The sequence below is a fragment of the Halomicrobium sp. HArcel3 genome (assembly GCF_058933135.1).
Window position 1 is genome coordinate 722747 of sequence record NZ_JBZYDN010000002.1, and the last position, 57671, is coordinate 780417.

General features: G+C 63.6%; 41 protein-coding genes (2 of these 41 running past the window's edge). 25 read left to right on the plus strand and 16 right to left on the minus strand.

Annotated elements, in window-relative coordinates; genetic code table 11:
• Both AC5FRV_RS09410 and AC5FRV_RS09415 read left to right on the plus strand, forming a co-directional pair.
• On the plus strand, window positions 1-202 hold the end of the coding sequence (locus AC5FRV_RS09410; protein WP_493560819.1) for a CoA-transferase subunit beta. 728 nt of this gene lie to the left of the window's left edge; only the last 202 of its 930 coding nucleotides appear in the window; the start codon falls outside the window, past its left edge; it ends in the stop codon at window positions 200-202.
• Window positions 199-1605 carry an aminotransferase family protein gene (locus tag AC5FRV_RS09415; RefSeq protein WP_493560820.1) on the plus strand — a complete coding sequence of 469 codons (1407 nt, stop codon included), beginning with the start codon at window positions 199-201 and terminating at the stop codon, window positions 1603-1605. The genes AC5FRV_RS09410 and AC5FRV_RS09415 overlap by 4 nt, the downstream gene beginning before the upstream one ends.
• Window positions 1606-1621: 16 nt before the next feature.
• Here the strand turns inward: AC5FRV_RS09415 and AC5FRV_RS09420 are convergent, their stop codons facing one another.
• The gene (locus AC5FRV_RS09420) at window positions 1622-3208 is read right to left on the minus strand and encodes a class I adenylate-forming enzyme family protein (RefSeq protein ID WP_493560821.1); all 1587 of its coding nucleotides are present in this window, start codon (window positions 3206-3208) and stop codon (window positions 1622-1624) included.
• Window positions 3209-3465: 257 nt separating this feature from the next.
• Here AC5FRV_RS09420 and AC5FRV_RS09425 point away from each other — a divergent pair, with 257 nt between their 5' ends.
• From AC5FRV_RS09425 to AC5FRV_RS09445, 5 genes are all read left to right on the plus strand, one after another.
• Window positions 3466-4029 (plus strand): hypothetical protein, encoded by a 564-nt coding sequence (locus tag AC5FRV_RS09425; protein ID WP_493560822.1) that lies wholly within the window; start codon window positions 3466-3468, stop codon window positions 4027-4029.
• Window positions 4030-4143: 114 nt separating this feature from the next.
• Complete coding sequence (locus AC5FRV_RS09430) at window positions 4144-4947, plus strand: helix-turn-helix transcriptional regulator (RefSeq protein ID WP_493560823.1); 804 nt, start codon at window positions 4144-4146, stop codon at window positions 4945-4947.
• 152 nt (window positions 4948-5099) lie between these two features.
• Window positions 5100-5561 carry a hypothetical protein gene (locus tag AC5FRV_RS09435; RefSeq protein ID WP_493560824.1) on the plus strand — a complete coding sequence of 154 codons (462 nt, stop codon included), beginning with the start codon at window positions 5100-5102 and terminating at the stop codon, window positions 5559-5561.
• Between the two features lie 72 nt (window positions 5562-5633).
• Window positions 5634-7115 (plus strand): glycoside hydrolase family 43 protein, encoded by a 1482-nt coding sequence (locus tag AC5FRV_RS09440; protein WP_493560825.1) that lies wholly within the window; start codon window positions 5634-5636, stop codon window positions 7113-7115.
• Window positions 7116-7222: 107 nt separating this feature from the next.
• Window positions 7223-8101, plus strand: coding sequence for an alpha/beta fold hydrolase (locus AC5FRV_RS09445; protein WP_493560826.1), 879 nt, complete (start codon window positions 7223-7225; stop codon window positions 8099-8101).
• Window positions 8102-8131: 30 nt separating this feature from the next.
• On the opposite strand, the gene AC5FRV_RS09450 is transcribed toward AC5FRV_RS09445, so the two are convergent.
• Window positions 8132-10477 (minus strand): glycoside hydrolase family 95 protein, encoded by a 2346-nt coding sequence (locus tag AC5FRV_RS09450; protein ID WP_493560827.1) that lies wholly within the window; start codon window positions 10475-10477, stop codon window positions 8132-8134.
• A 108-nt stretch (window positions 10478-10585) separates the two neighbouring features.
• Window positions 10586-10990, minus strand: a complete 405-nt coding sequence (locus AC5FRV_RS09455) for an HVO_A0114 family putative DNA-binding protein (protein WP_493560828.1) — start codon at window positions 10988-10990, stop codon at window positions 10586-10588.
• Between the two features lie 150 nt (window positions 10991-11140).
• Here AC5FRV_RS09455 and AC5FRV_RS09460 point away from each other — a divergent pair, with 150 nt between their 5' ends.
• The gene (locus AC5FRV_RS09460) at window positions 11141-11551 is read left to right on the plus strand and encodes an ArsR/SmtB family transcription factor (RefSeq protein ID WP_493560829.1); all 411 of its coding nucleotides are present in this window, start codon (window positions 11141-11143) and stop codon (window positions 11549-11551) included.
• A 108-nt stretch (window positions 11552-11659) separates the two neighbouring features.
• Here the strand turns inward: AC5FRV_RS09460 and AC5FRV_RS09465 are convergent, their stop codons facing one another.
• The 7 genes from AC5FRV_RS09465 to AC5FRV_RS09495 all read right to left on the minus strand — a co-directional run bounded on the left by AC5FRV_RS09465 (window position 11660) and on the right by AC5FRV_RS09495 (window position 22207).
• On the minus strand, window positions 11660-14617 hold the full coding sequence (locus AC5FRV_RS09465; protein WP_493560830.1) for a UvrD-helicase domain-containing protein: 2958 nt from the start codon (window positions 14615-14617) through the stop codon (window positions 11660-11662).
• Window positions 14610-17195 carry a PD-(D/E)XK nuclease family protein gene (locus AC5FRV_RS09470; RefSeq protein WP_493560831.1) on the minus strand — a complete coding sequence of 862 codons (2586 nt, stop codon included), beginning with the start codon at window positions 17193-17195 and terminating at the stop codon, window positions 14610-14612. Before AC5FRV_RS09470 ends, AC5FRV_RS09465 begins: the two co-directional genes overlap by 8 nt.
• 119 nt (window positions 17196-17314) lie before the next feature.
• Complete coding sequence (locus tag AC5FRV_RS09475) at window positions 17315-17944, minus strand: hypothetical protein (RefSeq protein ID WP_493560832.1); 630 nt, start codon at window positions 17942-17944, stop codon at window positions 17315-17317.
• Window positions 17945-18027: 83 nt separating this feature from the next.
• Window positions 18028-18510, minus strand: coding sequence for a DNA phosphorothioation-associated 4-like protein (locus tag AC5FRV_RS09480; protein ID WP_493560833.1), 483 nt, complete (start codon window positions 18508-18510; stop codon window positions 18028-18030).
• Between the two features lie 2 nt (window positions 18511-18512).
• Complete coding sequence (locus AC5FRV_RS09485) at window positions 18513-20543, minus strand: AAA family ATPase (RefSeq protein ID WP_493560834.1); 2031 nt, start codon at window positions 20541-20543, stop codon at window positions 18513-18515.
• On the minus strand, window positions 20543-20698 hold the full coding sequence (locus AC5FRV_RS09490; protein WP_493560835.1) for a hypothetical protein: 156 nt from the start codon (window positions 20696-20698) through the stop codon (window positions 20543-20545). The genes AC5FRV_RS09485 and AC5FRV_RS09490 overlap by 1 nt, the downstream gene beginning before the upstream one ends.
• Before the next feature lie 102 nt (window positions 20699-20800).
• Window positions 20801-22207, minus strand: coding sequence for a DEAD/DEAH box helicase family protein (locus tag AC5FRV_RS09495; protein WP_493560836.1), 1407 nt, complete (start codon window positions 22205-22207; stop codon window positions 20801-20803).
• A 134-nt stretch (window positions 22208-22341) separates the two neighbouring features.
• On the opposite strand from AC5FRV_RS09495, the gene AC5FRV_RS09500 reads away from it, so the two are divergent.
• Complete coding sequence (locus AC5FRV_RS09500) at window positions 22342-23865, plus strand: hypothetical protein (RefSeq protein ID WP_493560837.1); 1524 nt, start codon at window positions 22342-22344, stop codon at window positions 23863-23865.
• A gap of 25 nt (window positions 23866-23890) precedes the next feature.
• Here the strand turns inward: AC5FRV_RS09500 and AC5FRV_RS09505 are convergent, their stop codons facing one another.
• Window positions 23891-24400 carry a hypothetical protein gene (locus AC5FRV_RS09505; RefSeq protein ID WP_493560838.1) on the minus strand — a complete coding sequence of 170 codons (510 nt, stop codon included), beginning with the start codon at window positions 24398-24400 and terminating at the stop codon, window positions 23891-23893.
• Between the two features lie 140 nt (window positions 24401-24540).
• On the opposite strand from AC5FRV_RS09505, the gene AC5FRV_RS09510 reads away from it, so the two are divergent.
• The 11 genes from AC5FRV_RS09510 (at window position 24541) to AC5FRV_RS09560 (ending at window position 43049) form a co-directional block, all read left to right on the plus strand.
• On the plus strand, window positions 24541-24999 hold the full coding sequence (locus AC5FRV_RS09510) for a 6-pyruvoyl trahydropterin synthase family protein (protein WP_493560839.1): 459 nt from the start codon (window positions 24541-24543) through the stop codon (window positions 24997-24999).
• A 1-nt stretch (window position 25000) separates the two neighbouring features.
• Window positions 25001-25771, plus strand: a complete 771-nt coding sequence (locus AC5FRV_RS09515; RefSeq protein ID WP_493560840.1) for a 7-carboxy-7-deazaguanine synthase QueE — start codon at window positions 25001-25003, stop codon at window positions 25769-25771.
• 4 nt (window positions 25772-25775) lie between these two features.
• Entirely contained in the window at window positions 25776-26396 is a 621-nt protein-coding gene (gene folE / locus AC5FRV_RS09520) for a GTP cyclohydrolase I (RefSeq protein WP_493560841.1), read from the plus strand.
• An 8-nt stretch (window positions 26397-26404) separates the two neighbouring features.
• The gene (gene queC / locus AC5FRV_RS09525) at window positions 26405-27103 is read left to right on the plus strand and encodes a 7-cyano-7-deazaguanine synthase QueC (RefSeq protein ID WP_493560842.1); all 699 of its coding nucleotides are present in this window, start codon (window positions 26405-26407) and stop codon (window positions 27101-27103) included.
• A 284-nt stretch (window positions 27104-27387) separates the two neighbouring features.
• On the plus strand, window positions 27388-30564 hold the full coding sequence (locus AC5FRV_RS09530) for a DEAD/DEAH box helicase (RefSeq protein WP_493560843.1): 3177 nt from the start codon (window positions 27388-27390) through the stop codon (window positions 30562-30564).
• Between the two features lie 80 nt (window positions 30565-30644).
• Complete coding sequence (locus AC5FRV_RS09535) at window positions 30645-32651, plus strand: DUF5591 domain-containing protein (RefSeq protein ID WP_493560844.1); 2007 nt, start codon at window positions 30645-30647, stop codon at window positions 32649-32651.
• A gap of 257 nt (window positions 32652-32908) precedes the next feature.
• Entirely contained in the window at window positions 32909-37693 is a 4785-nt protein-coding gene (locus AC5FRV_RS09540; protein ID WP_493560845.1) for a DEAD/DEAH box helicase, read from the plus strand.
• Entirely contained in the window at window positions 37690-38607 is a 918-nt protein-coding gene (locus AC5FRV_RS09545; protein ID WP_493560846.1) for a hypothetical protein, read from the plus strand. Before AC5FRV_RS09540 ends, AC5FRV_RS09545 begins: the two co-directional genes overlap by 4 nt.
• Window positions 38608-38612: 5 nt before the next feature.
• Entirely contained in the window at window positions 38613-39446 is an 834-nt protein-coding gene (locus tag AC5FRV_RS09550; protein WP_493560847.1) for a hypothetical protein, read from the plus strand.
• Window positions 39443-42358, plus strand: a complete 2916-nt coding sequence (locus AC5FRV_RS09555) for a TFIIB-type zinc finger domain-containing protein (protein WP_493560848.1) — start codon at window positions 39443-39445, stop codon at window positions 42356-42358. The genes AC5FRV_RS09550 and AC5FRV_RS09555 overlap by 4 nt, the downstream gene beginning before the upstream one ends.
• Window positions 42348-43049, plus strand: coding sequence for a hypothetical protein (locus AC5FRV_RS09560; protein ID WP_493560849.1), 702 nt, complete (start codon window positions 42348-42350; stop codon window positions 43047-43049). The genes AC5FRV_RS09555 and AC5FRV_RS09560 overlap by 11 nt, the downstream gene beginning before the upstream one ends.
• A 1-nt stretch (window position 43050) precedes the next feature.
• Here the strand turns inward: AC5FRV_RS09560 and AC5FRV_RS09565 are convergent, their stop codons facing one another.
• The 3 genes from AC5FRV_RS09565 to AC5FRV_RS09575 are packed head-to-tail and all read right to left on the minus strand — an operon-like array spanning window position 43051 to window position 46306.
• Entirely contained in the window at window positions 43051-44610 is a 1560-nt protein-coding gene (locus AC5FRV_RS09565) for an ATP-binding protein (RefSeq protein WP_493560850.1), read from the minus strand.
• On the minus strand, window positions 44610-45851 hold the full coding sequence (locus tag AC5FRV_RS09570) for a tRNA-guanine transglycosylase (protein WP_493560851.1): 1242 nt from the start codon (window positions 45849-45851) through the stop codon (window positions 44610-44612). Before AC5FRV_RS09570 ends, AC5FRV_RS09565 begins: the two co-directional genes overlap by 1 nt.
• Window positions 45851-46306 (minus strand): DUF6884 domain-containing protein, encoded by a 456-nt coding sequence (locus tag AC5FRV_RS09575; RefSeq protein WP_493560852.1) that lies wholly within the window; start codon window positions 46304-46306, stop codon window positions 45851-45853. Before AC5FRV_RS09575 ends, AC5FRV_RS09570 begins: the two co-directional genes overlap by 1 nt.
• Before the next feature lie 205 nt (window positions 46307-46511).
• Here AC5FRV_RS09575 and AC5FRV_RS09580 point away from each other — a divergent pair, with 205 nt between their 5' ends.
• Together AC5FRV_RS09580 and AC5FRV_RS09585 are read left to right on the plus strand one after the other, a co-directional pair.
• The gene (locus AC5FRV_RS09580; RefSeq protein ID WP_493560853.1) at window positions 46512-50543 is read left to right on the plus strand and encodes a DEAD/DEAH box helicase; all 4032 of its coding nucleotides are present in this window, start codon (window positions 46512-46514) and stop codon (window positions 50541-50543) included.
• Window positions 50533-50973, plus strand: a complete 441-nt coding sequence (locus AC5FRV_RS09585) for a phospholipase D-like domain-containing protein (RefSeq protein WP_493560854.1) — start codon at window positions 50533-50535, stop codon at window positions 50971-50973. The genes AC5FRV_RS09580 and AC5FRV_RS09585 overlap by 11 nt, the downstream gene beginning before the upstream one ends.
• Window positions 50974-51350: 377 nt before the next feature.
• Here the strand turns inward: AC5FRV_RS09585 and AC5FRV_RS09590 are convergent, their stop codons facing one another.
• Entirely contained in the window at window positions 51351-52043 is a 693-nt protein-coding gene (locus AC5FRV_RS09590; protein ID WP_493560855.1) for a DUF8169 family protein, read from the minus strand.
• Window positions 52040-53155 carry a DUF8098 family protein gene (locus AC5FRV_RS09595; RefSeq protein ID WP_493560856.1) on the minus strand — a complete coding sequence of 372 codons (1116 nt, stop codon included), beginning with the start codon at window positions 53153-53155 and terminating at the stop codon, window positions 52040-52042. Before AC5FRV_RS09595 ends, AC5FRV_RS09590 begins: the two co-directional genes overlap by 4 nt.
• 142 nt (window positions 53156-53297) lie before the next feature.
• Here AC5FRV_RS09595 and AC5FRV_RS09600 point away from each other — a divergent pair, with 142 nt between their 5' ends.
• From AC5FRV_RS09600 to AC5FRV_RS09610, 3 genes are all read left to right on the plus strand, one after another.
• Window positions 53298-53954, plus strand: coding sequence for a hypothetical protein (locus AC5FRV_RS09600; RefSeq protein WP_493560857.1), 657 nt, complete (start codon window positions 53298-53300; stop codon window positions 53952-53954).
• A 311-nt stretch (window positions 53955-54265) separates the two neighbouring features.
• The gene (locus AC5FRV_RS09605; protein ID WP_493560858.1) at window positions 54266-55201 is read left to right on the plus strand and encodes a transcription initiation factor IIB; all 936 of its coding nucleotides are present in this window, start codon (window positions 54266-54268) and stop codon (window positions 55199-55201) included.
• Window positions 55202-55462: 261 nt separating this feature from the next.
• Window positions 55463-57671 carry the 5' portion of a DEAD/DEAH box helicase gene (locus AC5FRV_RS09610; RefSeq protein ID WP_493560859.1) on the plus strand. It continues 461 nt past the right edge of the window, so only the first 2209 of its 2670 coding nucleotides appear in the window; the start codon lies at window positions 55463-55465; its stop codon lies off the right edge, out of view.

A 57671-nucleotide genomic window follows, 5' to 3' on the forward strand; every position in this document is an offset into this window, starting at 1 on the left:
GCGTGACGCGGTTCAGTGGGACCTGCGCGTGGCCGACGACGTGGTGACGACGCCCGAACCGACGCGCGGCGAGATCGCCGTCCTGCGGACTATCGACCCGACCGACACCGTCCTCCGCGGGAGCGACTACGTGTACGAGGTGGAGTTCGAGGAGTGGAGCGAGCGCGTGATGGAACACTGGAAGAGCCTGCAAGACGAATGAGTGATAGACAGATGCCCGACGACCCATCAGACGCACCGCATCGCGAGACGACGCCCGGCACCGAACTCGGCGGGATGTTCCCGCGGGCGTTCCAGAAGGAGTACGTCACGATCACCCGCGGCGACGGCCACTTCGTCTGGGACGCGGACGGGAACCGCTACCTCGACGCCATCGCCGGGAACCAGAACGTGAACATCGGCCACGGCCGGACCGAGGTGGCAGAGGCCGCGCGCGAACAGATCGAGACCCTGGAGTACACCTCCAGCATGCTGTTCGCGAACGAACCGGCGATGGCCTACACCGAGCGAATCGCCGAGTTCACACCGGACGGATTCGAGCACGCCTGGCTCGTCTCCAGCGGGTCCGAGGCGAACGAGAGCGCCGTCAAGATGGCGCGCCAGTACCACTACGAGCGCGGGAACACGGAGAAGTACAAGGTCGTCTCGCGCCAGCCGAGCTACCACGGCAACACCGGCATCGCGATGGCCCTCTCCGGCTTCCCCGCCCGGAAGACGAAGATGCAACCCCTCTTCGACGACTGGCCGACCATCTCGGCCGGAACCCCCTATCGCTGTGAGCACTGCGACGGTGACGGCGGCGGGGCCTGCGGCGTCCGCTGTGCCGACGAACTCGAGCAGGCCATCCTCGACGAAGGGCCGGAGACCGTCGCGGCCTTCATCGCCGAACCGGTGACGGGCGCGGCGAACGCCGCCGCCTTCCCGCACGACGGCTACTTCGAGCGGATACGGGAGATCTGCGACGAGTACGACGTCCTCTTCATCGTGGACGAGGTGATGGCGGGCTTCGGCCGGACAGGCGAGAACTTCGCCATCGAACACTGGGACGTGACGCCGGACATCATCACGAGTGCGAAGGGAATGAGCGGCGGGTACTCCCCCATCGGCGGCACGATGCCACACCGCCGGATCGCGGAGGTGTTCGAGGACGTCGAGGACGGCTTCCAGCACGGCCACACCTACTGTTTCAACCCCGCGTCGGCGGCCATCGGGAACGCCGTCCTCGAGTACATGGACGACAAAGACCTCGTCGCCAACGCCCGCGACGTCGGCGCGTACCTTCGCGAGCGCTGCGAGGAGTTCTACGAGTACGACTTCGTGGGCGACGTGCGCGGCAAGGGCCTGATGCTCGGCGTCGAGTTCGTCGACGACCGGGAGACGAAGGAACCGCTCCCGGAGAGCGGCGCCGAGTTCCAGTCGCTCCTCTTCGAGACCGGCCTCGACGAGGGCGTGATCACGTACCCGAGCGGCGGGCACGTCGCGGGCGACCGGGGCGACCACACGCTGATCACGCCACCGCTCACGATCGACCGTGACGCGGCCGACGAGCTGATCGACCGCATGCACGCGACGTTCGAGCAGGTCGGGGCGTCCCTCGACCGGTAGCGCCCCGTTCGCCTCACTATATCGACCGGTCTCCGTCGTCCCAGAACCGCTCGCGGACGGCGCTGCGGTCGACCTTCCCGAGTGTGGTCGTCGGGAGCGAGTCGACGACGGTCATCGACTTCGGCTTCTTGTAGCTCGCGAGTCGCTCGCCCGCGGACGACCGGAGTTCCTCGATAGTGACCGCTTCGTTCGTGACGACGACGGCGTGGACCGCCTCGCCCCACTCCTCGTGGGGGACACCGACCACGGCGGCGTCGTCGACGGCCGGGTGGTCCCTGAGCACCTGCTCGACGGCCTGGCTGTAGACGTTCATCCCGCCAGTGACGATGACGTCGCTCGCCCGGTCGAGCAGGGTGAGATAGCCGTCCTCGTCGACGACGCCGACGTCCCCGGTGTACACCCAGCCGTCTCGTAGCGTCTCGCGCGTCTCCGCGGGCCGTTCGTGATAGCCGTCGAAGACGTACGGCGCCGCCACGACGACCTCGCCGACCTCACCGGGCGGCAACGCGTCGTCGGTCTCCTCGTCCCTGATCTCGACGGTCGCGCGGAGACACGGCGTTCCGGCCGAGGCCAGGCGGTCGTCGTCACCCGCCGCGAACGCCACCTCGTGCTCGCGCGGTGGGAACGACGTGATCAGGTTCGGCACCTCGGTCTGGCCGTAGAACTGGTGGAAGACGGGCCCGAATCGTTCGATGGCTTCCCGGAGCCTGTCGACGCGCATCGGCGCCGCGCCGTAGATGATCCGTTCCAGCGAGGGGTGGTCCAGTCCGTCCGGGGTGGCGTCCAGTAGCCGGTAGATCATCGTCGGGACCAGGAACGTCCACGTGACGCGCTCGTCGTCGACGGTTTCGAGGAGCGACCCGGCGTCGAACCCTGTCCGCAGGTGGACGGTACCGCCGGCGAGCAGCGCCGCGTAACAGAACGTCCCGGCCGAATGCGAGAGCGGTGGGACCAGCAGGCCCACGTCGGTTCCCGAGAAGCCGAACTCGGTGACGACGGCCTGGAGGTTCTCGACCAGGCACCGCTGGCTGTAGTGGACTCCTTTCGGTCGGCTCGTCGTCCCGCCGGTGTAGAAGTGTCCCGCCACGTCGTCGGGGCCAGGGGTCGGTACGGTGGTCAAGTCCGGGACGTCGGCGAGGAACTCCCCGTAGCGGTGCCACTCGACGTCCGCGTCGGGAAACGACTCCACCTCCTCGTCACCGGCGACGACCACCGTCTCGAGCGCCGCGACCGATCGTGCGGCCTCGACGACGGCGTCGAGCTGGGCCGGTCCGCAGACGAGCGTTCGTGCTCCCGAGTCCTCGAGCAGATACGTCAGTTCGGTCGCCGTGTGCTCGGGATTTACCGGTAGACGAGTGGCTCCTGCCCGGATGACGCCGAGGTCCACCGTCGGAAATAGCACTTCGTTCGGGAGCAAGACGCCGACGCGGTCCCCGACGTCGACGCCGCGGTCGGCGAGGGCCGTCGCGAACCGTGCCGACCGGTCGTCGAGATCGCCGAACGTGACCGATTCGACGCCGTCGGCCAGCGCCGTCCGGTCCGCGAACTTTCGGAAGGCCCGGGCGAAGACGTCGGGCAGCGTCTGCGGATAACCGGAATCCATACCCGAGGTTGTTACTGGGGTCGCAAAAGCACTCTGCATCGTGCAATGAGGAACCCTCCCCTACCGGTATGGTGCGACAGTGCTGTCGATCAACGCCGCGAGTCCGTCGACGCCGTCGTCGGAGAAGCCACCGTCAACGTCGTCTGCAGTAGCCCTCGTCGATAGCGAGAACCAGTGCCGTACGAGTCCCGGAGAACGGTCAGACGCGATTTTGAGCTAGCGGTCCTCTTATACTCACGACGGTGAAACGGCGTGACATGACCAGACGTGGCGTCGCTGTCGTCCTCGCAGTCGTCGGAGTCGTCGCTATCGTCGGGACTGTCGCCGTGGTCACCGGGCTCGGTCTCTGGCCGGTTGGCGCCGGTAGCCCGCTCGGAGACGACCCCCAGCCACCGGCGCTCCTCTCGTTCGAATCGGCCGGCGCTCACTGCACCGACGATTTCTCTGCGAACAGTTCGACGTCGGTCGCCAGTGGCGGGGCGAACACCGAGATAACGCACGCCCGGAACGTCTCGTTGCCGGGTCCGTCGTACGCCATCGGCGGCCCGACGTTCGAGCGCCAGAACGAATCGACGTACGTTCTCTCGGTGCCCATCGAGGAAACGGACAAGGCGCCGCGGGAATGCCCCGGCGTCGCCCGGTACGAGGCGACGATGCGCGTCCCCGCGGGCGACGATCCGTGGCGAATCGTCGTGACCCACGACGACGAGACGGTCACGACCATCGAAGGCGACTCGGAACGTGGGGTCGCAAGCGGGTCGGCGAGCGTCAGCCAGTCGGTCTCCGACGAGCAGACGAATGAGACCGAAGCGAGAGCGTGAGGGTCCGGCTACCGGTTCGACGGCTCAGTTGCCCCACTCTCCGGCTGCGCAGACACGGTACTGGGAACGACGAGCACAGTTTCACTTTTTACCCAGGCGGGAATAGGGACGGCTATGACGGCAGGTGACGCGGCGAAATTCCTGGCGGGGTCGCCGGAGCGACGGCGGCTACTGACCTCCCTGTCGGCCGACCCTGCGACGCCGGCGGCCCTGGCCGAGACGCTCGACGTCTCGCGACGAAGCGTCCAGCGCCATCTCAAGGACCTCGTCGACCGGGGCTGGGCGACGAAAACGGACGGGCGCTACGAGTCGACCACGACTGGCGATCTCGTGGTCGAGGAACACACGACGTATCTGGATGCCCTCGACCGGATCGACGCCTTCGGTCCGCTCTTCCGTCACCTGCCCGATAGCGACCACACGCCGGAGCTACGGTGGCTTCGGGACGCGACGCTCAGGACGGCGACGGAGCAACATCCCCAGGCGCCGGTCGAGTTCTACGTCGAGCGCGTCCGGGCGTTCGACGGCGACCGCGTCCGGATGATCGCGCCGGTCCTGAGCCGGTCGTTCCACCGGGCCCACGCCGACCTCGCGCTCGACGGGGTACACACGGACCTCGTTCTCTCGGCGTCGACGATCGCCGCGGCACGCGAACTGAACCCGACGGAGTTCGACGTCGTCACCAGCGTCGACGTCCTCACGGTGTACGAGTACCCCGACGACGTCGGGTTCGGACTCACGCTCGGCGACGACAGATTGCTGATGGCCGCCTACGACGGCGACGGGCAACTCAGGGCGTGCATCGAGTCCACGGATCCCGACTGCTACCAGTGGGCCGAACGACTGTTCGAACGCTACGTGGAGCAGTCGACGACCATCGACTCGCGGTTCTCCGTGCCGTTTCCTCGCCGCAAGTGAGGGAGAGACAGAGCGCGGAGGGACATATCGTTGCAGGTGTGACAGCGCCTGTCCCGAGTGACTGGAGATAACGTAAGGTGCCGTCCTCGCCCAGAGACGCTCGTGAAGGTCCTCGTACTCGGCCCGGCGTTCCCGACAGGTGGTGTCCAGGGATGAATTCCGGACGCTCCCTTCGACGGTTCGCCCGCATCGCTGCTGGCGCAGCCGGGCTGAGTGGTTCGTACGGCTTCTTGCGACTGATGGGGGCGTTCGGCCCGGTCTCGTGCTGGACCAGCCAGACCAGTCGAGGCAGTTCCAGCGGGGGAGTCACCTCGACCGAGGTGAGCCGCGGCTGCGAAGCGGGCGTCGACTACCTCCTGGGCAGTACGGGAGGCAACGCGCCCGTCCTGTTCTTCTGGGCCGTCGTCCTGCTGGCGCTCACCGGCGTCGGCGTCGTCTCGGTCTGGACGGACCGCCGACTGCTCGCCTGGGCGACCGTCTGTCTCGGCGGCGTGATCACCGTCGTCGGGATGTTCAGCATCGGTGGCCAGTTCCTGTTCCCGACGCTGTTCCTGTTCGCCGCCGCAGTCGCGCTCTCCGTCCGTGCGCGTCGAGAGCCGTCTGTTTGGGCGTGACTGGGGAAACCGCACCAACAAAATCCTCCCAGGAGCGAATCGAATATACCACCCCTGTGAGAAGCGCTACCCATGCGCTACGAGAACCCAGTACTGCCGGGATTTCATCCGGATCCCTCTCTCTGCCAGGTCGACGGGACGTTCTACCTCGCCACGAGCACCTTCGAGTACTTCCCCGGCGTGCCGCTCTACGAGAGCGAGAACCTCGTCGACTGGGAGCCCATCGGGCACGCGCTCACTCGCGAGTCCCAGCTCCCCCTTCGAGACGTCGGTTCGTCCGGCGGCATCTTCGCGCCCACGCTCCGACACCACGAGGGGACGTTCTACCTCGTCACGACGAACGTCAGCGGCGACGGCCACTTCTTCGTCACCGCCGAGGACCCAGCAGGCGAGTGGTCCGACCCGACGTGGGTGGACGCGCCGGGGTTCGACCCTGACCTCTTCTTCGACGGCGACACCTGCTATTTCACCTACCACGTCGAAGATACCGAGAACCCGATCCAGCAGGCCGAACTCGACGTGGAGACCGGCGAACTCGGCGACCCGCGGACGATCTGGACGGGGTTCCGCGACCCCCACGTCGAGGCGCCGCACATTATCGAACGGGACGGGACGTACCACCTGATCCTCGCCGAAGGGGGGACCCACGCGGGTCACATGGTCGTCGCGGCGCGTGCCGACGACCCGACGGGACCCTACGAGGGTTGTCCGGACAATCCCGTGCTCACCCACTGGGGCCGGCCACGAGACGACGTCCGGGCAGTCGGCCACGCCGACCTCGTCCAGGACGAAGACGGGGCGTGGTGGCTCGTCTGCCTGGGCATCCGCCAGCGCGGGCCGTGGCCGCGGTACCACCACCTCGGTCGAGAGACGTTCCTCGCGCCCGTCTCGTGGGAGGACGGCTGGCCCGTGATCAACGACGGGAATCCGATCCGGGCAGAGATGGACGCGCCGCTCCCCGGCGAGCGCCGGGCAGAGCCGAATAGTATCGAGCGTACCGACACCGGATTCGCGGACGGACTGGGCGTCGAGTGGGCGTTCCGCCGCAACCCCGACCGGGACCGCTACCGGACGACTGCGGACGGACTCCGGCTCCGCGGCGGTCCGGAGACCCTCGACGAACCCGGGGCGACCTTCGTCGGCCGGCGCCAGACCGCCTTCGACTGTCGGGCCGAGCTGTCGCTGTCCTTCGACCCGGCCGACGGGGAGGAGGCCGGCCTCGCGGTGGTCGCCAACGAACGGCACCACTACCAACTCGGCGTGACCCGTCGGAACGGCCAGCGGGAAGCCGTCGTCCGCCTTCGCATCGGCGACGCGACGGACGTGGTCGGCCGGACGCCTGTCGGGGCATCGACCGACCTGGCCGTGGTGGCCGACACCGACGAGTACCGCTTCCACGTCGACGGCGACGAACTCGCGTCGGCGGCCACTCGCTACCTCTCGACGGAGGTGGCCACCGGGTTCACGGGCGTCTTCCTCGGTCCCTACGCGACCGGGCACGGGACCACGTGCGAGGCGGACGCGGTGGTCGAACGGTTCGTCTACGAATCCTGAAGCGGCGGGATCGTGGACGATGCGCCTGCAAACCAGGCACTCGCGCGTCTCCACACGGCTCGAGATTCCCAGTTAATTTTTCTATCCCGGCCGGGAGATTCTAACCGATGAGTGACCGAACGCAGGTCCCGGACCAGTGGGAGCGCGGTTTCGTCGAGGCGAACGGCATCGAGTTGCACTACTGCCGCACCGACGGCTCGGGGCCGACGTTCGTCGTCTCACACGGCTTCACCGACGACGGGTACTGTCGGCTCGACCTCGCCCGTGAACTCGGCGACGAGTTCGACGTCGTGCTGTACGACGCTCGCGGACACGGTCGTTCCGACGCCCCCGACGAGGCGTACGGCGCGCCCGACCGGGCGACGGACCTGCTCGGTCTGCTCGACGCGCTCGCGATCGACGACCCGATCCTGTTTGGCCACTCCATGGGCGCCGATACGGTCGCGGCGGCCGCGGCCCGCCGACCGGAGCGGCCGCGAGCGGTCGTCCTCGAAGACCCCGTCTGGCCGGTCGAGGGAGTCAACGACGTTATCGACGATGGACCGGGCGACGATGGTGAGGGCGGACCGGGCGACGACGACGAGGGAGGACCGGGCGACGATATCGAGGCGCAGGTCGCGGCGTGGCAGGACGCCAGCGTCGAGGAGCTCCTCGAAGGCGAGACGATGTTCAGGGACCTCGCCGAGCGCGGACAGCCCGACCTCGCACGCCGGGTGGCCGAAGCCAGGCGCCGGCTCCGGCCCGAGATCGCCCGCGTGTTCGAGGCCGACCTGGTCGACCCGACCGAGCGGTACGGCGACGTCGAGGCGCCGACGCTGATCGTGAAAGCCGACGCGGACGAACCGGAACGCGAGCGCGAACGGGAGATAGCTGGATTCCTACCCGACGGACGGATCGTGCACGTGGACGACGCCGGCCACTGCGTCTTCTGGGACGAGCGAGAGCGTGCGACCGAGGAACTCCGGGCGTTCATCGCGACGGTTTAGGAGTGTCCGTCGCGGAGTCCTAGTCAGCGTTCAACTGGAGTCCGAGACCGGAGTCACACAGTAGTTCTCACCCGCCCGCGTCTCGAAGACCAGCACGCCGTCCTCGCGGTGTGCGTCCACCGGACCGCCGTCGGCCGACTCGACTGCGAGGTCGGGCGTCGCCCGGATGCGACAGCGCGCTCCGGATCCCGACCGGACGGTCGCGCCGTCCAGGCGCCCATCCGACCACTCGACGTCGACCTCGAAATCGCCCCGGGCGCGCAGTCCCGAGACCGACCCCTCGGCCCACGCGTCGGGGAGCGCCGGCAGGAGGCGGATCTCGTCCGCGTGACTCCCCAGCAGCATCTCGACGACGCCCGCCGTGGCGCCGAAGTTCCCGTCTATCTGGAACGGCGGGTGGAGGTCGAACAGGTTCGGCGCCGTCGACTCGGTGAGTAACGTCTCGATCCACTCGTGGGCCCGCTCGCCGTCTTCCAGACGGGCGAACTGGTTGACCAGCCACGCGGCGCTCCAGCCGGTGTGGCCGCCGCCGTGTTCGAGCCGGCGATCCAGCGACGTCCGGACCGCGTCGGCGAGTTCCGGCGTCTCCCGCGGCGTAATCTGGTCGCTAGGGTGCGCGCCGTAGAGGTGGGAGATGTGACGGTGGCCCGGGTCGGCCTCGTCGTAGTCCTCGACCCACTCCTGTAACTGGCCGTGTTCACCCACCTGCATCGGAGGGAGGCGCTCGGCGGCGGCGACCAGTCGCTCGTGGAAGTCGTCCCTGATATCCAGGACCGCCGCGGCGGCGGCGCAGTGCTCGAAGCAGTCGCGAGCGAGCTGGACGTCCATGGTCGGCGCGTACGTGACGGTGGCTTCCTGCCCGTCGTCGGTGACGTAGGTGTTCTCGGGCGAGATGGAGGGCGCGGTCACCAGCCAGTCTTCGTCGGGGTGTTCGACGAGGAAATCCAGGAGGAACGCCGCCGCGTCCCGCAGGATGGGGTAGGCCGTCTCGCGGAGGAACGCCTCGTCGCGCGTGAAGGCGTAGTGGTCCCACACCAGCCGGGAGAGCCACGCCGCGCCCATCGGCCAGAGCCCCCACTGTGCGCCGTCGACGGGCGCCACGTTCCGCCAGAGATCCGAGTTGTGGTGGACGGCGACGCCGTCACAGCCGTAGTGCGCCTGTGCGACGCGCCCTCCGGGACCGCGCAAGTCGTCCACGAAGTCGTACAGCGGGGTCGCACACTCCGCGAGGTTCGCCTGCAGCGCCGGCCAGTAGTTCATCTCCAGGTTGACGTTCAGCGTGTACCCGCTGTTCCACGGGGGGTCGAACTCCTCGTTCCAGACGCCCTGGAGGTTCGCGGGCTCGGAGCCGGGCCGGGAACTCGCCAGCAGGAGGTAGCGCCCGAACTGGGCGTACAGCGCCGCGAGGTGCGGGTCCTCGGCCCCGTCGGCCACCCGGGCGAGGCGCTCGTCCGTCGGCCGGTCGACCGGGTCGCCGAGATCCAGTTCCACGCGGTCGAAGAGGGAGCGGTGGTCGGCGACGTGAGCCCGCCGCAGGTCGTCGGAGGGCCGGCCCGCGAGGGTGTCCAGCACGTCCTCGCAGGCCCCGGTCGGGTCCGCCGTCTCGTGGCTCGTGAAGCCGGTCAGCGCGATCGTCACGTCGTCGGCGCCCGTGACTGCGAGGCCCGCCTCTGACGCGCCCGGTGCGTCGGCACCAGATACCGGTTCGATCGACCCGGCAGGGGCGTCCACGCGCGCCTGCGCCTCGAAGCGCATCCCCCAGCCGCCCTCGCCGCGTTCCTCGGCCGGCAAATCGATGATCGAACCCCGGAGGATGAGCGCGTCGTCCCGGGCGCCCGCTCGCGCACCGCGCTCGCGATGGAGGCCGGCCGTCACGTCCACCTCGCCGGGACCGTCGGCAGTGAGTCGGACCACGATCGCCTCGTCCGGGGCCGAGGCGAAGTACTCGCGAGTGTAGGTCGTCCCCTCGTGGTCGTACCGGACGCGCACGAGGCCCGCCGACAGGTCGAGTTCTCGCCGGTAGTCGGTGACGTCGTCGTGGCCCACGTCCAGCGCGAGGTCGCCGAAGGGCTGGTAGGGACGCAGGCGGACGGGGTCGCCTAGTAGTTTCTCGTCGGCGAGCGCCTGGGCCCGCTCGACCTCGCCGTCGAAGAGTAACTGCCGGACCGCTTCGAGATGCTCCCGTGCGACCGGGTTCGTCCGGTCCTCGTGCCCGCCCGCCCACAGCGTGTCGGCGTTGAACTGGACTCGGTCGACGCGGGGGCCGCCGAAGGCCATCGCGCCGAGGCGACCGTTGCCGATGGGCAGCGCCTCCAGCCACTCCGTGGCCGGCGCGTCGTACCACATGGTGGTCTGCGGGTCGAAAGCAGGGGGCATGGTTTCGGATTGCGCACCGACCGGTTAAAGCTGGGGTCGCCGGAAGGGGGTGTTCATCTGAGAAGAGCGGACGTCGTAGCGAGGGGTGGGTACGCAACTTCCGGGAGCCTACGACGTCGTTGCGGGGTGATCGTCGCCCTGAGGCGAGTGGGGGAACGGAACGTTCACGATCAGTTCGTCGAACGGAAAGACCGGCTTCTTCGCCTGGCCGACTTCCTCGAACCGGATGATACCCATCGCTTCGAGGCGAGTCAGTTCGTCGTGGACGTTCTTGACGTCCCGCTCGACGAGCCGGGCCGTCTCGCGGATACTCGCCGGTTCGTGCGTCGAGAGGGCTCTAAGGAGCGCCAGTGTGGTCGCCGTGAGCGTCTCCGCGAGGAGTTCCTCGCTCGGAAAGGAGACCGTGTGCGTGGAGTCGACTGTTTCTCCGTCCTGTAATCGCTCGATCGCCGAGCGGACTTCGTCATCGAACGCTTCGTCGGATTCGACAGTGACGACGAGTGTTCGTGTCATTGGATTTCATTACTCGTTGGTTCGAATACCAACGCTAAAGTTTCGTTGGTCGAGTCACCATCGCCGTCGGTCGTCTGCTTTCCGGCGAGAGAGTGCTCGATGAACCGACAGCGAGCCATTTAAACCGTGCTGCCCGTACGTGAAATCACCATGGCTCCGGACCAAACACCTCCAGTCCACGGCGATGCCCCGGAGGATCCGGAAGATCTGCTGCCAGTGCATAACATCCGCAGCCTCGATGAGTACCTCGATATGCACGCCGCAGTCGGGCATCGGACCCGCTACGAAATCGTCTATCGCCTCGTCCACGGTGGCGAGATGAGCCCCACGGAACTCGAAGACGCGATCAGCATCGACGACAGCACGCTTCACTACCATCTCAACGAACTCGTCGACGTCGGCCTCGTCGAGAAGCGCCAGCGCACCGAACGGGGGCAGGACGGACTCTACACGTACTACCGGGCGACTGTCTTTGGCGAGGTGACGCTCACCGACGGCGTCGACGATCTGATCCGCGGTGAGCAGGCCTTCGAGGAGATGTACGACAGTTCGGCGGAGTAAGCGGTGATATGGACCACTTAGATTGAGATACACGTTACCTGACGTGGACGCGAGACCTGAGAGACCGTCTGGGGAGCGTTGTCGGTCGAAATCAGGAGCCGCTGCCGACTACGACGAAGCGCGGACGACGGCTTCGAGTTCAGCCAGCGAGAGCGGCTCGATAGTGCGGCGTTCGTTCGTCGCCGTGTAGAAGAGACTCGCCGTTACCTCCTTCCTGGGGAAGCACTCGCTGACGATGTGGTAGTAGACGCTCAGCTGTTTCTGGTACTCCGACTCGGCGCGTCGGCTCTGGTCGGTCTTGTAGTCGATAATCTCGATGCGGTCCGCCGTCTCGTGGACCAGGTCGACGATGCCGGAGACGGTCACCTGTTCGCCGTCGACGGCCAGGGGAAGGACTGCCCGCTCTTCGACGTGAAGTTCGCCGTCGAGCCCGTCGATGAACGCCTTCACGTTGCGCTGGTCGTCGTGGCCGTCGGTGGTCGGTGAAACGTCCTCGCCGAGCGCGTAGGCCTCCGCGAAGTCGTGGACGCGAGAGCCGAAGTCACGGCCGCGGAACTCCATCGACTCCGCCGTTTCGAGTTCGACGTCCGCGTCCTCGAACACCGCGTCGTCCATCAGCGTATGGGGCGTGTGCCCGGTCGGCCCCTCCGGCGTGACGACCGAGAACGGGAGTTGAGTCTGGACCGTCTCGCGCCGGTCGACCGGTTCGACGGCCGGGTCGAGGAGCGTTCCCTCGAAGGGGAGTTCCTCGTAGAAGGTGTTGGGGTCCTCGCCGCCGGCGAAGACGACGTGGCTCTCGGCGCGCGTCACCGCGACGTAGAGGAGGCGTCGCTCCTCGTCGTTGTCGTCCTGCAGACAGTGTCGAAGGACGTCGTGGGTCCAGTTGTCGTAGACGTGCGGGTGGGCGTGTTCCTCGACGTCGGCGTACAGCTTCCGTTGCCGCAGGCCGACCGGTTCCTCGTACTGGACGACGCTCGACCCGCCGACGTTCGGCGGGAACTTGCCCGCGTTCATGTTCGCGAGGACGACGATGGGGTACTCCAGCCCCTTCGCCGAGTGGATGGTCTGGACCGTCACGGAGTCGACGCCGGCGCTGGTGACGACGTCGTGCGTGGCCCCGTTCTCGATGCCGCGCTCGACGAGTCGGACGAGGTCGCCGCGCGTCAGCGTCGAGGTGTCGTGGAGCGACTGGATGGTGTGCAGGATGACGTCGGCGTACTCGCCGGTGAACCCGTACCGGTCGAAGACGCGCCGGGCCACGGAGCCGACGGCCTCCATCGCGTCGAGCCGCTCGCGGAAGGCGACCATGTTCGACGGATAGTTGCCGGTGTCGAGGACGTGAGCTACCTCGTCGAGGGTGTAGTCCGCCTCCTCCAGGACGACGGCCCAGCCGCGGTCGGCGTCGGACTCGAGGATGCGGAGCCAGGCGAGCAGGAGTTTCGCCTGATCAGTTCGAAAAAGTTCGACCCCGCCGTCGTAGGCCATCGGGAAGTCGTAGTCGTCGGCCACCGAGAGGAGTTCACGGCCGAAGTCTCTCGTCCGTGTGAGGACGGCGACGTCGCCGAATTGCGGTGGTCGGGGGTCGCCGTTCTCGTCCTCGACGGCGTAGTCGTCGTTCCCGACGATAGACTGGATCTTCGTGAGGACGGCCTCGTGCTGGTCCGGGTGGTGGATCCCCTCGATCGTGGTGTCGTCGAACGACGCGTTCGAGGAGAGCGACACGACGTTGTCGAGGACGTCTTCGTCGACGTCTTCGTTGTTCGACGCGGGCGTGACGAGCGCCTCCTCCGAGAAATCGAGGATGGTCTGTGTCGACCGGTAGTTCTCCTCCAGTTCGATCGTCTCGACGTCGTCGACGGGGAAGGCGACGCGTTCCTGGTCGTCGTTCAGGTCGGTCGTGAAGCGGTCGATGCGGTCCTCGAAGGAGCGGATGTTCTCGACGTCGGCGTACTGGAACGAGTAGATGCTCTGCTTCCAGTCGCCGACGACACAGAGGTTGTCCGTGCCAGCCAGCAGGAGCGCGAGCTTGAACTGTATCTCGCTGGTGTCCTGGAACTCGTCGACCATCACGTACTCGAAGCCGACGCGCTCGCGGAGTGACTCGTTCTCGCAGAGCAGGACGAACGCGAACAGCTGGAGGAACCCGAAGGTGAGGTAGCTCCGGGAGAGGGCGAACGCCAGGTATTCGTGGTAGACGTCGTGGACGAATTCCTTCAGGTCCTCGCGGTCCTCGTCGAAGGCCCGTTTTGCCGTCTCGTCTGGTGCTTGCTTGGTCCCATCGCCCCGTAGCTCACCCTTGTCTGGTGCGTCCGGGAGGTAGGTCCTGTTCCGCCCGTACCCGTTCAGTTTCGACCGGAGCACTGACTGCTTGCTCCCGCCGTTGCGGGGCTCGTTCACCTCGTCGAACAGGGCTTTGAACGCCTCGAAGTCCCCATCGACGAACGACTCGCCGTCGCGGTACCAGCCCTCTGCCGTGGGGAAGACGCCCTTGGACGCGAGTTCCGTGACGACGTCGAGCAGGTCGCTCCTGTCCGAGAGCGCCCGGAAGAAGTCCGCGTACTCGGGGTGGTCGTCCTGGAACCCGTCGAGGAACTCGCGGAACAGTTCCGCCTCGACCAGTTCGTCCTCGACGACGCGGGTCGACCCGGTGATGCGGTCGTCGATGCCGAGGTGGGTCGGGGCGCGATAGCCGTGTTCCTCCAGGAGGTCGAGACAGTGCGAGTGGAACGTCTGGATCGACGCGTCGGCCAGCTCCCGAAGGGAGTACGACGAGTGGTCGACGATGCGCTCTTTCATCTCCGTCGCGGCGCTCCGGGTGAACGTCACGAGGAGGACGTCCTCCGGCTCGACGTCGGGCTGGTCGACGATGCTGGCGTAGCGTCGCGTGACGGCGAACGTCTTGCCCGTCCCCGCGCCAGCGTCGACGACGTAGATGCCTTCGGTGTTCTCGATGAGTTCGCGCTGTTTCGCGTTCGGCGTCGGCGCACTTTCGGCCGATTCACTCTCGGCCGATTCACTTTCTGCTGATTCACTCGCTTCTGGGTCGCTCACCGCTGGATCACTCACCGCTGGCACCCTCCAGGATGCAGTCGCGGTGGTCAACCCGCCTGTAGTTCGGCTCGCCGCCAGGACCCTCGATCGGGAACCGTTCCTCGCCGGCGCGGTGCCGATTCAGCTCTTCGATGCGTCCCGCGACGAAGTCCTCCAGGGCGTCCAGATCCTCCTCGAAGAACGTCTTCTGTCGGTGGCTGTTGAGTGCGCGGATGGCCTGGTCGCAGCCTTTCTCGGCGTCGACCGAGTCGCTGGTCCGCTCCATCACGGCGTTCGTGAACTCCGTCGCGAAAGAGGAGTCCCGGAGTTCGTCCTTCTCGGTCGTCTCGGGGAACGACAGTCGTTCCATAATCGCGGCGTAGGCCTCGTAGCCCAGGTCCTCGAACGTCGCCACACAGTCGTTGTAGCCGTCGAGGAGGACGTCGAACGCGTCTCTGGTACCCACGTGCTCGTCGAACGTCCAGGGGTAGTACGAGACCGTCGTGAGCGTGTCCGCGACGTCGTGGTCGCCCGTGACGACGTCCTCGAGCGTCTCCAGGAAGTGGAAGAACGTGAACTCGAGGGGCTCGTCCGGCCGCTCCGCCCGGTAGTGACAGAGGTACATCGCCGCCTGGAAGTCCGGCGTGTCACCGGGCGGGTCGATAGCTGCGTTCTCGACGACGGCTCGCCGGGACTTCTTCGAGCCGCTCTTGAAGTCCAGCAGGTGGGCCGGGTCGCTGACGAGGTCGATCTTTCCCTTCATCCCGAGGTCGCCGTTCTCGAACCAGCGCTCGGTGATCGGCGAGTCGACGGGCCTGTCGAAGTACTCGGCGAAGACGTTCTCGCCCCACCCCGACGACGGGGTGAGGAAGTCGTCCGCGAACGGCCGCTGGTCGTCGAGGTACTCGACGATGGTCTCCAGCCCGATCCGGTACGTCCGCTCGCGGAGCGGCTGGTCGCTCGTCGCGAAGTACGGCGTCGCCTCCGCCAGCATCAGGTCGACGACCTCGTCGAGCGCGGCGTCGTCGACGACCTCGGGGTGGGTGACGTAGAACTCGGCGAAGTCGTGGAAGAGATTGCCCTCCTTGAAATAATCCTTGTCCGGGCCGTCGACGAGCCGGTCGAAGAAGTAGTCCCGTGGACAGTTGACGTAGGTCGTGAGACTCGAGTTGCTGACGTTCCGGACGGGCTCGGCGTCGACGTCCATCGGCTCCTTCTCGAATCCCTTTCCGACGTCGTCGAAGGTTCGGGTGTGGGACACTGACTGGAGGTCGCTGAATCGCTCGTACTCCTCGTCGAGGAGTTCGCCGAAGTAGAGACACGGCGTGACTGGCTGGCCACCTGCCGTGTCCTGGACGAGGTAGTACTGCTCGACGCCGCTCTGGAGGAGCAACTGGAACTGCTGCACGTAGCGCTGGAACTGCGTCTCCGTGTCGACCCAGGGCCGCTTGGGCGCGGTGTGGGTCCACGCCTCGTCGAGGCCAACGTGGAAGACGACGGGACGGTCGACGTAGCCCGACGACCTGGCGTCGGCGAGCAGGACGCCCTCGTTCGCCCGGTCGACGGGCACCTCGTAGGCCTGGAGGTAGTACGCCAGTTCGTCGAGACGACGTTCGTCTATCCGGGTCTCGGCGAGGCCGAGCCGGGCGAGTTCGTCGCGGAACAGGTCCAGCGACGCGCCCGTCTCGGACTCGTACGCGGCGAGTGCCTCGTCGAACGTTCGGGATTCCAGCGTCGAACAGAACGCCCGGATCCACTCGGTCTCCGGCACGTCCAGCGCGTGGAGTCGCTTGTCGTCGTGGTCGACGGCGACGTCGACGCCCAGCTGCGTGAGGACCGGCCTGACGTCGGAGACGAGCGTCTCCGACCCCCGGAACGCCGTCCGGCAAAGACTGAGCAGGGACCGGTGATGGGGGTCGTCGACGAACCCCGGGCCGCCGTAGTACGGGACGTCGGCCGCCTCGAACGCCGACTCGACGAGCGAGGAGTAGCGACTGTTGCTGTCGAGGACGACCGCGACGTCGCCGGCCGTCTCGGCGTCGACCGTGTCGAGGATGGCGTCGACGATGTCCGCCGAGGACTCGAAGATATTGAACGAGGGGTACGCGAAGCGCTCGTCGGTGAACAGGTCGAACTGGTCGTACTCGTCCGGGAGGATCGACCGTTCGAGTTCGGTGAGCTGGTCCTCGCCGACGACGGCGACCGACTCCGCCTCGATAGAGTACTCGGTGAGCCGCCTCGACGTCGACCGCAGGTCGGCCATGATCTCGACGACTGCCTCGGTGGCGTCGTCGACGTACGCGTCGTACGCCAGGATAGACTCGATGGATCCCTGGTGTTCCCAGCACTGGAGCGTGTTCCCGACGGCGTAGCTGATGGACTTCCAGTCGTGGTCTGTCCGGTCGACGACTTCGAGGAACGCGCTCCGGTCCTCGGCTCGCTCCTTGCGACCGGCCGCGAGTCGGCGTGGCGTCGTCGCGAACGTCCCGAAGTGCGGGACGTCCAGTCGGCGATTGATCGCGCTCGCCAGCGGCGCGTCGGGCGTCAGGACGAGGTCGTACCCCCTGACCTCGTCGTAGAGCGTGTCGACGGGCTTCGCGCGCTGAATAGGCACGCACAATGCACTCGTGAGTAACTGGATAAAGGTTGGTGCGTGGTTCTCAGTCGCGAACGTTACGAACAGTCTCACCCGCTTCAGAACGGACAACTGGTACGCGGGCCCTTGTCAGAGGACTACGTGAATTCCCCACTGAGGTGGGTCTCGAGTTCGTCTCCGAGCGAATCGAGGTCTGCAGCGACGTCGCCATCAGGCTGGACAGAACTACCAGATTGACTCTCATCGCTATCACCGAGCATTCGACTATCGATTACCTCGCGTTCCTCTTCCCAGTCGTTGACTCGCTTGATGGTATACTTCTGGCGCCGACGCCACTCGCCATCTTGTGCTTGCCACAGGTAGACCATCACCTCGTTCGTCTCCCACGACCCCTTCTCGACGACGTTGACGATCGCTTTCCACCAGCCGTCGCGCTGGAAAATCGTTTCACCGTCGCCGACGGTGTAGTAGTCGCTCACCGGGAACGAGGTATCCTCTGCCGAGGGAGCATCGCTCCGGATGTAGTCGTCGATGACCTCCCGGTCGATTGCCCAGGCGTCCGGTGTTTTGATGACGTACTTGTTCTTGCGCGTCCAGCCGTCGCCGTCGTCGTGCCAGAGGTATATCGCCGTCTCGTCGGTGTCCGAGTCACCCTCGAACTGGTAGGTGACGACGGCCTTCCACCATTCGTCGTTCTGGTACAGGGAGACAGCGTCTGTGACGTGGAGCGAGTCGTGAACGGGGACGTCAGTGCTGTTTCCGTCCATATCACCAGCGTACCGTCGGATTGCAGACGCCGTGCCACCAGGTGACATCAGTAGCAGGTGGCCGAGTTGCCGACTGACACTGCCTATTCATAGCCCATCATCTCGTCGTCGAACGAGTCGACGATGTTCTGGAGTTCGGTCTCGATCTCGTCGTCGTCCTCGCCCTCCTCCTTGGATTTGATGTAATCGACGATCGCATCTGTCGGGTCACCGGCGTTCTGACCGAACTTTTCCCTGGCGACTTCGAGCCCGCCAGCAGCGTACTGGGCGATGACGCGCTTGTGCTCCCCTGGGTCCACGAGAGACTCTGGCTCGCCCGTGTCCTGGAACGCGAGACAGGCCGCGATCGTGTGGTAGAGGTCGCGAGAATGGATGTTTTGCAACCCTGCTTCGCTCTGGGTCTCGTCCGGGATTCCCTTGTAGTTCTCGCGCTTCACGTTCCCCTCGCGATATCCGAGGACAGCGAGGAACACGAGGACTTCGTAGTAGTGTTCGAACACCGCGTGCTCGTCGACGAGTTGTTCGTACAGTTCGCCCTGTTCGTATTGGATATTCGTCTTTGCCATCGTCAGTCACCTGCCTGAGCGGCCCGATCGCCCTTGATTTGCGTCTGCGGACTCTTGTTCGTCCCCTCTCCATCGTCGAAATCGAGCCAGTACTGCTCCCCGGCGATGTCGCTCATCTCCTCCTCGACGGGACCCTCCCACTGCGAGTCAGTGGCGAAGACGACGACTTGCGACGCCAGGGTCGGTAGGATACGACTCACTTCTCGTCGGTGGTCTTTGTCGAGTGCACCGAACGGCGAGTCCATGACGAGCGGGTAGATACCACCGGTGAAATACTCCGATTCGGAGCCCGCTTCGTAGCGCTTCTTGGCGATTTTGACCAGGCTCCCGACGAACGCCAGACTCGCGATCTGGCGTTCACCCGTCGACTTGTCGACTTCGACTTGCTGGTCTTCGACGGATTGCTGGATCTTCAGTTCGAACTCCGCCGTAATTTCGGCTTCGAGGTTCTTGCTCGCGATCTTGCCGAATGTATCGTTCACTTCCTGATTCGACCACGTTCGAACTTTATCCTTGAGTGCCTCGAAGTTGTTCGCGAGGTCGGTCTCGACGAGTTCTGCTGCACGCTGTCTGCGCCGTGCGAGCTGGGTCTCTGCCTGTTCGTCCTTCTGATCGGCGATATCCGCTTCGAGCTCTTCGACGTCGGCTTCCTTCGAGGAAATCTGCTCTTCGATGCCTCCCCTGTCCGCGATGAGTTGCTCTTTTTCTTGCTGTTTGTTCTCTCGCTCGGTTTCGAGGTCACTGATCGACTGCCCGCCGGGGGTGGTGGCGTCGAGTCCCTTGAGTTCCGAGCTGATCGACGAGATGCGTTCTTCGAGCCTGTCGATCTGTTCGTGTTTCTCCTGCCGGCGTTCGATCAGTTCGTCGACGTCGTCGAAGAACTCCGTGCGGCCATCGGTGAACTGCCTGAGGTGACCGACGACTCGGAGCGCGCCCTGCTCGACGCCGTCAGACGCAACCTCACCACGGAGGGAGGCGACGTGGTCGTACGGCTCTGAGTCGTGCTCGAGGTCCCGGCCACAGAGACACTGCTTGGCTTCGAGCAGTGAATTGAGGAAGTCGTCGCTCAGTTCCGAGGGAATGACGCCGTCTTTCCGGAGCTGGTCGATCTCCTGTGCAGATTCCCGGATCAGGGGCATCGCGAGCGGGATGAATCCGTTCTCCGTAATCACCGCTTTGATCTGGGCGTTGATCTCGTCGACATCGTCTTCGAGAGCCGCGACGTCTTCCTGGTACGCCTCTCGATTCTCTTGTAGCTGCGCGCTCTCGTCGAGACGTTCGAGCTTCTGGTCGATATCCGAGATTTCTGTTCCGACCCGTTCGATCGCGCGTTCCTTGTCTTGCTTTTTCCGCTGGAGGTCCTCGATGTCGGTTTCTGTCGCCTGCTTTTCGTCGATCAGCTCCCGGAGTTCCTCGCTGGCACTATCCTGAACCTGGGACTCGAAGCGGTCGGCGACATCTCCGAGGTGTCGGGTGGCCCGTTCCAGAATCGTCAGCCCCATGATGTTCTGGATGGCCTCCTGGATACGGTCCTGGTTGTCGATTCCGGCCAGCTCGTCGATGTCCTCCCCATCGAAGAAGAACAGTTCGCTGAGTCGCTCCGGGATGATCTGGCTGAGGACCTCGCCGGGATTCTCCGGTCGATTGACACCGCTGCCGTCGTCGTACTCGACGACGAGAGTCGGTTCGTTCAGAATGCCGTCGAAATCTGTCGGCGACTGCTTTTCGTACGTGGCCGTTCGCGTGGCGGTGTAGTCGGCGTCGTCGTGCGAGAACTCGAGTGTGACCGAGACGGTCACTTCGTCGCCAGGATCCGCCGCAGCCATCGCACCTTCGCTCGCGAGCCGTTCGGGGCGTGTATCGAAATCGACCTCCTCGTAGAGGAGCCAGGTGAACGCATTCAGCAGCGTGGTCTTCCCTGAACCGTTCGACCCGTGAATGACCGTCACGTTCCGCGTCTCGCCGCGTGCGAACGAGATCTCCTCGTCGCGAAACTGCCGGAAGTTCTGGAGTGAAAGTGTGTCTAACTTCATCAGTAGACTTCTTCTTCGACGATCTCCTCGATTTGATTGACAACACCGCGCGGATTATCGAGATTGAGTTTCTTCTTCTCGGCTGATAGGACCCGGTCGGTAATGCGGGCTACCGTTTCGTCCGGAATGGAGATGTCATCGTTGCTGTCCGTCATCACCCCACCCAGACGCTGTGCGTATTTATATCTTGTAACGGACCACCCGTTTACAGGTTGTCTCCGGTTTGCTCGGCGATTGATCAGTAGTTCCTGTAATTATCAACTGCCAAGAAGATCGTACTGGCGTTTGAGTCGCTGCAGGGATCCGTCAGTCGTCGGGACACCGTCCACTTCGGCGTCGGGATGATTGCGTGCGGCATCGGCGAACGTCGAGACGCGTTCGAGTTCCTTCTCCAGGAGGCGACGTTCGACGTCGAACTCACTGCCGGAGAGGAATGCAGGCTGGCCGTTGACGCTCGGGACGGTGATGAAATCGTGGATGACGGCGAAGTCCTTGCCCGCGTGAGTGCGGAGGATGCGTCCCCGGCGCTGGACGAACTGCCGTGGATTGCTGGTACTGGCCAGGATGTAGGCCGTCCGTGTCGCGGGGACGTCGACGCCCTCGTCGAGACAGCGAATCGAGGTGAGAACGTCGATACTGCCGTCGTCGAACCGGTCAAGCAGTCGTTCTCGATCTGCCTGTGACTCGCGGGCAGTGAATCGGTCGACGGTGAGGTCACTCTCTGTCCGAATGCGGTCTGTCGTGGCATCGACGTGACGCTGCCCCGTCCCCGGCTCGATTCCCGTCGACCCGTCACTACAGTAGACCAGCGTGTGATCGACCTCGTGCTCTCGTTCTAGGAGGTCGACGAGCACGTCGAGTTTCTGCCGGGCAGTTCCCACCAGACGGGCGCGTTTAAATAGTGCTTGCTGGAGTGCGGGATTGTCCTCGAGAGCGACGTTGGAGTTGCTTCCCGACAGCCGACCGATCTTCGCCGTGAGTCGTTTGTACTCCTCGAGCTCTTCGGCGTCGAACTCGACGATGTGCGGGATGTAGTAGTACTCACACAGCGCCCCGGCTTCGATCGCCGCTTCGAGTCCGTACTCGAACACCGTCTCACCGAAGTACCGTTCGAGTACGCGCGTCCCCTCGTCGTCGTACCACCGTTCTGGCGTCGCAGACAGGCCCAGTCGAAAGTCGAACGCCTGGGAGAGTCCCGTACGCATCTGTTCTGCCCCGAGGTGATGGACTTCGTCGGCGATCAGCATCATCGGTCCCCGGCCCCTGCCGATGGTCTGCTGTGCAGGCTCCATCGAGAGCGTTCGATGCGTCGTCACGACGACGCACAGCGACCGGGAGCCGTGATTGTATTCGAGCAGTTCGCGTTCGAGACGAGGCTGCCAGTTCTTTCGCGACTGATACGCCCGGACGGGCGTGATGCCGAATTCGTTCAGTTCCTCGGCCCACTGGTCGACGAGATGCTGGTACGGGACGGTGACGACGAGAAAGAGGCCATCCTCGATCGATTCGGCGACTCGTGACGCCGCGAGCAGTGCCGTGATGGTCTTCCCCGTCCCCGTCGCCATGTGGAGAATCCCCTGGCCGTCAGCGTTGACCCACTCCCTGATTGCTGTCCGCTGGTACTCTCGCGGTTCGATCCAGTCGGGTGGTTGGAGTTGGGGCATATTCCGCGGTCACCTGTGAGGGAAAGTCGCGTTCAGTCGCATCCAGGAACTCCAGAGACAACGCAGGATTTGGTGCCACAATCCGGTTTTGCGACAGGTTTCATCTGGAGCAGGCTGCTCGGTTGATACACGTAGTGGGATTCCACTACTTGAATGTGCTTCTCCATCAGGGGTATCTCGATTCTGTCACAGCAAATACGGAACTCACGACGGTACCACTGACTCGTGCCGTTCTGTCGTTGATTAGTTTACAGAACGTGAGTGGGCCACAGGCACTATATATAACGTCAGGAAACTCTCAACGAATGAGTTCGGATTCGGGGTTTCCGGTTTCGTTGCTTCTCGACGGGCCGCTGTTTCTGGACGAACTCGAGACCCAGCCACAGCACTTTCGGCAGGAACACGATATCGATTCACTCAGACTCGTACCCGCCAAGTCCGCCGCGACTGGTGTTCACACGGTCTACTTCAAACCGGAACACCGCCAGTGGGCGCTCGTCAGGCTGCTGAAGCGGTATCGGTGGCTCTTCGAGATCTTGCTCCAGCGCGGTCTCTCCGGGGAGCACATGCTGTTACGACAGGGGTTCTCGACGGACGATCTGGATTTCTTTTACGACATTGTCCCTCAGCCTCCGGCCGAGTACAATCCCATCGTGTACGACATGCTCTGGCTCGTCGCGACCCACGACGAGTATCTCGCTCTCACCAAGGCCATGGCGGACCGCACGCGGTTCGTCCCCGAACGGCTCCTCCGTGAGACGTCCGGGATTTCGGCCGACGACAGTGGCTACTTCAGTCGGTTTCTCCGGAGCCACCTCATCAGCCGAACCGTGGATACGTCCCGACCCGTAGACGAGCGAGCCGACCACACTGAAGGAGGGACTGCCGTCACTCCGGATGCGACGTACGAGGTGACTCACGAGGGACGAGACGCGCTGGCAGGAATCCTCGCGGAGTACGAGCGAATCTTCGAACAGCGGGAGTTCGAGCCGTTGCTCATCAACCCGGAGCTCGATCCACACGAACATCTCAGGGAGTACGATCCCGGACCGGATACGCAGGCCCCGGACGTGTCGTTCGACGAAATGCAGGAAGAAGAGGGTATCCTCGGCGAGATTGCCGGTTCGTTCGCGCCGCTCGACGAGGAGTTCGGCTCGACGGTCGAATCGACGGTGGACGAACCGAACGACGTAGCGCCAGAACCGGAACCAGTGGGCAACGATCGAGGTACCACCGCTGGTGGCCAAAGCGACACCTCGGGGAGGACGGTCGAACCAAGTCCCGAGACACAAACCAGGACGTCTCGCGGACGGCAGGCGAATCAGACGGCCGAGTCCCCTGCCGAAGATAGCCCCGGTAATTCCGACGAGGTGGACAGGCAGGCGCTCGACGAACAGGTTCCGGAGGAGACGTTCGTTGGCGGGTACACCCGGGACGAGGTTCTACGTGCCGCCGTGGCCGCTGCCAGAGAAATCCACGCTGGCGGACTCGTTCGAACCTCGGAAGTGAAATCTGCTGTCTGGGAGGCCGTCGAGACCAGGGATCGCAGCCAGACCGTCCTCTGGGAAGCTGTTCGTGACGTCCTCATCGAGATGGACGCCACACACGGACGAGGAGGCGGCCATATGTGGGCGTCGAACAGCACCACCGCCGAGTGACCAGCGACGCTGACCCTCGACTGGGCTACGATTCCGGCTCGTCGTCCGAGATCCAGTCACTGATCCGGGCTGCGGTCTCGTCGGCGATTGCCTCCCAGTTTTCCGGCCGGTCCGCACCACGTTTCGGTGGATCGAGCTCGAACTCGACTGGCTGGTAGGTGAGCTGGTCGATGGTCTCCGTCGCAATTCGACCGACGAACTCCGCGTTCTTTCGCTTCGACGAGACGCCACCACGGGCCAACTGGTAGTACTCCGTGAAAATCTGGAACAGGACCACTGTCGTTCCGTTGACTGTCTCCTCGTCGAGGTGGCGGAAGAGCTTTGCAGCGTTGTCCGCCGGGTCGGCCCGGCGCCACTCCAGTTCCAGGAGATACAGGTGAGAATCCGTCCTGCCTGCGACGTCGACTGGCGTCCCCGCGATCCGGTATTCGGTTTCCCACTTGAGTTCGGGGTGCCGGACCGCAAGCTGGTCGCGGAGAGACGCTTGTACGGACGTCGCGAACGAGCCCATGAGCGGTTCCCGTCTACCACTCACAGTATCGGCCTTAGCAATTGGGGTCTCAAGCCTCGAACGGAGGCATCGTCGTCAGTGACGATCCTCCCTGTACGTCCGTGATGCTTCGAGGTCGCGTGGAACTGGGATAGCTTTATATCCTATCCAGGTAATGACCGAATATGCCTATGGGAACACTCGAAGAATATGGTGGGGGTGTGATCGCGGATTCAGGTGAGCGTGAACTGGTCGTCGGCGGTGACCGCCCGATACGGATCAGCGCGGGCCACCGGATTCAACACCACGACGGAAAGTGCAGTCGCCCGCACGGCCACAATTACGAGATCTCCGTTCGTCTCTGTGGTGAGCTAACGGAGGAAGGATGGGTCGTCGACAAAGGTGATATTACCGACGTACTCTCCGAGTGGGACCACCGGTTCCTCCTCGAGGCAGGTGACCCGCTGATCGAGGCGATGGAGGCGAGCGGCGACGAGGATGCAGTGGTCGTGATCGATGCACCGCCGACGGCCGAAGTCATGGCAGTGACGCTCGAACGGGAACTGGAACGCCGCCTCCCCGAGACCGTCTCCGACGTCGGTGTGACAGTCAAGGAAACGAGCGAGCTCTGCGCCGGGCCCTGACATGCCGGTGAATGCGGACGCCTCCGATTCGATGAACGAGGGCGACCAGGATGGGCTGCCGATCAACGAGCTGTTCTACTCACTCCAGGGAGAGGGACGACTGGCTGGCGTCCCGTCCGTCTTCGTGCGGACCAGTGGCTGTAACCTCCGGTGCTGGTTCTGCGATTCCTACCACACCTCCTGGGAACCGACGCACGCCTGGATGGATATGGACGACGTGCTGGCGGAGATTCGCACTCACGCCCAGGCGAACCACGTCGTTCTCACGGGCGGTGAGCCAATGATGCACGACCGAAGTGTGGCGCTCCTCGAACGGCTCGACGAAGCTGGTTATCACACCACTGTCGAGACGAACGGAACGATCTACCGGGAGGCACCGATCGACCTCGCGAGTATCAGCCCGAAGCTCGCCTCGAGCACGCCGACCCCCGAACGGGACCCGAAGGGGGACGGTGCGTGGGAGGAACGACACGAGGACCGCCGGATCGATATTGAGGCACTGTCTCGACTGGTCGAGACGTACGACTTCCAGCTGAAGTTCGTCGTGACCGACAGCACGGACATGCCGGAGATCGACGACCTCGTCGAGCGCATCGACGACGCGACGAGCGCGAACGTCAGGTCGACTGACGTCCTCCTCATGCCGGAAGGAGCGACTCGGGACCGCCTCGAAGAGACGCGTGAGACCGTCGCCGAACTGGCGATGGAACGCGGCTACCAGTTCACGCCGCGACTGCACGTCACGCTGTGGAACGACGCACCGGGGACCTGAATCGATGCGTGAGCACGTGACACCAGACATCGACGAGCCGCGACGGACAGAGAACCACCCATCAGAGACGGCAATCGACTGGGAACAGGCACAGGAGGGCGTGCGCCTCCTCCTCGACGCCGTCGGCGAGGACACCACGGAGGAGACGCTGATCGAGACGTGGTCCCGGCGCGTGCCTGCGGCGTTCGAAACCCTGACCGAGGGCGGCCGCGAGGCGGCGAAACCGTCGATGCAGACGTTCGAGACGGCCAGTGACGACTTCGTCGTGAAGACGGGGATTCCACTCTACAGCCTCTGTGAACACCACCTCCTCCCGTACTACGGGGAAGCATACGTCGGCTACCGGCCAGGGGGCGCCGTCGTCGGTCTCTCGAAGCTCTCCCGGTACGTCCGGTGGCAGTCACGAGAACTGACAATCCAGGAGGGGCTCACCCGCGACATCGCGACCGGCCTCGCCGAGGAGATCGGGGCCGAAGGAGTCGTCGTCGAACTCCACGCCACGCACCTCTGTGAGGCGATGCGCGGCGTCGAGACGGCGACGGAGACGGTGACCCGGTCTACTGTCGGCGACCTGACCGACGACGAACAGCGACGATTCGACCAGCACGTCCGTACAACCGACTGAATCCGACGATGGCACAGAACTCCCGCGCTGTCGTCCTCGCATCTGGCGGGATGGACAGCGCCACGGCAGCCTACGAGGCACAGGCACAGGGCTACGACGAGTTGTTTCTCCTCCACACCAGTTACGGCCAGCAGACGGAGGCCAGGGAACACGACTGCGCACAGGCGCTGGCAGGCCACGTCGAGGCGGCGGATTTCCTGCACATCGAGACGAGCCACCTGAGCGAGATTGGTGCCTCCTCACTGACGGACCAGGAGATGGAGGTCACTGACGCGGACATGGACAGCGACGAGATTCCGTCCTCGTACGTGCCGTTCCGGAACGCGAACCTCCTCTCGATGGCCGTCTCCTACGCCGAGGCCAACGAGTGCAGCGCCGTCTTCATCGGCGCTCACTCGGAGGACTTCGCCGGCTATCCCGACTGTCGACCGGCGTTCTTCGACGCCTTCCAGCAGGTCGTCGACGTCGGGACGAAGCCAGAGACGTCGATTACGATGGAAGCACCGTTCGTCGAGTGGTCGAAGACGGACATCGCCGAGCGCGGACTCGAACTCGACGTTCCCTACGAGGACACCTGGAGTTGCTACCGTGCTGAAGCGCCCGCCTGTGGCACCTGTGATTCGTGTGCCTTCCGACTCAGGGCGTTCCAGGAACTCGATGCACGGGATCCGATCGAGTACGCCGAGCGGCCGTCGTACGCGGAATAGAGGCCTGTACGAAGGCCATCTGGTCCATGCACTGAAGGACTGATCCCACGAAAAGGCGCCCTGAACCCGCGTTCACATTCAATCTCCAGCAGCGGACTGAGAAACTGGAATGTGCGTCAGAGGCCACCGCAGTCCGTGAGAAACGGCCACCGAGAGAACGCATCTTTGTTCGCACATATCACCGCCTGTACTGACGCGAATCTATTTGTGAGGGCATCGGTAACAGGCGTGCATCACCTGTGTCAATCGCCCGCACAACTGAGCGACGCTTCGTTCCCTAACGTATGGCAAACAGTAACAATATCGACATCGACGCCATCGTCAGTGGCGAACAGGCGTTCAAAGCAGACCTGCTCGGTGACTACGACAAGTCCCAGTGGCCGGACCGTATCGATTACGTCGCCCGCAAACTCAACGAAGGGGACTACGTTATTGATCCCCAGTCACACCAACCAAAGTATCTGACTGACGGCGCCGATCTCGATAAAGCTGCAAGTAGCCACTATCTCCGTGGCATCGGCGCTCTTACTGGAGATATCTCACGCTCGACGGCACTCCCGGACACGTTCGATCTGGGCACTCTTCTCGTCGAGTTCGCCGGGTTGCAAGCGGGGCTTGAGCACGTCGACCGACGTGACGTCCCGCCCGGTGAGATACTCTCGCGACTGATCACCCGCAAAATACAGCGCCAGACGCGGGATCAGTCGGCACAACTCGCACGCCAGCTGCGGGCGGACGCTGAAACGCCGCGCGAACTCGTCGCGGAACTCACCGCGGTTCCCGAAGTCGCACCGGTCGTCGAACAGGCGCTACCTGACCCGGACGATGCGGGGACGCTCACGACGCAGCTGGCAGAGCTGGACCTGACGACCGAGCTGTGGGACCACCAGCTTGAGAGCCTCGCTCTCTGGTTGCACCACGACATGAACGCGTACGTGGACATGGCGACGGCGACGGGGAAGACGGTACTCGGACTCGCCGCCGTCGCACACGCCGTCGACTCGGGGTCGCTTCACCCTGCGGACCAGCAACGCCTCTCGGACATTTTCGACGGCGACCTCCCCGACCCACACCGTGACCGCCCGAACGACGTCCTCATCGTCACGACTGACGACTTGCTCGGCGTCCAGTGGGCGCGGCTGTTCCAGGACCACTGTCACACGCCGGCCGCGTTCACGCAGGTGCGGGAGTCCGGCATCCGTCTGCCGTGGGGCCACATCGACATCCGGTCGGCGCGGAGCATGGAAGACGTCGACCCGAGCGACTACCGCCTGGCGATTTTCGACGAGGTACACAACTACTCGACCCGTGGCGGGTGGGGGGACCATCTGGTTTCGTTCATCGAGTCTTCGTGTCCCGTCCTCGCGATGACCGGCAGCGTCACCGATCAACTCGAGTCCCTGGTTCAGCGGGCCGACCGGTCGTTCCCCCTGGTTTATCGCTACACCCACCAGCTCGCGCTCGCCGACGGCGTGATCCCTGACTTCGAGTGGACCCTGTCGTTCACCGAAGTGACCGGCTCCGACTCGCTTTCACAGTTCCGGGAGACGGCCAGCCATTTCGACGACGTCGTCGAGTACGACGCTGGGACGTACCACCTCGAGAACGACGCCCTGGCAGAAGCAGCGCCGGAACTCCCGAACGCTGCCATCGACGAGATGGCTGGCGACTACGTCTCGGGGTCGGCACTCGCTTCTGGGCTTCGCGAGCACGGCGACGACGACGTCGCGCCAACGGAGCAACTCGAGACACTCGCGAGTGGTGTCGGCAACCGGACGATCCATCGACTCAATCTCGACGCGGACCTCGCGGCAGTCGTCGAACTGGCAGAACAGGCACTCTCGGACGGACGGCCGGTACTCGTTCTGACCCGGTCCTACCGCGAGGCGAAGGAAATCTGGCAGGAACTGTACGACCGGCACGACGACCGCGTCGTCCAGCGACTCGATGCGGATCAAGACGCGGCGAAACAGGATTCGATCATCAGGTCGTTCGACGAGGCCGAAACCGACGAGAAAGCGCTGATCGGCCCCGGGAAACGCATCGGACAGGGGAACGACATCAGGTCCGTCGAAGTCGGCATCAACATCGCCCGCCCGGGCAGTGGTGTGAACACGTCGCTCGTCCAGCGACTCGGTCGCCTGCTTCGTGACGCGGGCGGGAAGGAGACGGTCTCGTTCTATCACCTCGTCGGGGTACCGCCAGCCGACGCCACGATCGAACCCGACGGTGAATCGTTCGTCCGGACCATCGCAGAGTTCTTCGGCCAGGTACTCGAACCCGACACTGACGGCATCCTCAAACCGCCTTCAGTGTCGATCGAGGCCGACGTGGCGTCGGATATCGTCACGCTGGAACAGCTCGGCGCGCCGAACGTCCGCGACGACCCGCGGGCAACCGCCATCGAGACGGCGTACGCGACAGCTATCGACGACCATCCTGACACCCCCACAGTCGCGACGGACTGGTTCGCCGCAGCCTTCGGCGATCAGACCGATCCTTCCAGGGTCACCGACGCGAGCACGGGGCGTGTCCGCCGGGAACCAGACGACTCCTCCGGGTCCGGGCAACAGGAACCACCCGAGGGTGCCAGTTCGAGCGATGACGAGAGGGATGACTCGTCGACGGAGCCCAAGTCAGGCGATGGTTCGGACGAAGTGGACGAGAGTGATCACGACGAGACGAATCTACCTGTCGAGGACAATCCATCGCCTCTGGCCGAGCACTACGACGCGTTCCGGAGCCTGGGTATCATCCATCGAGCGATCCGTGAATCGGCCAGGACTACCATCCCCGAGACGGATCCCCAGCAGCGGTGGATGGACGATACCCGTTCGATCATCACCGAACAGGGATGGGGCGACCAGGACACTGGCTACGGGAGACAGCAGATGGAACGGAGCCCGTTCAAAATCTCGGAGTACCGGGAAGCGTACGGCACGGAAGACCGGATCACTGCGTTCGAGACGGTCGGGACCCAGACACTCTCGCCGGCGATAACGGCACTGCTGGACGAATCACTCGCCGAACTCGAGTCGTGGGTCGTCCCCGTCGCCCCGGAGAGTGCGGTTCCACTGCCAGTACTCGTCGAGTCCGAAGCGGAGTTAGCGCAGGCGCGGGCCTTACTCGACGAATTCCCCGCGGAGCCTCCCGTCACTCTCGAGGATGCCCCGGACGATGAGTCTACCAGTGGCAGTAGCGACGACTCAGGTGGAGAAACGGACGGTAGCGATACGACTGGTGGAGTGGAAGTCGGCTCCGAAGACGATACGTCGACACCAGTCGAAGACGTGCGCGGCGTACCCGCCGCGGCGACGGAGGCGTTACACGCTGCAGGCTACGACCAACTCGACGACCTCCGGAGAGCGACCGACGACGAACTCACAGCGATAGACGGGATTTCAGCACAGCGCGTCACGATGATTCGAGCAGCAGTCGGTCGGCAGCACGACGATTCGTGACCGGCGAGAGCGTGATCATCCGGACTGCATCCCGGAGGCGAAGGACCTATCTGGGCCAATCGAGTACCGGTGTCTGATCTATGGCAGACTTCCGGGTGACGTCGGTCGGCGACGACGGCTATGGCCGACTCGGAGAACTCGACGTTCCCCACGGACCGGTCGATACGCCGGCGCTCTTTCCCGTGGTCAGCCTCATCGGCGGCTCGACGACGAACTCCGGCGGCATCTGGTCTCGACTTCGCGAGAACCTCTTTGCGAACGACGAGTTGCAAGGCATCATGTTCCAGGCGATGAGTTTCACGGACTTCGGCGTTTCTCCGAAGAATCTCAACGAACACTGGCGAACACAGCCGTTCCAGGAGTGGTACCCGGACCTCGATTCGCCGGTGTTCATCGACTCGGGCGGGTTCAAGCTGATGAACTCGAACACGTTCAGCGACGCCCCGACCGAAGGCGGCGACGAGAACGACTGGGGTCTCTACACCAACCCGGCGAGCATCCTGGGGCTCCAGCTGGATTTCGGTGCCGACATCATCGCGACGCTCGACTATCCGATCCCGCCAGACCTCAAAGAGGAAGAGAAGATGGAGCGGATGGAGCAGAGCATCGAGAGCGCCGTGGAGTGTCTGCGGATCATCGACGACCCATCACTGTTGACCGCGGACAACAACGACAACGAGCGGGCGAGAGAACACCTCGAACGACGTAAAGCCGAGGGGAACGAGCCCGGCGTGTACGTCGCGCTCCACGGCACCGACTTCGAGACGGTTAGCTGGTACGTCGGGAACTTCATCGAGGCAGTGGACGAGGCAGGTCTCAACCACGCCTTCGAGGGGTTCGCTCTCGGGTCGCTCGTCCCCCTCCGGAGCAGTATGGACGTGCTGGTCAAGCTCATCCAGGGAGCGAAAGCAGCCATCCCGGAAGTGCGCGCGGACGAGATCGGGCTACACGTCTTCGGAATCGGTGGCAAGCAGGTCTCCCTGCTGGCGCTCCTCGGCGTCGACTCGTTCGACTGTTCGAGCCACGTCCAGGCCGCGAAGTATCGGAAGTACGTCGTCCCCGGCGAGTGGGAGAACGTCGCGCTGGAGGACCTTCCCTCATACATCGACGACGACGGCAACTTCCCCTGTGACATGCCCAACTGCACGCTCTGTGGCCCCGAGAGCGACGTCGAGAGTTACGAGGAGATGATGCACGTCCTGAACAGCGACATGGGCTACGACGAGCGCGAGGAGCGGAAAGCCAACGACGAGTTCATCAAGAGCGACTACTACGCGCACCTGGCGCGGCACAACTTCGAGGTGTACAACCAGGAACTGATGCGCGTCCGGGAACAGATTCGGCAGGGAACGCTCCTGGACTACGTCGTCGAGGTGGCCAGGAAGGACGACGACATCAAAAAGGGGCTCAAGGAAGCGCAGCTCCACGACGACCTCGGTCTGCAGGCAGACCTCGAGGAACGCGGAGCGTACGACCTGGTCGCGGGCATGGACCTCACGAGCGACCAGGCGAAGCTCTCGACGTTCGACGCCGGCGTCGACGAGGCGACCGAGAGTCGGACGATTTCGCTCAAACACAGTCCGCACGACTTCGACGTGTCTGACCGAGAGTACGCACCACCGTCGGAGACAGAGGTCCTCCTCGTCGTGCCGTGCAGTCAGCAAAAGCCCTACGCCGAGTCCCGGACGCATTCTGTACTCTCGAAGAAGCTGGGTGGACAGCGGGAGAACATCCACAAGGTCACCGTCTCGGGAATGTACGGCCCGGTCCCGGAGGAGTTCGAGCAGGAACAGCCTGTCCTCGAGTACGAGTACGTGCTCGCGAAAGAAGACGAGGCCCAGATGGAACTCGTTACCGACCGACTCGTCGAGTTCCTCGACCGCTACGGCGACCAGTTCGACGAGATCGTCGGCTACGTGACGAGCAAGACCTACCGTGAGGTCATCGAAACGGCGTTCGAGACGTACGGCCGCGGGACTGTCTTCCCCCGGGACCCCGAAGCGCTCCAGCTGACGGAGTTTTTCCGTTCGAGCAATATGCAGGAACTTCGTGAACACCTGGACCACGAACTCACGACTGGGTCCTGAGAACCAGGTGTTAATTCTGCCGACGAGTTTCGTCGTTTCTGCAGGCGGTTTACAATTTAAGTAGCTGAAGCGTCCTCAGGTGAGTGAGAGTTGCCCCACGGCTGTTCTCAGATACCAATGTTGGCTGTGGAACCACGAGGAACGATCGACCGACCAGTCTGTTTCAGACGGAACTCCCGGTTCAGCACGCCGCCGCTGTGCCGGCCAGGAGAACTAACTACCGGGGCAGTAGTACCATTTTCAACTCACCAAGCACGATGAACACACCAAGGGACCGGCTCGACAGGGCAGTGGACAGGGCGGCCGAAGTAACGTGGTGGAACCGGAATCTGACGAAGCTCACGGACGTCGACGGGATCACGAACTCCCAGTCGTTCGTCGAAGACGACCTCGTCGAACGAAAGGGCCCGTACGTGGAGTACGTCGACGCCCCGGCGTTCCACGACCAGACTGCAGCCGAGTTCCTCTCCGATCTCGGCTATCACCAGGACATCGTCGCGGCGATCACGGCGAAGCTGTTCGGTGGCGACACCGACGGCTTGCTCTACCAGCACCAGGCCGAGACGATCGCGACGATCGACGCCAACGACGACGACAACATCCTCGCCGTGCCGACAGCGACGGGGAAGACGGAGTCGTTCTTCCTGCCGATCCTCGACCACTGTCTGTCGACCGACGAGGAGGGGCTGAAGGCGATCGTCCTGTACCCGATGAAGACGCTCGGCGTCGACCAGCTCAACCGGTTCGTCTCGTATCTCGACGAGATCAATCGCCGGCGCGACCCGGAAGACCGGATCACGATCGGCATCTGGGACTCCGACACGCCCTCGCGGGTCGGGACGCGCGACCACGAAATCGAAGTCGGGTCGTACGTCCGGGGACTCGAGTGCCCACGCGAGGACGACAAACTGAAAGTCCTCGGGGAGATGAACGTCGGGACCGACGATCACCAGTACCCCTGGCTTCGCGTGACTCGCGAGAGTATCCGCCAGGGTGTCGACATCCTCCTGACCGGGCCGGAGGCGCTGGACTACATGTTCGTCAGCGACAACCAGGAGACCCGGGGTATTCTGGGCGAACAGCCTGGGGACGTCCCGCTCAAGCACGTCGTCTTCGACGAGGCCCACGTCTGGAGTGGTATCCAGGGCGCTGCGGTTTCGCTGCTCTCCCAGCGTCTCAAGGCCTACTACGCGGACCGAAACCCACAGATAACGATGGTTTCCGCGACCGTCGACAATCCGACGGAACTGGCTGCGGACCTGACGGGGGCCGACGAGACGACCATCAACACCGTCGAGTTCCGACCGCGAGAGTTCGCGGCCCAGGGGACGCCCGACTTCGAACGGCTGGCGCCGTGTACCATCGATGACCTCGTGACGACGCTCGCGCTCGTGCACGTCCTCGACGTCGACGCAGGAACGCTCTCGACGGAGTACGACCTCGCGAAGGCGGTGGAGACGTTGCAGACCGTGGGGCTGCTCACCCGGTCGTCGCCGCTATCACTGGGGAGCGCGGCCGGCGACTGGGTGACAGGACCGATCGACCAGGCAGTGGCCCGGGCGACGGATTCGGACCCCGAGCGGTTCCCCGACGCCGAAGCTGTCGTCACGACAGACCGTGGCCAGACGCGCGTCGTCGACGCGGTGGTCGAAGACCGCGGAATCCAGTCCGGCTGGTTCGAGTACGTCATGGCCAACGTCCCGGAGGTGGCCCGGTTCGCCGACTGGTTCGACGAGGAGACGACGGGCGTCGTGGGGTTCAAACACTACGACGCGCTCGTCGACCAGGTCGCCGAGACCGGCGTCGACGACCCGGAAGGGGTGCTCCAGTCTGTGCTGGCGTTCGGCCGCCTCGCGGGCGTCGTCACAGAGAAGTACCACACCTTCCTGAAGCCGCCGTACAAGGTGTACTGGTGCCGTGACTGTGAGCGAGTTGCGCGGGATAGCCGGTGTCCCGACTGCGGGAGTGACCTGCTGGAGATGCAGTTCTGTCGACGGTGCCACCAGCCGTACGTCGAAATCGGGGCCGGCGGGACTGTCGGAGACGGTGGCGTCTCTGGGCGCGACGCGTCGGCGGACTCGTCGTTCATCCCCGTCGGTGCTGACGCGAGTGGCGCCACGTCGGCTGGTGACCGGTGTCCGGGCTGCAAGGGAACTCCCCAGCTCTCCGACGTCGGCGTCCCGACGCCGTCGTTGCTGTCGTACATGCTGACCGAACTCTGCCGGGTCTCTCCCTCGAAGAAGACCCTGGTGTTCTCCGATTCGCGGAGTACGGCGGAGTCGGTCGGCGACCGGATCATCGACACGGAGTACGGGCTGATGGCCGAGACGCTCTACGTCGACGAACTCATCGACAGGGGCGGGCGGGCGGACAACTACGACCTCTTCCGAGCCGTCTCCGACCGGCTTCGCGAGGAGTACTGGGACCCACTCATCCAGAACGACGTCAACGAGGACGGGACGGCCTACAACTTCCTCCGGACGTTGCTCGACGACATCGAGGCCCACGCCATGCTGTCCAACTGTGATCACCTGCTGGACAGCGCCATCGTCACGGCTGCGCCGGTGTACGAAACCGAGAATCTGGAAGCACTGCAGGTCGGCCACGCCCTGTACAAGCTGTTCGCAGGATCGTCGGCTCCTTCCTTCTCCAAGCAACGGATGCAGTTCGCTGGCCTGACACGCGAGAAGGTCCTCGACCGGCTGGACTCTCGACTGGGCTACGACCGCTCGCTGATAGACCGTCATCTCGATTCGCAGCTCCGGACGCTGCTCGACGTCGGTGTCATCAGCGAACTGTCCTGGGACGAGACCAGGGAGACCATCCAGTCGTCGTCACAGTCCGAGGCCGTCAAACACGAGGTGTTCGACTTCATCGAGGCGGCCAGAGAGGAGATCGTCGAGCGCGACCTGACTCCCGAGCCGGAGAGCGGTGTGTTCACGCGCACGCCCAAGCGCGACAACAGCGACCTCGTCTTGCTTCCAGAGGCCGCGTTCTGTACGGAGTGTTACCGTTCGTATCCCGTTACTGCCGATGGCGACGCTCCGACGACGTGTCTCCACTGCGACGCGGCCCTGGATACCTATCAACGGTTCCGTGAAACCGACGACGGATTCGTCGCTGACCCGGGATACGCGACCGCTGCCAGTGACTGGGAGTACGCTGTCGACCACTGGGCCCACGACATTACCCGGTTCATCCGGGATGGCGCGATTCCGGAGTACATCTCCGTCGGGATCCACAAAGGAAACATCCCGCATACCCTCCGGGGAGCGATCGAGGAAGGGTTCCGGAAGGACGACCCCGACGTGAACATCGTCAGTGCGACGCCGACCATGGAACTCGGCGTCGACATCGGCACACTGGACACGGTCGCCCAGGTCGGCATCCCACCGACGCTGACGAACTACGTCCAGCGGAGCGGTCGGACGGGACGAACCCGGGGGAGTTCCTCGCTCGTGGTCACAGCCATCCGAGGCAACCATCCAGTCGACAGCCACTACTACGGAAACCTGGAGACGTTCCTCGGTGAGTTCGAACCGGTCCGGGTCCCGGATCCCTACGAGTTCGACGAACTCCTCGCCAGCCACGTGGTCACGGAGACGTTCGCCTATCTCGCCCGGAACCCCCACGAGAGTAACGTCTTCCAGAAGATGTACCGCATCGGCGAGCGCAAGGAGAATCTGGTCAACTTCATCAACTCGGTGACCAACCAGCTCGACATCCTCCGTGAATTCATGCTCGACGAACGGCGTGAGGCCGTCGTTCGGCATCTCGACGACATCTTCGGCGAACCTGGGGTCGAGCTGTTCGAGCAGGTGTTCGAGGGCGACGGGCCGCTCTCCCTCGACGACCGGATGGACAAGACGTTCTCGAAGCTGACCAGTATGTCCGGGGAAGGGGAGACGAACAAGTCGTTCACCGAGCAGAACGGCCGTCTGGACGGCTGGCTCAGTCGCCTCGGCTACCTGGCCAACTACCGGTCGTTCGGCCAGCAGTTCCCCGTCCGGTTCACTGGAGCCAACGACGGCATCCAGTTCGAAGGGTCGGGCCGGCTGTACGATATGTTCCCCGGCGAGGAGAACGACCTCGGATCGGTGCTCACGCTCCACGGGACGGACTACATCGTCGACGACGTCCACGGGACCGAGACGCCGCTGACAACCGTCACCGTCTGTGCGAACGACGAGTGTGAGCGGCCCTTCCAGAGTTACGATGCCGACGACACGACGTGTCCCCACTGCGAGGAGGAGATGGTCGAAACGCCCGTCCACGGCGTGAGCTCCGTCGAGTGCAAGGCTGCCAAAGGAGGGCAGAAAGGCTACACCACACGCGGGCTCCGGTCGACGTACATCGAGAAACCGACCGACGACGCGGCCATCAGGGTGGACGAGCGCCGGTCGGTCTTCGGGCTGGACGCGCGCCTCACCTACGGACAGCTCGAGGTGACCGACTTCGTCTATGCCTTCGAACGGTGGCACACGCGGGGAAGCGACAAGGAGATACTGCAGTCTGAGGCCGTCATCGAACGTGACGAGGCTGGTGGGTCGACAGGCAGTTCCTGGCAGGAACGCATGGCGGACGTCGAGGAGGAGATCTACCGGCCGGTCGGTCAGCAGTACTTCACGCAGGGGCTGACGATGCGTTTCGACGAAGCGGCCGTCCGAGAGCGCTTCGAGACCCTCGCTCACGATACCGTCTCCTGGCCACAGGCGCTCGTCAGCCTCGAACAGGCCATGGAGAAGGCGATCGCCATCGTCGCCGAGTGCGACCGCGACGACTTCCGGGTGAAGGCGTCGACGACGGGATCGGACGTCGTCGTGCACGTCGTCGACTCGCGCCAGGGCGGCAACGGCATCACGTGGCAGGTGCTGGACAGGCTCTCGGCCGTCGAACGCCGCGTCCGGGAGGTCGCCGACTGCGACCGGTGCAGTGACTACTGCGACGAGTGTCTCCTCCTGGCCCGGACGCCCGCGTACTACCTCGACAACGACCTGCTCGACAGGCGGACGCTGAGCGCCGTCGTCGGGGGCAGCCAGTGATTCGCGACCAGCTCCTCAACGAGGTTCAGGACGCCGCCATCGCGTGCCTGTACGACCCGCGGGAGAATTCGCGCTGGGGACTGCTCCGGGGGTTGCCAGCCCTCCACTACCTCGGCGTGGACGATTTCACCTATCCCACGTCGTGGTGCCAGTTCGGGCGCGGGGACCGCCACCACGAACTCGACTACGACTACCACGTCGTCAGCAACGGCCTCGACATCCCCGACGACAATCCGGACTTCGGCGTCGTCACCAACCGGCACTACGAACACGAGACGCCGTACACGATCAAGTACCTCATCAACCGGTATTCGACGACCGACTCGATGCTGTTCGTGCTGACGGACGACCGGCGGTTTCAGCCACAGGACTCGCTTCGACCGCTGTTCCAGGAACCGTTCGTCGATATGCTCGGCACCTACGCGTCCGTGTACGAGACGTTCGAGTCGGCGTACGAAGACGCCGGGTGGCGGTTCCCGCTCTCCGACACGAAGAACGTCTTCGTGCAGGACAACGCTGCACTCTACACCGTCGTGACTGGCGAATCGCTCGCCGACACGACGGAACTGTTCGAGGTGCTGCCCGACGCCCCGTACCTGCCGCTGTACGATGCACTGAGCGACATCTTCGCTCGCCCGAGCGAGTACGGGTCGGTTCCTCTGGACGGTGACGACGGGGTCCCGGAGCTGGTGCGATGGCTCAGGCGACGCATCGAGTGGGACCGGGACACCGCTCGGGAGGTGGCAAACAGCCTCAACGACGCCGTCGTCGCGGACGGCAGTACGTTCGATCCGGCGGCGGCCCGTCGGTCACCTGCGGTCCGCGAGGCGAAGACTGCCGCGAACGACCTCGAGCCGGCGAACTCGGCGATCGACCGTCGCTACGTGAACTGGCTCACGCGCTACGACCTTTGATACACATGAGTGAAGGATACATCCTCAACGCGTTGCAGACGCCGGCGCTGCTACGGCCGGTGTACGAAGCGGTACAGGACGGAAACCATACCCAGTCGACCATCGCTGCAGAGACCGGTCTCGACGACGAGGCAGTCCAGCAGGCGACGACCGGTCTCCGGTACGTTCGGCTACTGGGTCAGGAGGACGGTGACTACTACGTCGTCGACCCGCAGTGGGCCATCGAGGATCCGACGCTCGGATTTCGCATGGCCATCCTGCACAACCTCACCCAGGAGTGTACCCCTGGCGACTGGGGAACGCAGGCCGTCGTCCTCCTGAACTACCAGTACCTCCTCCAGCACGACGTGCAGTACTTCGTCACCGACGACGAGGTGCTCTACGACGCGATCAACGACTGGCACCGGTCGGAGAAGAACTACGTCCCGACGTCGCAAAACGGTGAGATCGACCTCAACAAGAACAAGTTCGTCAACTGGGCACGCATCGTCTCGTACCTCGGACTGGTCCACAAGGCGCGCGGTCGCGAACACACGGTCTACCCCGACCCGGCCATCGTGGCGACGTCCATCTCGCTGGCTGTCGACGAAATCGGCACCGACGGCCGGGTCGGTATCACCGACTATCTCGGCTGGCTTCGCGCAAATCTCTTTCCGGTGGAACAGACGGCAGACGGCGACGTGCCCGCACCGCTGGCCCGAGTCCTGTACGAACTCGTCCGCGACGGCCGATTCCGGCTGGTCGAGTTCGGCGACGCCGGCACGGTCTCACTCGCCCGGACGCCGCGGCGTGATGGCATCGCCCCCGAGGCGAACACGATCGAGGTGGTGGCGGAATGAGCAACGCCGCCCAGCCGCCTTCTGTTGACAGTCTGTGCCCGCATCTGGCGGACGTCGACGACCGGACGCTCCAGCAACTCTTCAGCAAGGTGGCGGCGGTCCGGTCGCAAAATCGGGAGCTGTTCGACTTCACCCACCGCCGCATCGACGTCTATCGACGAACTGCAGGCCAGATGGAGGTCGTCTCGGAGGACGACGTCTACGACGAGTTCGAGGACGGTCGGATGAAGAACTTCGCCGTCGTCATCGAAGGCGAAGTCGGAACCGGGAAATCGGAGCTGTGTGCCTACCTGGCCCATCGGCTCCGTGACGACGGCCGACCGTTGCTTCACGTGGACAAGGAAGACGACCTGATGTCGTTGCTCAGCGAGCGGATCCCGGAGTTCTACCAGGACCAGTTCGGGGAGGAGATGCCGGGCGCCGCGGACTTCAAACAGCTCCGGGACGACATCGCGTCCATCCCGCAGGTGGTCGCGACGAGCGCCGTCTCCAACACGATTCTCAACCTCGGGCAGCGCGGGTACGACGTCTCCATCACGGACGACCAGGACGACGATATCGCGGAGTTCATCCGCGACAAGCTGCAGCTGCTGGTCGAGCGTGGCCAGTACGCGACCGAGGTGACGTTCGTCACCGAACAGGAGTACCGACAGCACGAGTTCCTGCAGATATTCTCCGAGACGCCGGTGGAAGAGGCGGTCGAGACGTACAACGAAGAGCTCTGGCGGGTCGTCCGCGACCGGTACGACACGGCGTCGCTCTCGGACGTCCTCAAGCGCGTCGGTGGGGAGTTCACCGACACGCGACCGGTCATCGTGTTCGAGGACTTCTCGATTACGGCGATGGAGGCCGCGAAACTGTCCAGATTCATCGAGAGCGACTCGACGGAGAATACCTGGGACTTCATCGTCGCCGGGACCCGCGATTCCACCGGCCCGCTTCACACGCAGACGGCCGAAGACCGCTACGAGTTCTACCAGACCAACGAGACGAACTCCCAGAGTGTCCTCTTCCTGGACGAGGCGAGCGCGGTCGACTTCGCCAGGCCGTACCTCGGGTACTTCAAGTCCTTCGACGACAGCGTCCGGTACGACCCCGAGACGGAACCGGGAACGTTCGACCTGCTCCCAGCGCCCGACGGCTCACGGTGCGCGTCCTGCGGATTCTGCGACGAGGGCTTCCGCGACCTCTTCCCGTTCAACGAGCCGTTCCTTCGGCGAGTGTACCTCGGGCTGGACGAAGAACGTCGGTCGCCACGGGAGTACATCATGACCGTCTTCGACGTCCTGAGTGACTACTACTCGGGCCATATTCCGGCCCCGTCGGACGCCGACGCGCTCAAGCCACTGGTGAACCGCATCTCCGTCGCCGACATCGTCTACGAGGACGCAGAAGCGTTCTCGCACCTCGCCCGGTGGTACGGTCGGCTCAACGACGTTGACGACACGATCGAAGTCGACAGACAGTTCGCGGAAGCGTTCGGACTCGTCGGGACCGGAGATGGAACCGCGGAACTTCCCGGCCCCATCGAAGCGACCACCGACACCATCGTCGTCCCGTCGTCGGACGTCGCCGGCCACGGCAGGACGACTGGGCGAGGCCGTGACGGTGGGGACGGTGGAGACGACGGTGGAGATGGAGGAAAAGGTGGGTCTCCCACACAGACAGACCCGGTCGATGACGAGTTCGACGACAAGGCACCACTCCTGGAGTCGTGGCTGAACACACCAGGGAAGTTCGCGAAGATAACCGTCTACCTGAAGCGGGGCCTGGAAGACGCGATCGAACGACTGACCGACGGACACGCACTGTACGAGGGGACCGACCTCGAGTACAACCTCAGCAGCCAGAAACGGCCGTTCGTGTTCTCGATCACCGAGGAACAGCCCGACGAGGACCAGATCAGCATCGACCCCGCCGAGTTCAGGCTCTCCGACCTGCGCAGCGTCCTCCGGTTCGGAATCGAACGCGAGGAAACACCCCGGAGTGCCGACTACGAGGGACTGCTCGAAGCCTGTGGGACCCAGCTCACTGGCTACGCTCGTGCCTGGCGAACGAAGGTCCGGCAGCGAAACCTGGAAGGCGAGAACATCCTCTACAAGAAACGGGCGAGGCACGACTTCGCGGATTTCGTCCTCGCGACGTACAGCTATGTCGTCCTGCTCGACTCGCCCTGGCGCTTCGTCACGGCCGAGTCAGTCGCTGACAGGTTTGGCGACGGCGAGTACGCCGTCGACGAAGGGGTCGATGCCTGGCTCCAGGAGAACCTCGACCACGAGGAGTACGGCGCCCTCTGTGATATCGTGGCTGCTGGCGACGAAATCGAAGCGATGGTCGGTGAACTGTTCGGTATCAGCGGATCGGACCTCGACCGCCTCCGGGTCCGCCGCTGGTTCGACCGCCATTCTCCACGAGCCGTGCTTCGCTTGCTCGGCCGGGGACAGATAGGCAACATCAGTTCCCGGGTGCGATTCAGCCGTGGACCGAAACTCCGCATGCTGGCGAACACGGCGTACGATACCCGGAGTGCACTCGACGAACTCGAGCACCGGTACCAGCGCGACGTCGTCGACGACGTCACCGAGAACCTCGCCGGCGTCCAGATCGAAGACGTGCGAGATACAGTCTCCAAGCTGGACACGTACGACGTGAGTCCGGACCTGATGGAGCCGCTCAAGCAGTTCGTGCAACTGGAGCAGGCGGCGCTCGACGAGATGACGACTGCGGCGGACACCACATCGGACGTTTACGGGCGAGAGACGTTCAACGCGATACAGGGAACTGTGGCGAGCATCAAGATCGCGAATGCGACGCCCTACGAACGGTATCAGGCCATTCAGCTCGATACCGGTGATGGACCGGGGAGCATCGGCGAGGCGTTCACGGAGGTGGCAACCCACTATGTCGAGTAACTCATCGGAGAAAGCGGGAGCGGAACGATTCGAAGACCGGCTTTCGGCCATGTACGACCGTTACCGGCGCCAGCACCTCGAAGACGAACTCGACGAACTCGCCGCGACCATGGAAGCATCCCTGCTCCAGCAGGAACTCGCCGAGAGCTTCTTCGACGAGTCTATCGAGATCGATGCGGACATCAAGGCTGCTGTCGAGACGACGGTGGACAAGCTCGACGACGTGCAGTACGACGCAGTGGAGGCCGAGCTCGACGACCTCGCCGAACAGATCCAGCACGCAGAGACACAGATCGCCAACCGGATCCAGCAACTCCGGATCGAGCGCCAGGATACGGCGACGGCGATGCGACGGCTGAACGAGCGAGTCGAACGAACCGACGGGGCGCAACTGGAGGCGCTGGAGTCCTTACTTCAGGACTGGAACTGGAAAGCGGAAATCTACGACGACTCCCACGAGTCGTTCGAGGCCCGTCGTACCGCGGCGGCCGAGTACGGCGACAACATGAAGTTCATCTTCGAATCGCTCAAAGACGAGCTGTTCGGGGTGTACGAGGACACCGAACTCCGGCCACTCGTGGACAAGCTGCTCGACGACGACCGGCTCGACCTGGGCGGCCTCTCGACGGAAGAGCGCCGCCAGCTCGCCGAATCGGATCTCGCCGACTACATCGAACTCAAGCTCTCCTAGGTCAGTCGTCCGCGACGACGGCCTGTTTCTCCTGGAGCAGCTCCTTCACTTCCAGAATCTCGACGTAGTGGCTGCCGTCCTTCACGTACGTCAGTGCGTCGTCGTCCAGTGCGAGCTCGATTTCGCCACCGATGTAGCCCGATCGAGCGTATTCCTCGAGCACCGTCGGGTCGCCGACGTCCCAGCAGAGGAGCAAGTCGACGTTCGACAGGGGGATCTCATCCTCGAAGTGCTCGGTCGCCTGGAGATGGACCGCGGCATTCCGGAGTTTCCCGGACTGGCGCACGATCGCGTGGACGTCGGAATTCGGCTCGAAGTCCTCGACGGTGACATCGAGTGCGCGGTCGCCACTGGCGACCCGCTGGAGGGTGAGCAGCAGTTCAGCCCGGTTCGACGGGGTCGGCATCTCCTGGCTTTCGACTGTTTCACGCCGGTCCGTGAGCGTCGATTGCTGTGATTTCGCCCGTCGCTGTAACTCCCCCTCGCGCCGGGTTACCAGGTAGTCCTTGAACCACGGGTCCTGGGTCACTTTCGAGAGGTAGAACTCGACTTCCTCGGCGATCGCCCGATAGACGGGACTGGCCTTGTTCCGGATCGTCTCGCGGTTGGCCGAGAGTTCGAAGTCCTGGCAGTTGACCACGAAGAAGAAGTGGATGAACTCGTTGTCGTGGGAGATCGCTTCGTTCAGGCGCTCGACTTTGATGTGGTCCTTGGCGAACCAGACGCCGAACTGGGCAGAGTGTCGACCATAGGTGGGGAACTCGTTTCGGGTCTCCTTACCGCCAACGACGCCGACGATCTGAATCGTCGTCGAACCCCCGTCGTAGTCGACGTCGAGTTCTCGCGCCGGGTAGTGCTTGCACATCCGTGCGGCCGGGAACTCGCCGTCACTGGGCTCGCGTTGTTCGCTCGGCAGTTCCAGTTTGTTCGTGGTCGTCAGCTGGGCCATCGAGTCGTCGATTTCCTCGTCCAGGTCGACCGTGATGTCCATCTCCTGGAAGTCGTCGTCGAAGAGGTACGCCGTCGACCCGGCGATGGTCTTCCACTTCAGGTAGTGCTCGATTTTGTTATACGTAAGCGACTCCGGGTCGAAGCCCTGTCCGGATCTGAAGTTCTGGATCTTGATGAGCGTGCCAGGATTCTCGGCGCGGGTCGGCTGCTCGGTCAGCTCGTACTCCGGAAGTTCACGTCGGTTCAGCTTCTCCCACGGCGACTCCATCACCGCTCGCCGATTGGTCCCGTCCTTGGCGGTGTTGACCTCGATCGCGTCGCTCTTGTAGAAGATCTTCGTCCCGTGGCCCTTATAGCCGATCGAGTCCGTCTTGCGTGAGTTGCCCAGATCGAAGAAAGACTCCATGTCTCGTTCGTTCATCCCGTCGCCGTCGTCCTCGATGACGATGTCCGACCCGTGTGGCCGCGTTCGGATGCGGATGTCGACGGTGGTCGCGTTGGCGTCGTACGCGTTGGACAGCGATTCACGGATGACTTCGAGCGGGTCCTCGAAGTCGCTGGCGATCTCGAGAAACTCGTTTACCTTGTTGACTTTTGGTTCCTTTCTCATTAGAAGTAGCCTCCGAGAGCGTCGTTGACGACCTGGTGTGCGTACTGGCGAATCCGCTTGTCACGTGCGACGTTCGATTCGATGTACTCGATCAGTGGCTCGGTCCGTCCCGTCTGGATACACCGACGAATTTCGCGCACCTCCCGCATGTGGATGATGAGGTTGTGCATGGCGACCGGTCCGATCTCGTCCTTCCGATATTCGGTTCCTTCCTTCCGCATCATTCCGACGAGCGTGTCGTTGTTACAGACCGGACAGTCACACGTCGAGAAGTCGACGTCGTCGACCGGTTCCGCCTCCATGAGCGACCGGCTGTACTTGCCGTTGATCGCGTGATACATGTACGTCATCGAGTCGAACGAGTCGGCGCCGAGCGCGGCGAGCAACGGAATCGCTCGGCTGGAGATTCCGAGGACGTGGAGTGGCCGCTCCTCGAATCCCCAGTCGCGCATTATCTGTCGACAGTCAGTGACCGCCGTGATGAGCGCGTCACGGTTGTCTTTCTTCGGGACGAGGCTGCCGAGGGCGACACCGTCGAACGACTCCTGGAGAACCTTGAGTGGGACGGCGTCCGTGATTTCGTCGAGGAAGGCGTCCATCATCGAGTAGTTGTACCCGTGGAGCGTGAGATACCTGGCCCCCTCGAAGTCGGACGAAAGTTCGACGAACTCGGCGATGTTGGCCCCGGTCTTGCGTGCTTTCTCGATTCGCGTGTCGTAGTCGTCGTCGGGTGCGATCGGGTGGTCGAGATTGACGATGATGTCCGCGCCCATCTTCCGTTGCATCTCGTAGATCGTTCGCTGGTCGATCTCCACCTCGAAGTCGCTCCCGTCGATTTCGTCGCTGTTGAGGAACTTGAACCCGCCCGAGTCGAGAAACAGCATTGCGGAGAGGGGCTCGAAGATATCACGCTCCTTGATCGGGACGGAGAGGTAGTCCTCGTAGCGCTCCCGGGAGATGTTGTAATCGGTCAGGGAGGCCACGGACGTCATGACGCCGTCGAAGTACTCGCTGTACTCCTCCCCGCCGACCCGATCAGCGCCGATGAGACACTCCTTGACGGTCCGGTGGACGCCGCCACCGAACACGCTTCGTTCCATGCCGCCCGCGTAGAAGTTCAACACCGGGAACAGCGTCGGCGTCTCGACCGTCGCGTTCGGCGTCGTCAACCGACCAGCGCGTGCCTGCCCGGCAGTCGCATTGACCGTATAGGTTACCTGGTTAGTAGTCGCTGGTTGCATTAGCTCCCCTCGATTCGGGCCGCGTCCTTTCCTCTGACAAATCGCTTCAAGGCCTGTCCCTTCTTGCCGAGGCCGTCGCCATCAATATACTGAACCGGGACGGGGATGGACTCGTCCTCGATGGCTTGCTGGTACGTCTTTCCGGCGTTGACGACGATGGTGTCGTACCCCCCGGCAGCGACGCGTTCAGCCAGCGCATCGGTCACTTCCGGACGGAGTTCGGCAGCGCGGGCACGGTCCATTCGCCGGTCGTACACCTCGATTTCCTCGTTCCTGTCGAGAATCCCATACTTCGCGGACAGAATACAGACGTCGAGCCAGTCGACGAACGCCCCGTCATCTATCGCCTTCTTGAGTATTTTGTAGTAGTACCCGGAGTAGATATCGAACGCAGGGCCAGGGCTACGAGCCTGGTTTTTGGACTTTGAACAGGACTGTACGAGCAGCGTCGACATAGGCCTCCGTAGTCCCCCCGAGACCTTTAATGTTCGGACTATCGAAATTCACTCCCCAACTGGGGACGCGATAGCAGCAGCAACTGTATTCATCACTGGCAAGACAAGGGTTAAGGCGTCCCATCAGATACCATATAGCAATCGCTACGCTTCTCGAATGAGATATATTGATCGGAATACTGATATAAGACGCGTTCCCGACGACGTGGGCCCGCTTCTCCAGGCGATGCTGGCGAATCGACAGATCAGATACGAGGGCCAGGACGACCCGCCGTTCGTGACGGACGCGCTCAAATACGAGCGGGAACCGCAGGCCAGACGCCAGACGAGCGAGTACACGGACGGGAACCCGTTCGTCGAGTCGATTATCGACGTGTTCGGATTCGACCCGCTCGACTTCCAGGTCAACAGCTGGGAGACGGTCGATTACCTCGACGAGCAACGTCACGCCGACGGTGAGAGCAAGGCGGCCGTGTTCTCGGCACCGACGGGGTTCGGCAAGACCGAAGCCTTCCTCGGTCCGCTCTACCAGCTGCTCCGCGAGGATCGACAGGAATCCATCGCGATCGTCTATCCACGTCGGGCGCTGCTAGAGGACCAGCTCGGGCGGATCCTCGAACACATCCACACAATCAAGACGGACCACGACGACACGCTCTCGGTCGGTTGCTACGTGGGGAATATGCCCTGGGAACGGTCAGATGTGGGGAACAAGGGTTTCTTCGAATCGACGGGTGGGAGGCCCCGGTTCACGCTCTGTAACTGTTGGTGTGGGGAGGACGGAGAGTCCCACTCGTTCCGGCTCCACGGGACCAGCCAGTCCTACGTCCTCCGCTGTGAGAACGACCCCTCCCACGAATTCACCGACCGCGAGCTGATCCTGTCACGGAAGGACCTCGCCCTGAACGGGAACGCGGACATCGTCCTCACCACCCTCGAATCGCTCGAGAACTTCGCCCACAAGCCACACTACTCGCTCGTCGACCGCTTCGATACGATCGTCCTCGACGAAGTCCACCTCTACACCGGCCTCCGTGGCGCACACGCGGCGAAGGTCATCCAGAACGTCGACGACATTTCCGACGACCCGCTGCTGTGGCTCGGATCGAGCGCGACCATCGACGACCCCAAGCGCTTCGGCGGACAGATATTCGGCCGGTCTCCGGCAAACGTCGAGACGACGAGCCCGCCGCCGTCCGACTACGACGACGACCACGACGACTTCGAGCACTACTACTTCATGCTCGCCCCCGAGGACGGGCCCGGCGTCTCCTCGATGGCGCTCCAGCAATCGATGCTCCTGGGGCACACGATGCTCGAAGACGGGGAGGGGCGACGGAGCAAGCAACTCTCCTTCATCGACAGCATCTCCCAGATCAACCAGCAACGGGTCCAGCTCGACGACGCCGACCGCAAGAACGAACTGTGGCAGTTCCACCGCGACGGCGACGAGGAGGACTGGGATGGCGTCGCGTCGGACATGGGCCACCGGTTCATCGACGAACCACTGTCACTCATGTCGGTCTATTCCGAACAGGGGTTCGACAGCGAGACGGCCGCGAACAGCGATATCCTGCTCTCGACGAACTTCCTCGAGGTGGGCATCGACGTCGGCGACATCAAGATCATCACGCAACACAGGACGCCGTGGAACCTGTCGTCGTTCCTGCAGCGCGCCGGCCGGGCAGCCCGGAAACCGGGAATGGATTCACACATCGCGGTGTACCTGTCGAACCTCACCGGCGACGCAAACATGTTCTACCGGGCCGACCGGTTCCTCGGCTCCGACATCCGGACCCCCCTCAACACGGACAACCGCGTCGTCGAGTGGATGCACGACCGGTTCAATCGGTACTACGACCACGTCTCGTGGCTCGACGACCAGTTTATTCGGTTCGACGAACACAGGACGTTCCTCGAACGGTACCTGCAAACTGACCTCGGGTACGACACCTTCTACGAGATGCTCGTGGATCCACGCTCGTTCTTCGAGGAGGAGTTCGGGATCGAAGTCCCGAGTGAACCCATGCTCTCGAAACCGGTCGTCGCCGACGTGCAGGACGCACTCGACTCGTACCTCGATGCCCAGCACGAGACCGTGGCAGACGTCGAGGAGTACTTCGGGATGGAGGATGGTGAGATCGTCCGGGGGACGGACGCCGTCGGCCAGTACGTCCTCGAAGTCCAGGAACAGACGCTCCTCGTTATCAAGACCTTCGACGGACAGGTCTCCGGCTACGAACAACGGCTGGCCTCACGGGGCGGCAGTGGCTACGAGGACCTCGTCCAGGAACTGAACCAGCAGCTGGCCGAGGCGAAGAACCGCGCCCAGGTCGTTCCCTCCGGCGGGACGCACGACGTCGTCACTCACTTCTCGTCGCTCCTGGCCGACCTGTTCGGTCTCACTGGGAAGCTGATGCAGTTGCGCAACCGGGTGAACAGCGTCGTCGACGAGGCGATCGCACCGGTCAACCAGGGCCGTCTCGCGGACCTGAACGACGCCGTCACCCAGCTCGAAACGCTCAGCGAGGACGAGCGCATCGAGGACTACTACCGCCTCGAAAAGCAGGTCCACTACGTCCGGGAGACGCTCGACCAGTACGCCTCGTATCTCGACGGCAGCGACAAACCGTACAACTCGTTGTACAAGATCAAGGACCTCCTGCGGGCTGCCTACTACTTCGACCTCTACCTGCAGACCGAGGGCCGCCAGCTCGACGACGAAGTGTGGTTCGTCCCGCCGAGCTACTTCGACAGCTCCGGACAGTTCGTCTCCGTCTTCCGCGAAGACCAGCAGACGGACCGCCCGGAGGAGTCGATCGATTCAGTCGTGACGACCTACGCTCCGTACCGGTCGGAGTACCAGTCGCAGTCCGGGGTGATGCACGCGTTCCTGCCGAAGACGACCGTGACCGACGACGGCGTCGTCATGGACTACAAGGCCGACGTCACCGGCGAGAAGCACGAGGACGTCCTCGTTCCTGACACCCTCCAGCTCTCGGAGATGACGGACATCTCGGAGGAGAAAGCCCTCGAGATGGTCCAGTACTGCCCGGTGTGTTTCCAGGTCATCCCGGGCAATCTGGATAGGTGCCTACGTCACGAGGAGCGCGAGTACGGGAAGATTCACTCGGAGCCACACGTCGACACGTCGGTCATCGAGCGGACACCGGTCGAATCGACGGGCGACCTGACGCTCGCCGACCTCGAAGCGAAGGTGTCACTGGAGAGCGTGACCCTGGAGATTACGCCCGGGAAATTCTACGGTCCCGACATCGGCGTCTCGTACGACAAGGACCAGGACCGGTTCACCCAGGAACTGGAGAGCCCCGAGACGCCGCTCGGGTTCACGACGCGAACGCGCGGACTCGTCTACGATCTCACCACGTTTCTCGACGGACTTGAGGAGAACGTCGGCGAGTACGTGCGACGATACAAGGACCTCGAAGCGGGCGACCTCGAACATCTCGCCTACCACACGGCAGCCCACTTCTTCCTCCAGCTGGTCGCGGACATCAGCAGCGTCAACAGCCAGCGCGTCTTCTACGGCTTCGACCGGGACGAGGGCGAAGTGTACGTCTTCGAGCGGACGGAGGGCGGCCAGGGAATCGTCGACCTCGTCTACGACGAACTCGATACCGACCCAGGAAGCGTCCTGGAGTCGATAAACCGGCTGGCCTACAACGAGCAGGTGATCAGCGAACGACTCTGGGCGTCCAGTGAATTCGTGGCCAATCTGCCGACCGCTACCACCGACACCGAGTCAATCCGGCCGATCATCGAGTCACATCTCGGGGTTCCCTTCGAGACAGTCGTCGACCGAGTGACCGAGGAGATTATCTCGACCATCGACCGCGCCCAGCAGTTCGCCACCGACGAGGACATCTCGACTGGCGACGCGTACAGCCTCAAGCACGTCGTGGCGAGTGCACAGGTCGCCGGTGAGGAGTTCCCGGCAGACGCAATCGCCGCCCACGAGACGTCGCTCTCCGACGTCGACCGGGTCGAAACGGCGTTCCACTCGCCGGACATCGATGGTTGCGTCGAGAACCTGCACCTCACGGAGTGCATCGAAGCCGGTGACCAGAGTGAGACGCTCAGCTACGTCGTGCTCGAGGCCCTCCGGGCGCACCTGACGGAGTCCGTTCCCACTGAGGAGGCCACCGAAACGATGTTCGACCGCGAACGACCACCAGGGGGTGAGATCGATGGTACGAGCGTTTTCCTTGACTTCTGATAGCCTGGGTTACTTCATCGGGTACACGCTCCTGCACGCGCGACGGGTCGTCATCGTCTCGCCGTGGCTGGGCAACGTCGACCTGCGCTTTCCGGTGAACGACCACCTCGAGAGCCGCCACACGAGTATGCTCGACGCTATCGACGCGTTGCCCGACACGGAGGTTACGCTCGTCATCCGCGAAGGGGAGCAGTACAACGACTTCGTGCGCGACCGCCTACCGGACGACGTGACCCTCATCGAACTCGACGACCTCCACGCCAAGGTCGTCGTCTGCGACGAGTTTGCCTACCTGGGCTCCGCGAACATCACGAGGGGCGGGCTGACCGTCAACCGGGAAGTGTGCGAGATAATCGAGAACGAGTACGACGACGCCTTCGACTACGTGAGTGCGGAACTCGACATCTCGGTACCCCGGACGGATTCCTGATCCCGCTCCGTCTTCGTAGCGCCAGCCCAGGACCGTCTCACCACCCACGTGCAGACGATCCATCGAACAGCGCCACTCGCCCCTCGAAAACCGGGCCGGGAGCGGCAACTATCCACCACCCGGACTGCGGCGCTTCCCCGCCCCGGTTACGCACTCACCGACGTGCGTCGTGAGTCAGACGCCGCCGCGGGCGAGCAGTTTTCGCTTCTCGCGGTCCTCGTCGGAACTGTCGTTCCGGGAGTCGGCTTCGAGCCGTTCACCGCTACGGTCGCGCTTGATTTTCGTCATCTGTGGATCAACCCTGGTTCGCCCTCGCCGGGAGGGCACTGCACCCAGAGAACCGATCCCCCTTAAATCGATAATACCGACCGATCCGCTCAGTCGCCCTGACCAGCTGGTGTCGTTTCCGCGAGCACGTGCTCCGGGAGCTGGATCTGTAGAGTCCACCCGGGGCCCTGTTCCTCGGTGAGCAACTCGTTGATCGGGCCCTCGTTCTGGATGATGTGGTCGCTGTCCCGGGTGACGAGGATGCCAGAGCCGCCGTCGGCAGTCCAGGCGGCGGCGTCCGTGACGATTTTCGTATCGGCATCGTGGTTCAGGACACCGTCCATGGCGAATCGCAGTTCGAGGGGTGGGATCGGATCCACGGTCTGGTCGGCGAGCAGTGATTCGAGGTACTCGACGCGACGCCCTGCCGCCCGGACGTAGGTCCGCAGGTCCCGGAGGATCTCTCGCCGGTCTCCGTGCCCGGCCAGGTTCATCTGCAGGTTCCGGACGTGCTTTGCGTCGTTCCGCGCGAAGTAGACGTGCCTGTCGCCCGGGTCGTACTCTTCGATGTCGGCGTCCAGTTCCACGAGGTACTCGACCATGTCCTCGTAGATGTCGCGGCGCCGCTCGGAGACCGCCGTCAGCTCCTCGATGACGGACTCACTGACGACGATCGTCACCGAATCCGATTCGATCAGTTCGGTCTCGTCCGTGTGTTCCCACTCCCGCTGGACGAAGGAGAGCAAGATGCACGTGTCCGCGAACACCTCGCGTGATGCCGCGGGACTGGAGTCAGCACTCATTCGATGTAATTGTCCGCGAGCGAGGTGATCGTCTCGGTCACGTCGTCGTCCGGCGGGCTGTAATCGGTGTAATCGGGTACCAAACCAGCCTCAGTCAGTTCTCGTTCGAACCGATCGGCCTCGCGCTGCAGTTCGTCCTCGAAGTCCGCGAGCCGGTCCGTTCGGTCCGCTCGCAGCGACTCCGCCGAGGGGCCTGTTGCGGTCTCGCGAGAGATGTGGAGACACGGGTATCGCCAGACGTAGTAGAAGAAGAAGTCCTGCATCGACTGCACGGTCGCGACGTGCTCGGGCCCGAGTTCGGCCGGCGAGCGGTTGGCCAGCATCATCAATCCGTCCTCGATGAGATCTGTCCCACGGACGAAGCCGTCGAACGTCGCCTGAAGCTCATCTGAAGACTGGATGGAACAGTGGAGATCCGAGATGTCGAGCCCGATGTCGTCGACGAGTTCGTCGAGTGACTGCGTGGACTGGTTCCCCTCGGACAGGACCCGTACTACTTCTTCGACGTCGCGCAACCGCGTCCGGAGGTGCGTACTCTGGACGTAGAGGTCGCGATAGGCCGCGGGCGCGTGTTCGAGATAGAAGTTCTGGAGAAATCGCATCGTACTCTGGTGCCACACCTCCGGGAGCGTCGCCACGTAAAAATCGACAACGTCCGCGCGTCGGTCGCCGAGTTCATCCGGCGACGGATCGCTCTCTCCTGCGCTATCGGGGGAGAAGAGAATCGGATCGATAGTATCGTCGTCTACAGGGGAAGCAACTGAGTCTAGGATATCGCCAACGTCATCATTGGCTTCTGTTGCCGAGTCCGTGTCACTGGGTGCAACCGATTCGTCCGCCTGCAGGGAGGGTTCCGCCGGTCCTGCAAGGTCGTCGAACGAGGACTGGAGTCCAGCCGGCGTCGCCCCGTCACCGGGCACGACCGCCCCGGCCAGATACCAGCTGTAGGTGACTGGGAGGTCGAACTCGTCGATCGCGAGGTAGAACAGCTTCTGTAGCTTGGTCTTGCTCGCGTAGGAGGGATCGACGTCGTCCCGCCGACGCATCGCCTCGGCGATACAGTCCAGCAGCTCGTCGAGGAGCGCGCGTTCGGCGGCCGAGAGGTGTCCCATCTATTCGAGCCTCAGCGAGTGTTAAGTCTAGAAGGACCCCTCGACGTTAAATATCTTCATGGCAGTTGCGGCCTGATATGAGGCCTTGGCCTGGACGAGCGAGACCAGTACGATTCAAGGCGACCCACGCGGACGTGTCGGTGTGTCCCCACCGATCAACGTCGCGTTCTGGACGACGTTCTACGAGACTGCCGAAGACCCCGACCGGACGTACCACGACGTCCTCGCCGGAACGGACGACGTCGTCGAGCGTGCGGCCCAGCTCTGGGACTGGAAGGACCTCAGCCGAGGTGTGGACTTCTCGGGTGTCCGGCCAGTGCTCGAATCGGGTGCTCTCGAACCGCTCCTCGAAGAAGATCCCGCGGACGCTGTCGAGACGCTCGGCAGTGAACTCGTCGACGCGGGGGCGCTCTCGAACGCGACGGTCGTGACGCCAGCGTTCCTCCTCCATCTCGCTGCGAGCGACCCTAAGGCGTACTCGGCCCGCTTCCCCCTGTTCGACGTCCGGGTCTGGACGGCCTTCGTCTTCCTCACGGGACGACGGTCGGGGACGGACACGCTTCCAGTGGGTGCGACCACGTCGGCGACGAAGTTCGGCGAGTACGTCGCGTTCTTCGAGCGCACGCTTCCCGATGGAATTGCGGGACGGCAATACGAACGGGCGCTGTTCCGGTTCGGGTCCTACATCAGCGGCCTCCCGGAAGAACAGGTGGGAGAGATCGCCGCACATCTCGACGACCTCGAGGGCGCGATCGACGGATACGCCCGCGATGCAGACCGGTATCTCACGTCTCACTGACCGTGGTGCTCTCGTAGTCCGTAGCCATCAGTCGAGTTATCGATTTAAGTAGGGACATCTCTCTGGACGCGTGAACGTCAGAATCGACCATGCTCACCGATTGCACCACCGGAACAGCTAACATGGATCCGTGATATAGATTAGGTAGCTACCACCCGGCGGGAAACCGCTGGCCCGGATTGTTGGCACCGCCGTCAAAACTAATTCGCGTTCGCGTGGCCGCTCCCTGGCTGCTGTCCAGTACCGACAGGTCTCGGACAGCCCAGTCGAACTCCTCCGAGCAGCTGCGCGACGCACAGTTTTCCCAATCCATGTCCTCAGGCCAACAGTCCGTAGCGTGGCGTGTCGCATCCGAACGCACTTCGACCGACGAGCCGACGGTCGTCGACGGCGAGGAGTCGTCGGCGAACGACTTCGATACCACGACCGCCTGTGCCGAATGTGGTGCGCAGTCGTTCACCCGGAGTGCCGCGAGCGAGTGGTACTGTGAGGCGTGTGGTGCCGTCCACACCGGGGCCGAGATCGAGTTCAGTGAACCTGGCTGGAAGCCCCAGGAGGACCGCCGTACCGGCCCAGCCGCGTCCGTCTCGCGGGTGAGCGTCGGCACCAGGATTGGGGATGGTAGTGGCGCAGGTGTCGGGTTCTGGGCGCGGTTCAACGACCGTCTCGACCACGCCGACGAGACACTCCGCCACGGGCTCCGTGAACTGCGGGCGCTTGCCACGTCGCTCGAAGCCAGCGACTCCCTCGTCGACCAGGCAGCCTACCTGTTCCGCCGGGTTGCCGACGACGGCTTGCTCGTCGGCCACTCCATCGAGGCCATGGCCGCCGCCTGCGTCCACGTGACGGCGCGCGAGGACTACAACCCGTTCCCGCTGAAACAGATCGCCGACGCCTCACCGGTGGCGCTCGACGCTATCAGGAGCGCCGTGAGCAAACTCGTCCGCGAATACGACCGCCAGGTCGCGCCGCCGCTCCCGAGTGCCTTCATCGCGCGATTTGCGTCGGGGACGTCGCTCCCGACGACAGTCCGCCAGCGAGCGTCTGACCTCGCCGACGCAGTGATCGACGACGGCGCCCACGTCGGCCAGAGCCCGACGGGAATCGCTGCGGCGATTCTGTACGGCGCCGCACGGGAACACGGCGTCGAGGTGACCCAGTCGGATCTGGCCGACGTCGCGTACGTGAGCGTGGTAACACTCTCGCGACACTGGCAGACGGTGCAAACGTATCTCGATGCGGAGTAGGCACCACTCGGTTTCCCATCGCGGGGAAGACGTCGACGACACGAGTGGGACAGACTGCTGGCCAAGACAGCGACAGGGTTCGATGTCAAGAGGTAGCTCGGGAGTAGTCGATTGGTTTGACGAGAAGGATTGCCGTTCGTGTAGAAACGTCTGGCTCGGGGCGGGATTATCAAAGGAAAGAACCCGGCCACTACGCTTTTATCCACGTCTACGCCATTCTTTCCCAATCTTGGTACCGAGTGCTATGGAGGTGGTTGACTCGTGAGAGTTGGGGAACTCGGAGAGCTTGCGATTGGAACTGACACACCGGGCGAGAAGTTCGCGGCGAACTGGCTGGCAGATTTACCAGAGCCCCAGTGGCCGGCGTACATCGACGACTCCGCCCGGCTGGTACTGGACGGAATCGGTATCGGCGATACGGACCTCACGAAAGGCGACTACGGGTTCGAAACGGGACGGTTCTACCGGGAGGGCCTCTACCGGACTGCGGGGATCGAATCGCGGAGCACGTCGCTACCGATTGGTGACAGGAAGTCCGGAACCATCGGGAAACTCGCCTTCGAGTTTGCCCGACTCGCCGAAGAACTGTCCCAGTCCACGCACGTCGAGTACGCCGACTTCGGCCAGGCGCTCCAGGCGGCCGTGAACAAGGCACTCGTCGAACGGATCGAAACCGGCGACATTGACGAGGAAACCATCGAGACTATCGATATTGGCGCAAACGCGACGACGGTCGATTTCATGCTCGAACTGTTCTGCCGACCACAGAACGACGCGTATCTCGACGCGCTTATCGACACCGTCGGCAACCTCACCAGAGACGGGACTTCGCTGCTCTCTATTCTCGAATCGCCGCGGATGACGACGCCGCTGTGGGAGCACCAGCGTGCGGCGATGGATACGTGGCTGGACAACGACTGTCGTGGCGTTCTGAATATGGCGACGGCGACGGGAAAGACGGTGTGTGGCATCGCGGCCATCGCCCACCACTTCGGCAAGTTACACCCAACAGATCGCGACCTGGCCCAGCACCGGGACGAGACGCAAGGGCGGGCGACCGTCGTCGTGGTTGCCCATCGGAAGCTCATCCTGGAACAGTGGCAGCGGGAGTTCGACAAACACCTCAACATCCCCGAAGAGCGGGACGTCACTGCCGAACGGACGGCGACCTTCCACTGGGGAGACGTCCAGTTCGTAACTGCGAATCATCTACAGCAACGAGGCGTCCCGGACGCCGATCTCGTCATTCTGGACGAGACACACCACTACGTTGGCGGGTCCGGGTTCGGTCAGCTACTGGACGACTTCGATGGAGACGTCCTCGCCCTCTCCGGGTCGCTGACGAACACTGATCGGCGAAGCCTCGAACGCCGAGACATTCCCGAGGTGTTCCAGTTCACACTCCGGGACGGACAGGAAGCCGGTATCGTGCCGACGTGTTCGTGGACCGTAACGTACACGCCCTTCGAGGGTCAGGCGAACCTCGCGAGCGTAACCCGGACGCTGGAAGAAGGATTCGACCGATTTCGAGACGGCACGCGACTGAAGGAGGTCAACCAGGAACTCGACGAACCCCGGGAGGCGACTGGATTCGATACCCTGAGCGAAGCAAGGTCGCTTTCCCAGTCGACACTCGGTCGGCGTGTAAAGGAACGAAACGACCAGTTCCGCGTCTTTTCGTCGGCGATCAAGTCGCGACAGATGACGCGGTACAACCTCTCGCCAGACCTTGAAACCGTCGCGAGGCTCGTTCTCGACCACGTCGGCGAGAAGAAGTGCGTCGTCCTGCTGGAATCCCAGGACGAAATCGAGTCAGTCAAGGAGATGGTCTCGATGAAACTCGACGATGACGATGAGGACCTGTTGCTGACGGTGTCGTCACAGCAGGATGACCTCCTGAAGGCCGTCGAGGAGTTCGACGACGAGTACGACACCGGCGCCCTGATCGGCTCGGGGAAGACGCTGGGAGAGGGGGTCGACATCAAGACGGCTGAAGTCGCCATCAACCGGGGCCGGGGCAGGCTCAGCAGTTCACTCATTCAGCGGATGGGTCGCGTGCTCCGAAATCCGACCGGCGACAAACACGCGGAGTTCTATCACGTCGTCGGCGTTCCCACAGAGTCCGACGCGCGGCTCCCCGAAAAAGACGGTATCGAGTTGCTGGAAACCGCTGCCCAGATGGTCGAGTGGGGACAGTCACTTCGAGCGCCACCGTCGTTCGAAGTCGACGGGAAAGCCGGCAACGTCGCTGCCATTATCGAGGAACTCGAACAAGCCGGTGCCAGGGCGATCGAGGAGCGATATCCCGACCACTACGACCCACCGAAAGACGAGGCCACCTGGGAACGACTGCAAGAGTTCACGACGGACGTGCGCTCGACCACCGGTCAGTCGATGCTCCTCGAACTGGAGATCGACAAGCCCGAACCCGAGGTCGAACCAGTCGTCGCGTTCACGCTCGACGAACCGG

What these genes read in the sequence shown, in the direction of transcription:
- AC5FRV_RS09415 (WP_493560820.1), top strand. Translation starts at nt 199, where the DNA reads ATGAGTGATAGACAGATGCCCGACGACCCATCAGACGCACCGCATCGC.
- AC5FRV_RS09420 (WP_493560821.1), bottom strand. Translation starts at nt 3,208, where the DNA reads ATGGATTCCGGTTATCCGCAGACGCTGCCCGACGTCTTCGCCCGGGCC.
- AC5FRV_RS09425 (WP_493560822.1), top strand. Translation starts at nt 3,466, where the DNA reads ATGACCAGACGTGGCGTCGCTGTCGTCCTCGCAGTCGTCGGAGTCGTC.
- AC5FRV_RS09430 (WP_493560823.1), top strand. Translation starts at nt 4,144, where the DNA reads ATGACGGCAGGTGACGCGGCGAAATTCCTGGCGGGGTCGCCGGAGCGA.
- AC5FRV_RS09435 (WP_493560824.1), top strand. Translation starts at nt 5,100, where the DNA reads ATGAATTCCGGACGCTCCCTTCGACGGTTCGCCCGCATCGCTGCTGGC.
- AC5FRV_RS09440 (WP_493560825.1), top strand. Translation starts at nt 5,634, where the DNA reads ATGCGCTACGAGAACCCAGTACTGCCGGGATTTCATCCGGATCCCTCT.
- AC5FRV_RS09445 (WP_493560826.1), top strand. Translation starts at nt 7,223, where the DNA reads ATGAGTGACCGAACGCAGGTCCCGGACCAGTGGGAGCGCGGTTTCGTC.
- AC5FRV_RS09450 (WP_493560827.1), bottom strand. Translation starts at nt 10,477, where the DNA reads ATGCCCCCTGCTTTCGACCCGCAGACCACCATGTGGTACGACGCGCCG.
- AC5FRV_RS09455 (WP_493560828.1), bottom strand. Translation starts at nt 10,990, where the DNA reads ATGACACGAACACTCGTCGTCACTGTCGAATCCGACGAAGCGTTCGAT.
- AC5FRV_RS09460 (WP_493560829.1), top strand. Translation starts at nt 11,141, where the DNA reads ATGGCTCCGGACCAAACACCTCCAGTCCACGGCGATGCCCCGGAGGAT.
- AC5FRV_RS09475 (WP_493560832.1), bottom strand. Translation starts at nt 17,944, where the DNA reads ATGGACGGAAACAGCACTGACGTCCCCGTTCACGACTCGCTCCACGTC.
- AC5FRV_RS09480 (WP_493560833.1), bottom strand. Translation starts at nt 18,510, where the DNA reads ATGGCAAAGACGAATATCCAATACGAACAGGGCGAACTGTACGAACAA.
- AC5FRV_RS09485 (WP_493560834.1), bottom strand. Translation starts at nt 20,543, where the DNA reads ATGAAGTTAGACACACTTTCACTCCAGAACTTCCGGCAGTTTCGCGAC.
- AC5FRV_RS09490 (WP_493560835.1), bottom strand. Translation starts at nt 20,698, where the DNA reads ATGACGGACAGCAACGATGACATCTCCATTCCGGACGAAACGGTAGCC.
- AC5FRV_RS09495 (WP_493560836.1), bottom strand. Translation starts at nt 22,207, where the DNA reads ATGCCCCAACTCCAACCACCCGACTGGATCGAACCGCGAGAGTACCAG.
- AC5FRV_RS09510 (WP_493560839.1), top strand. Translation starts at nt 24,541, where the DNA reads ATGCCTATGGGAACACTCGAAGAATATGGTGGGGGTGTGATCGCGGAT.
- AC5FRV_RS09515 (WP_493560840.1), top strand. Translation starts at nt 25,001, where the DNA reads ATGCCGGTGAATGCGGACGCCTCCGATTCGATGAACGAGGGCGACCAG.
- folE (WP_493560841.1), top strand. Translation starts at nt 25,776, where the DNA reads ATGCGTGAGCACGTGACACCAGACATCGACGAGCCGCGACGGACAGAG.
- queC (WP_493560842.1), top strand. Translation starts at nt 26,405, where the DNA reads ATGGCACAGAACTCCCGCGCTGTCGTCCTCGCATCTGGCGGGATGGAC.
- AC5FRV_RS09530 (WP_493560843.1), top strand. Translation starts at nt 27,388, where the DNA reads ATGGCAAACAGTAACAATATCGACATCGACGCCATCGTCAGTGGCGAA.
- AC5FRV_RS09535 (WP_493560844.1), top strand. Translation starts at nt 30,645, where the DNA reads ATGGCAGACTTCCGGGTGACGTCGGTCGGCGACGACGGCTATGGCCGA.
- AC5FRV_RS09540 (WP_493560845.1), top strand. Translation starts at nt 32,909, where the DNA reads ATGAACACACCAAGGGACCGGCTCGACAGGGCAGTGGACAGGGCGGCC.
- AC5FRV_RS09550 (WP_493560847.1), top strand. Translation starts at nt 38,613, where the DNA reads ATGAGTGAAGGATACATCCTCAACGCGTTGCAGACGCCGGCGCTGCTA.
- AC5FRV_RS09555 (WP_493560848.1), top strand. Translation starts at nt 39,443, where the DNA reads ATGAGCAACGCCGCCCAGCCGCCTTCTGTTGACAGTCTGTGCCCGCAT.
- AC5FRV_RS09560 (WP_493560849.1), top strand. Translation starts at nt 42,348, where the DNA reads ATGTCGAGTAACTCATCGGAGAAAGCGGGAGCGGAACGATTCGAAGAC.
- AC5FRV_RS09565 (WP_493560850.1), bottom strand. Translation starts at nt 44,610, where the DNA reads ATGAGAAAGGAACCAAAAGTCAACAAGGTAAACGAGTTTCTCGAGATC.
- AC5FRV_RS09570 (WP_493560851.1), bottom strand. Translation starts at nt 45,851, where the DNA reads ATGCAACCAGCGACTACTAACCAGGTAACCTATACGGTCAATGCGACT.
- AC5FRV_RS09575 (WP_493560852.1), bottom strand. Translation starts at nt 46,306, where the DNA reads ATGTCGACGCTGCTCGTACAGTCCTGTTCAAAGTCCAAAAACCAGGCT.
- AC5FRV_RS09590 (WP_493560855.1), bottom strand. Translation starts at nt 52,043, where the DNA reads ATGAGTGCTGACTCCAGTCCCGCGGCATCACGCGAGGTGTTCGCGGAC.
- AC5FRV_RS09595 (WP_493560856.1), bottom strand. Translation starts at nt 53,155, where the DNA reads ATGGGACACCTCTCGGCCGCCGAACGCGCGCTCCTCGACGAGCTGCTG.
- AC5FRV_RS09605 (WP_493560858.1), top strand. Translation starts at nt 54,266, where the DNA reads ATGTCCTCAGGCCAACAGTCCGTAGCGTGGCGTGTCGCATCCGAACGC.